Raw genomic sequence first — 57,671 nt, 5'->3', positions numbered from 1 at the left:
GTGTGGACAGCTGGTATGCAGAAGAGAGCGAAAAAGCCGCGGAGGAAGGGATGACCATAGCCTATGCCGGCGGAATAAAGGACGGAAAGGCATCAATAGGGGTCAAACGGGTTCCGCTTTCAAGCCCTATTGCCGGACTCAGCGGATCGGAAAATATGGTGGTCTTTACGACGGATCGCTACCATGCAACTCCTCTTGTTGTCCGTGGTCCCGGTGCAGGCGGAGAGGTTACCGCAGGGGGTGTTTTTGCCGATATTCTCCGGATAGCAAGTTATCTGGTTTAACGAAGAGAGCCACATGCGTGCAGATATTGTTTCAATCGGTGATGAGTTGCTCAAAGGGCAGCGGGTAAACACCAATGCGTCGTTTATGGCCGCTGCTCTGGCCGGTATCGGCATTGCGGTGAACCGGATAGTTGCCTGCTCTGACGATGAGCCGGAGATTGCCGCAGTGCTTGCAGAGTCACTTGAGCGATCCGAGGTGGTGCTGGTTACCGGAGGGCTTGGCCCTACACGGGATGACCGGACCCGCACTGCCGTGCAGCAGCTTCTCCAAAGAGGAGTAGAGCTGAGTGAGGATGCCTATCAGAATCTTGCCTCGCTGATGAAACAGCGTGGCCGTACCATGAATGATGCTCTTCGTGACCAGGCGATGGTGATTGAAGGGTCGCATGTTATTCTGAATACCAAAGGGTCGGCGGCGGGCATGATTATCGGATGCGGCGAGCCTTTCAGGAACCACTATCTGGTTCTGATGCCGGGAGTCCCTTCTGAAATGAAGGCCATGATGGAGCTTACAGTGCTCCCCTATTTTTCGGCACTCTCCTCCTCATTTATCCGCCATACTCCGGTTAAAACACTTGGTATCGGTGAATCGATGCTTGCGGAGATGATTGTTGAGGTTGAGGATTCGCTTCCGGCGGGAACAACCCTGGCATATCTTCCCCATGCAGCCGGTGTATCGCTGATGATAAGCACGGTCGGCAGTGATCGGGAGAGCGTGGAGGAGGATAACAAGGGGGTTGTTGATTCCATCATCAAGCGGGCGAAGAGGTTTATCTATGCTACCGGAGAGAGTACACTTGAGGAGACGATCGGTGAACTGCTTTCCTGCCGGGGGCTCACGGTTGCTGTGGCTGAATCATGTACCGGTGGTCTTGTTGCAAGCCGCCTGACCGATGTTGCAGGTTCATCGGCCTATTTTCTCCAGGGTTTTGTGGCTTACACCAACAAAGCCAAAGAGGAGACGCTGGGGGTGCCGAAGGAGAGTGTTGAAGCGTTCGGAGCCGTGAGCGAAGAGGTTGCCTGTGCTATGGCAAAAGGGTGTCTTGAAAAAAGCGGAGCTGATTTTGCACTTGCAACAACAGGTATTGCAGGGCCTGCGGGTGGCTCTGCTGAAAAACCGGTCGGTATGCTCTGCCTCGCACTGGCGGTTAAATCCTCAGGAACCGTGCAGTCGCGCACACTCTTCATGCATGGAGATCGCGAGCTGAACAAAATCCGCTTCAGTGAAGCTGTTCTTCGTGAACTCTGGGAGTACCTTCGCGCCTCCTGACCGCCCAAATTTTCAGTTCCGCAAGCGAATCGCTGACTATTTTTTCTCATGCATTCAGCACCTGCAAGCGTCAGAAGGAAAAGCGCTCACCCTCTCAAAATTATATTGTCATTTTGTAAAAAAAGAAGCTCTTTTATCAATAACTTGTTCTGCTCATAAATTATCGGCAACGGCTTTGGCGAAAAGAAAAATGTTCTCATGACAGCGTATGGCAAGAATTGCAAGATTACCGGATAGTATTGCTAACAAGATTTCTGCCGGCGAAGTTGTTCAGCGTCCGGCATCGGTTGTCAAGGAACTTCTGGAGAATTCCATTGATGCCGGAGCCGATAAAATAACGCTCTCTGTCAAGGATGCCGGAAAGGAGCTTATACGTATAGTTGATAATGGTGCGGGGATGCTGCGCGACGATGCGCTGCTCTGTGTTGAGCGCTTCGCAACCAGCAAGATTACCGGAGTCGAGGATCTCGACTCTCTGAAAACGCTCGGATTCAGGGGCGAAGCACTGGCAAGTATCTCTTCGGTCTCGCATTTCGAGCTGAAAACCCGTACAGCAAAGGAGACGCTCGGGTTGCGCTTCCGCTACGAGGGGGGAGCTCTTGCCGAGGAGTCGGGTGTTCAGGGAGAGCAGGGAACAACCATGAGCGTCAGAAACCTCTTTTACAATGTACCGGCCCGTCGGAAGTTTCTGAAATCCAATGCCACCGAGTTTCAGCATATATTCGAGGTTATCAAGTCATTTGCACTCGCCTATCCTGAAATCGAGTGGCGGATGTACAACGATGACGAGGAGCTTTTTCATTTCAGGACGCCGGAAATGGCCGAACGGCTCAACTTTTTTTACGGCAGTGATTTTTCCGACAGCCTGATTGAGCTTTCAGAGGAGAACGATTACCTCTCCATTCGAGGATTTCTCGGCAAGCCGGCCATGCAGAAGCGCAAGAAGCTCGACCAGTATTTCTTTATCAACCGTCGGGTGATTCAGAACAGGATGCTCTCCCAGGCTGTCCAGCAGGCTTATGGTGAACTGCTTGTGGAGCGTCAGGCCCCGTTTGTGCTGCTTTTTCTCGAAATTGATCCCACGCGTATCGATGTGAATGTCCATCCGGCCAAGCTTGAAGTCCGCTTTGATGATGAACGCAGTGTGCGCAATATGTTCTATCCGGTTATCAAGCGGGCTATCCAGCTCCATGATTTCTCTCCTGATCTGGGAGCTACAGAGCGTGACGATGCCTTTGGCGCGCCCCGTCAGGAGTCGGCATGGCGGAAGCTCTCCTTCCAGGATATTCCGGACAGATCAATGACGACGGGAGATCTCTACCGTAATTATCGTGAAGGAGCATTTCAGCATGCTCCGGAAACGAGATCGTCAACCCTGCTCCAGAGCGAACTCTTTACCGGCCCTTCCGGCTCCCCGGCACCGAAGCCTCAGCCTGAGCTTCGTGAAGGTGATGAGGGACTCTCTTTTGCCCTGCTCTCTCCGCTACCCGGAGATGAAGGGCAGCCAAACCCTAAAGAGGCTGAACCGAAAATCTGGCAACTGCATAACAAGTATCTCATCTGCCAGATCAAGACCGGCCTTATGATTATCGATCAGCACGTAGCGCATGAGCGGGTTCTGTACGAACGTGCGGTTGATGTGATGACCCAAAATGTTCCCAACTCCCAGCAGCTCCTCTTTCCCCAGAAAGTAGAGTTCCGGCCATGGGAGTATGAGGTTTTTGAGGAGATCCGTGAAGATCTCTACCGTCTTGGTTTCAACCTCCGCCTCTTCGGCAACCGGACGATCATGATCGAGGGGGTTCCGCAGGATGTCAAGCCGGGCACCGAGGTGACCATCCTGCAGGAGATGATTGCCGAGTATCAGGATAATGCGTCACGCCTCAAGCTCGAAAAGCGTGATAATCTGGCCAAGTCCTACTCCTGCCGAAACGCCATCATGACCGGCCAGAAGCTGAACCTTGAAGAGATGCGCACTCTGATTGACAACCTTTTTGCCACCCGTGATCCCTACTCCTGCCCGCACGGCAGACCGGTTATCATCAAGCTTTCGCTTGACCAGCTTGACCGGATGTTCGGAAGAAAATAAGCGGGGTTGTTGCAAGTTTCTGCAAAAGTACTAAATTCCCCCCTATGCCCTTGTAGCTCAGTGGATAGAGCAACAGTTTCCTAAACTGTAGGTCGGCGGTTCGAGTCTGCCCGAGGGCACTTTTCTTTTTCCCCCCTTTACTGCTCATCCATTCACCATTTATATAATGCATTGGATGCATGCGCTGCATTTTGTCGATTGCAGGGGCAAAGAAATTTGCTCACCAGCCGTTGTATCTCCCGCTTATTTGGTATTTTACATCCATAGTTACAGGGCCCTCTGAAACAATTGATTGTACGAGAGGGCCCATTATTTCCGGCAGCATTAACTACCTGCAAACATGAGATTTATCAGAGCAATCATCATCATTTTTCTGGTGATGTTCGTTGCCGATATTGCCCGATACTTTGTCTATCCCGATGTCGGCAGACTGGTTGATGAGAACCCGGCGAAAACCGCTTTTATGGAGGATCGGGAAGCCGAGTGGCTTCAGGAGGGACTTCTGGATAAAAAGATCCGCCAGCGGTGGGTTCCCCTGAAAAAGATCTCGCCGAATCTTGTCAAAGCGGTTCTTATTGCCGAAGACGACAAGTTCTGGCAGCATGGAGGGTTTGATTACCAGGCAATCGAGCGGGCTATAGAAAAAAACCTGCTGGCCAAAAAATTCAAGATGGGCGGTAGTACCATAAGCCAGCAGCTTGCCAAGAATCTCTATCTCTCGGCATCAAAAAATCCGGTACGCAAGATCAAGGAGGCCATTCTTACCTGGAGAATCGAAAAAACACTCTCCAAACGGAGGATTCTGGAACTCTACGTCAATGTTGCCGAGTGGGGAGACGGTATTTTCGGCATCGGCGAAGCCTCCCGTCACTACTACGGCGTGGCTCCCTCCGGGTTATCGGGACAGCAGGCAGCAAAGCTTGCCTCGGTACTGCCGAACCCGATCAGGTTCTCCCCTGTGGGTTCATCACCCTATGTGCGTGCCCGTTCCAGAATCATCTATGCCATCATGCAGCGGAGGGGCATTATTGTTCCCGGTTATCAGGAGGTTATGTCGCTTCCTGCGGATACCACAGCGGTTGATTCTGTTGTGGTCGGTATTCCGGAAAGTCTGATTAATGATGCGCTTTCGGCCGACAGCAGCGCAGTCGATCAAGGCAGTGCTTCCGGGGAATCGGAAAATGGCTCTTCTGGTTCGTCCCCTGCTGATAATGGCGGCAAGCCGAAAACTCCCTGAAAATGATTTGTAAGAGAAAACGCTCCGGTTATGGAGCGTTTTCTGATAGTCGGGTATCGTAATCAATTGTCGTGATCACTACCCTGTTTACCTTCCCCGTTGTTCGCTCAATAGTTCAAATAGTGACTTGTCAACGCCGCATACCGGACAGACCCAGTCATCGGGAATGTTTTCAAAGGATGTTCCCGGTTCAATGCCGCTGTCGGGATCACCAACTTCAGGATCATAGATGTAGCCGCATGGTATACAGACCCACTTTTCCATAAAAAACTCCGTTTTAATTATTCGTTTTCGTGATGACAAATTCAATGAGAGATAAGCCGGATATGTCGAGTCATCCGGCTTTCTCATTCAGCTAACATTAAGTCCTCGGGCGGCTAAAAAGTTCGCCTTTTTTTCCTGAACAGTGTTGTTTGCTCTTCGCCGCGCGTTTCAGGGATTCTGCAAATTTTGACTGTTTACCCAATTTCGTCAAAATTAATCGCGGGCACCTGTTTTGAACTTTCGCCAGCCTTATGTATCTTTTTACTGTTGTTGTAACATATCATTAACCTGTTCTCAGGGCGGGGTGAAAATCCCCACCGGCGGTATACCGGCTGTTAATCCGGAAAGCCCGCGAGCGCTTTCGATTATTTCGAAAGGTCAGCAGATTTGGTGAAACTCCAAAGCCGACGGTTACAGTCCGGATGAAAGAGGATAGCGATGCCCAGGAAATACTCCTGCATTCCTTCGCCCTGATTCATGGGCACCTCTCAGAAATATGTTGTTCCTGCGCTGTCGGCCACCGGACTCTTCATAGTCTTTTGGCTGCCGCTTGCAGCATGTTTTTTTGAGATGCTTTTGTGGTATGGTACGTAATTACCATCAATAAAATATGATACCATGAATCAGATTCTTGCCCGTAAGTATGGAGACTCTTTTGAGCGTGTTGAGCGTGCCCTTTCTGCCCTTCGTGAAGGTAAGGGGGTGCTTGTTGCCGACTCTCCGGATCGTGAAAACGAAGCCGATCTTATCTATTCCGCCGAATATCTTACCGTTCCCCAGATGGCACTGCTCATACGGGAGTGCAGCGGCATTGTCTGCCTCTGCATGACGGACGAAAAAGTCCGTTCGCTTGAGCTGCCCATGATGGTTACCAACAACACCAGCGGTTTTCAGACCGCCTTCACCGTCTCCATCGAAGCCGCTGAAGGGGTGACAACCGGTGTTTCAGCAGCCGATCGGGTTCATACGGTAAGAACCGCCTCTGCCCTGAATGCTCTTCCCTCCGATCTTCGCCGACCGGGTCATATCTTCCCTCTCAGGGCAAGAGCCGGAGGAGTGCTTGAGCGCCCCGGTCACACTGAAGGCACGGTTGATCTCATGCGCCTCGCCGGGCTCAACCCCTGCGGTGTCCTCTGCGAACTCACCAACCCCGACGGCACCATGGCTAACATGGAGGAGACTATTGTTTTTGCCGAAAAACACGCCTATCCGGTGCTCACCATTGAGGATGTTATTGCCTATCGGGAGCGGATAGAGCTTAAGGAGCAGGTTGCATAATGATTCTGATTTATTTGTAAAGTTCAGCGGCGAACTGGAGTGTAATGAACAGTTGCTTCACCAGTGCCGCTGTGATATATTTGTACAAATAAGAGAGGGAGGATCACTCATGAGTGCTGAATTGATGGATATCAGACGCAAAGTTCTTGCTCTGCCAGTAAAAGCCCGAGCAGAGCTTGCCGAGCAACTGCTTGCAAGTCTGGATGACACTGATGGTCAGGAAATTGAAGATATATGGATTGAACAGGCAGAGGAGCGCTATCAGGCCTATTTGAAAGGAGAGATTACGGCAAGGCCTTTTGCGGATGTACTTCGGGAGGCTACAGGGCACTCCTAAAAATCTATTCCGCAATTCGATAGCTTCGTTGGGCGGTACTCGAAATCCTCATGTACTCCGTGTACATTCCGGTTTCTCCGTTCCGTCCGCCTCTCTCTCAAACCGCTCACTACGATTTTAAGGGTGCCCTTATAGAAAAGCGGTATTGCTGTAAATTGATTTTTGACGGGAAATAAGAGCAAAAAACAGGTTAACTCCACGAGGAGGGCTCGATGAACTGGAAAAGAGTATTTGCGGTCTGGTTTCTGATTGCCGCGGCGGAGTCGGTGCATGGAACGCTTCGAAGGCTCTTTCTTGTGCCCCGGATTGGTGAGCTGCTCTCCCACCAGATCGGGGTTGTGGTCGGCTCCGCCATCATCTTTACCATTACCTGGCTCACTATCCGCTGGTTCGGTCCCGGTTCGCACCGGGAGCAGCTTCAGGTTGGTGCGCTCTGGGTGGTGCTTACACTCATCTTCGAATTCACACTCGGCTACTTTTTCGGCTACACCTTCGAGCGTATCCTCGCCGATTACAACATCCCCCAGGGTGGGCTGATGGTTTTCGGTGTGCTTTTCATGTTCATCGCGCCGGTAATGGCTGCACGGGCGCGGGGGTTGATTGAGTAGGTGGTGCTGAAGGGTTTGTTTTTTTGAAAAGGGAGGAGGATATATGAAGAGCATTATTAAATATACAGATGAGACGATTGGTGAATTAAAGGTGGTTAAAGACTTTCTGCCTTCACCTGAACAATTGATCCTGAAGGATGAGAACGTCAAGATTACTATCGCACTGAAAAAATCAAGTGTGGAGTTCTTCAAGAGTGAGGCAAAGAAACACCATACCTCCTACCAAGGGATGATAAGAGAACTCATAGACTGGTACGCAGTCCAGAACACCAAAAGCACATCATAATCTTGTTGATAAGGCGTAGCCTTATGGCTACATTAAGACTATGATTGAAATCCGGAAAACCAGTCATTTCGCCAAGTGGATCGACAGCCTGCAAGATATCCGGGCACGTGCACGCATTCAGGCAAGAATTGAGAGACTTGCTTTGGGTAATCCCGGGGATGTCAAGCCAGTCGGTGAAGGGATTTCGGAGATGCGAATTGATCATGGTCCCGGTTATCGGGTTTATTATACACAGCAAGGCCGATCAGTGATCATTTTGCTGGCTGGTGGCGATAAAAGTACGCAAGCCAGAGATATAAAAACGGCACGTTATCTGGCTGAAAATTTATAGGAGTTCCCTATGGCAAAAACCGTGACGACAAAATATGATGTATCCGAGCACCTTCGTACTCCGGAGGAGATGGCTGCTTATCTGGAGATGTGCATGGAAGAGGCAAACGGTGATACAGCGTTTATTGCGAAGGCATTGGGGGATATCGCACGGGCAAAAGGTATGACACAGGTGGCGCGGGATGCGGGTTTGTCTCGGGAGAGTCTCTACAAGGCTCTTTCAGGTGAACGCAGTCCGGGATTTGATACCATTCTTAAAGTAATACGTGCCCTCGGTTTGAAATTGCATGCCGAAGCCGCACCCGCACAAAATTAACCTCCCAATAAAAGCAATTCATAGGGAATGATGATTTTCCTGAATTTTCTTATGGGCAGGGTTATAAATCGTCGTGAGCGGTTTGAGTGCAAGGCGGACGGAGCGCAGAAACCGGAATGTACACGGAGTACATGAGGATTTTGAGCACCGCCCAACGAAGCAATCGAATCGCGCAACAGATTTATAGCCCTGCCCCTCCTAATACCATCCCCTTAACTTCATCGCCTCGGCAACCCGTCCGATGGCGACGATGTATGCCGCGAGGCGGTTGTGTACCTTGTATTGCTGTGCTGTTTTGTGCACGCTCTTGAAGGCGGTTTTCATCTTTTTTTCGAGGCGGGTGTGCACCTCATCCTCTTCCCAGTAGTAGCCGCTGGCGTTCTGCACCATTTCGAAGTATGAAACAGTGACTCCACCGGCGTTGCAGAGCAGGTCGGGGATGATGTGGATCCCTTTATTATATAATATAGCATCGGCCGCCGGGGTGGTGGGGCCGTTAGCCAGTTCGGCTACAATTTTTGCCCGGATATTCGATGCGTTGGTTTCGGTTATCACAGCTTCAAGTGCAGCAGGAAAGAGTACAGCCACATCAAGCTCAAGCAGCTTTTCATTGGAGATTGCTGAGGCTTCCGCAAAACCGCTGACGGAGCCGGTTTTCTCCTTATGCTTCCGGAGTGCTTCATAATCAAGCCCCCCGGGGTTATAAATTCCCCCTTTCGTATCGGAAACCGCGACCACCTTCATCTCTGAGAGTTTAACGGCAAGCCTGTGGGCATTGGCACCGGCATTTCCGTAACCCTGTATGGCGGCTGAGGCTCCGGCGAGCTTCAAGCCGAGAGCATCGGCAGCTTCTCGAACACAGTAGATGCCTCCTCTTGCGGTAGCGTCACTCCGTCCGGCAGAGCCTCCAAGCGCAAGGGGTTTTCCGGTGATAACTCCGAATTCGTTGTTTCCCTTCATGAAGGCGTACTCGTCAGCCATCCATGCCATGATTTGCGGTGTTGTGTAGACGTCCGGGGCAGGAATGTCTTTATCCGGGCCAAGGATTCTGCCAATCTGGCGGATCCAGGCGCGTGAGAGTCGCTCAAGCTCTCCCTCCGACATGGTTTTCGGATTGCAGATCACACCGCCCTTGCCGCCTCCGAGCGGAATGTCGAGCAGGGCTGTTTTCCAGGTCATCCCGGCAGCAAGGGCTCTTATGGTATCGATGGTCTCGTCAGGGTGAAAGCGGATACCGCCCTTGTTCGGCCCCCTCGCATCGTTATGCTGTACCCGGAAGCCGCGAAAGACATGGGTATTGCCGTTGTCCATTCTGACCGGTAAAGCAACATGCAGCTCCCGCATCGGCCAGCGGAGAAGTTCGTGCGCAACCGGATCAAGCCTTAATATCGCGGAAGCTTCATCAAGCTTATTTTGAGCGGTTTTAAACGGGTCGGGCATAGGGAAGCGAATAGACCTGTTACGCAATCGTGACGGTGCCTCTGTAGACAATCTTTGCCGGGCCGGTAAGGTAGACCTCCTGCATCGCTTCGTCGAAGCGGACTCCAAGGATGTCGCCGCTTTTTACCGTTACCCTGATGTTGCAGCTCTCCACCTTGCCCAGCTTGCGGCTCATGAGTGCGGCGGCTACAGCTCCGGTTCCGCAGGCGAGGGTTTCATCCTCAACCCCGCGCTCAAAGGTGCGAATCGAAAGAGAGTCGGGAGAGGTAATCTCGATAAAGTTGACATTGGTGCCTCCGGGGAACTCGTCGGTTCTGTGCCTGATGGTTCGGCCTGTTCCTGTGACACTCGCGTTTTCGAGGTCTGACGTATATATAATAATATGCGGAGAGCCGGTATTGACCGAGTGGCAGGTTAGCCCTTCAAGTTCAATGCCGGTTCTGAAGCTTTCGGGTGCGAGCATTCGGAGCTGAACGGTTTCAGGCCCGGTCACAACGGCGTCATAGCGATTGCCGTTGGCTTCAAAGGAGCAACTGCTATCCGACGTAAAGGTGACTCCGATGGTGTGGGCGAAATAGGCCGCGCACCGCCCGCCGTTGCCGCACATTGAGCCCAAAAGGCCGTCGGAATTGTAGTACTTCATGCTGAAGTCATAGTGCGCTGAAGGCTCAATGAGAATAAGCCCGTCGGCACCTATACCGGTTCTCCGGGTACAGAGATCCCTTATCTGAAGGGTAGCAAGATGTATTGAAAGAGAGCGGTTGTCGATAACAATAAAGTCATTGCCTGCTCCCGAGAGTTTGCTGAAGGTGATTTCCATGATTCAGTGTAATGTTCCCCGAGCTCTTCTTCCGGGCTCATTCAGATAGTTTCAAGGGCAAAAAAGCGTTCCGGGAAGAGCTTTCATGCTGTATAATAAAACAATAGCGCCTTATTGCGCCGCCAAAAAATTTATTATTAAAAATTTTTTCTTATTTTATTTGCTAAAACGTGAGGTAAATTATTTGGTGAATCGCCTCGCTGTTGCAGGTTTTAACATGGATATTTCCAGAAGTCTGATATAGATTTTACGTGCAGAGCGTTACGATACATGCAGAAAGCCGGATGGTTCAGGTGATCACTCAAGGGCCACATGGCATTAGTCTGACAGTATCGCAAGAGTTTTCTTTCGGTTTCTTCAACCTGAATATGTCCAAACAAAGGAGAGAATACAATGGCTGAACAAGTGAATCCGGCCGGAGTCAAGCCAAAGGGCACAGTCCCACCTCCCAAGGGGAATGCTCCTTCTCCAAAGGGGAACGGCGCTCCGGGCGCTCCATCCGTTATCAAGGAGCAGGATGCTTCGAAAATGAGAAGATTTCTGTTCCAGCGAACAGAGACCCGTACCACCAAGTGGTATCAGATTTTTGATACCGACAAGGTTGATGATGAGCAGGTAGTTGGTGCTCACCTTGCCCTGCTTGGCGTGCTGGGTTTTCTCATGGCCATCTACTATGTGGCCGGTATCCAGGTTTTCCCATGGGGAGCTCCGGGTTTTCATGACAGCTGGTTCTATCTGACCATCAAACCTCGAATGGTCTCTCTCGGTATTGATACCTACAGCACCAAAACCGACGATCTTGCCTTTGCAGGTCAGAACCTTCTCGGCTGGGCTGCGTATCACCTGTTGGCCGGTTCCGTTCTGATTTTTGGTGGATGGCGTCACTGGACCCACAACCTCACCAATCCGTTTACCGGTCGTGCAGGTAACTTCCGCGACTTCCGCTTCCTCGGCAAGTTCGGCGATGTAGTCTTCAGCGGTACCAGCGCCAAGTCCTACAAGGATGCGCTCGGGCCTCATGCGGTATACATGTCGCTGCTCTTCCTCGGCTGGGGTCTTGTGATGTGGTTTATTCTTGGCTTTGCTCCGATTCCTGATTTCCAGACGATCAATGCCGAGACCTTCATGTCGTTTATCTTTGCGGTAATCTTTTTCTCTCTTGGTATCTACTGGTGGAACAACCCTCCGAATGCAGCTACCCATCTGAATGATGATATGAAGGCGGCATTCTCGGTACACCTTACCGCCATGGGCTATATCAGCATCGCCTGCGGCTGTATCGCGTTCGTTGCTTTCCAGCAGCCTTCCTTTGCTGCATACTACGCACACCTGAATACCCTTGCATTCTATCTCTACGGCGAGCCTTTCAACAGGGTGAGCTACAACTTTGTTCAGGAGGGCGGCAGAATCATCTCCGGCTCGAAAGAGTTTGTTGATTTCCCTGCCTATGCAATTCTTCCAAAGAACGGCTCCACATTCGGTATGGCAAGAACCGTGATCAACCTGATCACATTCAACCATATCATCTGCGGTGTGCTCTATGTCTTTGCCGGTGTCTATCATGGTGGTCAGTATCTTCTTAAAATCCAGCTTAACGGCCTCTACAGCCAGATCAAGTCTGTCTTTGTCGCCAAGGGTCGTGACCAGGAGGTCCAGGTCAAGATTCTCGGAACAGTCATGGCGCTCTGTTTTTCAACCATGCTCTCCGTTTATGCTGTGATTGTATGGAACACTATCTGTGAGCTGAACCTTTTCGGTACGAACATTCTCATGTCGTTCTACTGGCTGAAACCGCTTCCGATTTTCCAGTGGATGTTCACCGATCCAAGTATCAATGACTGGGTTATGGTTCACGTTATTGTGGCCGGTTCACTCTTCTCACTGATTGCACTTGTCCGTATTGCATTCTTCTCGCACACCTCTCCACTGTGGGATGATCTTGGTCTCAAGAAGAACTCCTACTCCTTCCCCTGCCTTGGTCCGGTCTACGGCGGTACCTGCGGTGTATCGATCCAGGATCAGCTCTGGTTTGCCATGTTGTGGGGAATCAAGGGCCTTTCTGCAGTCTGCTGGTATATCGACGGAGCCTGGATTGCTTCCATGATGTATGGTGTTCCTGCGGCTGACGCAAAGGCATGGGACTCTGTTGCCGGACTTGCCCATCACTATTCAGCAGGTATCTTCTACTACTTCTGGACAGAGACGGTCAACATCTTCTCAAGCTCGCATCTTTCGACGATTCTGATGATCGGTCACCTTGTCTGGTTTATCAGCTTTGCCGTATGGTTTGAAGATCGCGGTTCCCGTCTTGAAGGTGCTGATATCCAGACCAGAACTATCCGCTGGCTTGGAAAGAAGTTCCTCAACCGTGATGTTGCGTTCCGCTTCCCGGTACTGACGATTTCAGACTCGAAGATGGCAGGTACGTTCCTCTATTTCGGCGGTGTATTCATTCTTGTCTTCCTGTTTATCGGAAACGGATTCTATCAGACTGACTCTCCTCTGCCTCCGCAGGTAACTGATGCTACAGTCTCAGGTCAGGTTCTTCTGACACAGGTTGTTGACTATCTGATGAAACTGATCGCCTGAGAAACTCTCAGAACCTGAGCGGTTATACTGCTCAGGCTCTGTTTATTGCTACTAAAGTCTATTCTGTAATTTAAGAGGAGGGTTTTTATGGCCGATCCTGTACAACAGCCAGATATATCGTCAGTACCTGCCTCAAAGGCCAAACCGGTTCCGCCGAAAGTGGCAGCTCCGGCGGCCAAGCAGGCTGAGGCAAAACCAAAGGCTCCTGCGCCGAAGCAGGTTGGAAAGCCAAGGCTTGAACCGCTTAATGTCAATCTCGGAAGAACCGGTATTGCTTCGGAATCTCTTCAGCCGATAAAGAAGGCAGCAGCGAAACCGGCTCCGGGAGCAGCACCGGCTGCAACGGGTGCTAAACCTGCACCGGGAGCAAAGCCTGCGGCACCGGCAGCAAAAGGCGCACCGGCCGTTCCGGGAGCCAAACCGGTACCAGGCGCAAAACCTCCGGCACCAGCAGCAAAAGGTGCTCCTGCTGCACCGGGAGCCAAACCCGCAGCGCCTGCCGCACCAGCGGCTAAAGCTGCACCGGCTGCACCAGCAGCAAAAGCAGCGCCCTCGGCCGGACCGAGGGCAAAGTCCCATTATTTTATTATCGAGAACCTCTGTGTTGGCTGCGGACTTTGTGTTGACAAGTGTCCGCCAAAAGTGAAGGCTATCGGCTACAAGTTTTATGGTGATGTTCAGGAGGGAGGATACCGGGCTTATATTGATCAGGATGCCTGTATCTCCTGCTCCGCCTGTTTCTCATCGGATGAGTGTCCTGCAGCGGCATTGATTGAAATTCTTCCGGATGGTGAAATACTTGACTATAAATTCACCCCGCCGGAGCGGCTTGATTTCGATCTGCGCTTCCTTCACCGTTTTCACAGGGAACCAGGGTAGAAGAGTAGTGAACTTCTTCTCTTCTCACCGTAGTTTTATAAAAGCATTGCTTCACCGGAGCAATGCTTTTTTTTTCGAATATCACCTTCTCTCATGCAGGATACTTATTCCTTACAGCCGGAACAATCCGGAAGTTTACATACGGACGATGCTGTAACGCAGAACAGTGTACTGGTCATCATTCCAACCTACAATGAGGCTGAAAATATTGGCAGGCTGCTGAACGATCTGGAACGGCTTTACCCCTCAACTGTCGAGATGCTGGTGATTGATGACAACTCTCCTGACGGAACAAGGGATATTGTGCGATCACTGCAAACCGTGATTCCACGTCTGCACATGATCACACGGGAACGAAAACTGGGGCTTGGTACGGCTTACCTTACCGGTTTCCGTTACGCCCTTGAGCACAACTACCGGTATGTTGTTGAAATGGATGCAGACTATTCACACGATCCGGTGATGATCCGGGAACTGCTTTCTGCGATGACGGGTGCTGATCTGGTTGTCGGCTCCCGCTACATGAATAATACGGTCAATGTTGTCAACTGGCCGCTTGGCCGCCTCATCCTTTCAAAACTTGCCAGTATCTATACGCGCATGATAACCGGATTGCCGGTCGCTGATCCGACCAGTGGATTCAAATGTTTCTCTGCAGCAGTATTGCGTTCGCTTGATCTTGACCGGATAAATTCCCAGGGCTACTCGTTTCAGATCGAGATGAATTTCAGAGTATGGAAAAAAGGGTTCACCATACGGGAGGTGCCTATTGTCTTTGTTGACCGCACCGTCGGGAAATCAAAAATGACCAAACAGAATATCCGTGAAGCTATCCGGATAGTCTGGTTGCTGAAGATAAAGTCAATATTCGGCCTCCTGTAGGGGCTGAACTGTGCGTCATGGGGATTTCTCACCAGCTGCGCAGGATTCGAAATGACAAAAAAGAAGGGGCAGTTCCGACCTTCCGGACTGCCCCTCCGGGGATTCTTTTATGCCCCTTTATCGGCGATAATCTTCAGTGCGATATCGGGCGGTGCCTCCTCATAATGGCTGAAGCTGTAGGTATATCTTGCCCGGCTCTGGGTCAGGCGAGTAAGCGCATGATGGAACGGAGTCAGTGCTGCCTGGGGAATAAGAGCCCGGATGATCTGCATCCTGACATCAGCCTCCATACCGAGTATTTTCCCACGCTTGCTGGAAATATCACCGACAATTTCACCGGTGTACTGATCCGGAGCATAGACGGTCAGGGAGTAGAGCGGCTCAAGCAGGAAGGGTTTGGCCTTTTCGAAAGAGGCCTTGAATGCCATACTTGCTGCAATTTTAAAGGCAAACTCTGAACTGTCAACCGGGTGAAAAGAGCCGTCATAGGCCACTGCTTTAAGATCAACCACCGGATAGCCGGCAAGGATACCGTGCTCAATGGCTTCATGCAGTCCTTTTTCAACAGCAGGGAGGTAGCGTGTAGGCACAACACCACCGACCACTTCGCTTGCAAAGCTGAATCCCGAGTCACGCACTACCGGTTCCAGACGAACCCAGACATCACCATACTGCCCTCTGCCGCCGGACTGCTTTTTATACTTCCCCTGGGCTGAGGAGGGAACACGAATGGTCTCACGGTAAGGGATCTTGATGGGGGAGATATCAACCTTGACATTGAATTTTGCCTGAAGGCGGCTGATGATGGTTTCAAGGTGGGTTTCACCAAGGGTTTTCAGTATGGTCTGGTTAAACTCAACATCATGATCAATGGCAAAACTCGGATCCTCCTCATGCAGATGGTGCAGGCCGGATGAGATTTTGTCTTCATCACCCTGGGTGAGCGGGATGATGGCCGTGGCCAGTACCGGTACCGGAAACTTGATCGGACTGATCCTGCAGAGCGTTCCTTTGTCGGCAAGGGTATCATTGGTGTGGGCATCCTTGAGCTTGACAACCATACCGATATCTCCGGCGAGGAGCTTGTCAACGGGGATTTTTTTCTGGCCGAGCATGGTGTATACCTGCCCCGGTTTTTCAATCTGTCCGGTCTGAACATCAATCAGTTCATGTCCGGTTTCAAGATGTCCCGAATAGACCCGCAGAAAGGAGATCTCTCCGATACGGGGTTCCGACATGGTTTTGAAAATAAATGCAACGGTGGGGCCGTTCGGGTCCGGCTGCAGAAGATTCTCTTTCTCATCGACCGTACAGATAGTGTGTTCAGGTCCGCGTTCAATCGGTGAGGGGCAGAGGTTGACGATTGCGTTCAGGAGGCGTTCCGAACCGATAAGATGGAGCGGTGAGGTGCAGAAAACAGGGAAAAAGGTTCTGGTCAGCAGAGCCGATTTGATTCCTGAGCGCAGCTCCTCCTCGGTAAGGTTTCCGACTTCGAAAAACCGGTTCATCAGCTCTTCGTCGGTTTCTGCAACCGCTTCAACAAGCTCCTGATGCATCTCTTCGGCACGCTTCAGATAGAGGTCCGGAATCTCGGAGATAGTCATGCTGCCGGGTTTATCCGGACTGAACTCTATCTGCTTCATCATCAGGACATCGATAAGGGTATGATGTCCGATACCCTCTTCGGCGGGAAATTGAATGGGTGTGACAAGGTGGCCGAAATGATCCCGAAGCTCCTGCACCGTATTGTTAAAGCTGGTTCTTTCGGCATTGAGTTTTGTCAGGATGAACATGACCGGTTTATAGTACTCACCGGTATAATCCCAGATGATATCCGTGCCGACTTCAACGCCGGTTGCGGCATTGACGGTCATGAGTACGGTATCGGCCACCCGCATGGCGGACTTGACATCACCGTGAAAGTCAAGCAGACCGGGTGTATCGATAATGTTTATTTTCTGCTCGTTCCAGAACCCGTGAATGAGGGAGGTGTTCAGACTGTGTTGGCGCTCGATTTCATCATTTGAGTAATCCGAGAGCGTGTTTCCGTCTTCAATACTTCCGAGGCGATTTATTACTCCCATGGAGAGAGCAAGTGATTCGCAAAGCATGGTCTTGCCGCTTCCGGTATGACCAGTAATAACAATGTTTCTCAATTGATCCGGCTGTACTGCATGCATGGCAGAACTCCTTTGTTGAATTAATGATGACCTCTCCGGTCGGTGTTCGATAAATGCGGTGCGGAATCATTTTGTGAAATGAAAACCGCCCGAGAAGTAATTAACAAAAAAAAGTACTATTTGCTGCCGGGTGAACAATGAAATGGTTGAGAAAAAAGGATATATTTTCAATTCATGGCTGAACCATAATCACCGTTCAGCTCCGGCCTATGCAGTACGCTCATAACAACAATAAATATATTTCGTTATGCCAATTATCAGGAAGATTCTTGCTCGTCAGATCCTTGATTCAAGGGGAAATCCAACGGTTGAAGTTGATGTCTATACCGAAACCTCCTTCGGCCGGGCCGCTGTACCCAGCGGCGCTTCTACCGGTATCCATGAAGCTGTCGAACTCCGGGACGGCGATGCGGACATCTATCTTGGAAAAGGGGTACTCAAGGCTGTTGACAATGTCAATACCGTTATCAATGATGCGCTTGAGGGAATGCTTGTGACCGAGCAGGAGGAGATTGATCAAGCGTTGCTTGCTCTTGACGGTACGCCGAACAAGGCGAAACTTGGAGCAAATGCCCTGCTTGGTGTTTCACTTGCCTGTGCCAGGGCCGGTGCAGAGTACACCGGACTTCCGCTTTACCGCTACATAGGCGGAACGATGGCCAACACGCTTCCCGTTCCGATGATGAATGTGCTGAACGGTGGAGCACATGCTGATAATACGGTTGATTTTCAGGAGTTCATGATCATGCCGGCAGGCTTCGACACCTTCTCTGACGCGCTGCGTTGCGGTGCTGAAATATTTCACGCGCTCAAGGCTCTGCTGAAAAGCAAGGGTTTGAGTACCGCTGTCGGTGATGAGGGCGGTTTTGCTCCGAACCTCCGCTCAAATGAAGAGGCCATTGAACTGGTTATTGAGGCTATCGGCAAAGCCGGTTATAAGGCAGGTTCTCCGACCGACAAGGGCGGGCTCGGCGAAGCACAGGTTATGATTGCCCTTGATCCTGCAAGTTCCGAATTTTACGATTCCGCAAAGAAGCGCTATGTCTTCAAGAAATCATCCAAACGGGAGCTGACCTCACAGGAGATGGCGGAGTACTGGGAGAAGTGGGCCAGTGACTACCCGATTATCTCCATTGAGGATGGTATGGCTGAAGATGACTGGGAGGGTTGGAAGATGCTGACCGACAAGATCGGTTCACGCGTACAGCTTGTCGGCGACGATCTCTTTGTGACCAACAGCAAACGGCTTGCTGATGGTATTGAGCGCGGTGTAGCCAACTCCATCCTGATCAAGGTCAACCAGATCGGGACACTTACCGAGACCCTTCAGGCTATTGATCTTGCAAAATCCAATGGTTACACCTCAGTCATCAGTCATCGAAGCGGTGAAACCGAGGACAGCACGATTGCCCAGATTGCTGTAGCGACCAATGCCGGCCAGATCAAGACCGGCAGCATGTCCCGTTCGGACCGTATGGCAAAGTATAATGAGCTGCTTCGCATTGAAGAGGAGCTTGGTGATCAGGCCCGTTATCCCGGAAAGAGAGCCTTCAGAGTCTGAATAGTGTGCAGGGAACCCTTTTGCTGAAAGGGTTCCCTGCATTTATACCGGTGTCCGTTTTTTTACCTCTGCACTACCCGGCCAACCATAGCGTTTTGTGACTTGAAGAAGATATTTAACACCATATGGGAGCAAATCCTTCTGAACCCGAAAAAGTATTTTTTCAGGGTGGCGTTTGCTTTTATTGTGATCTGGTTTCTTTTTGATGACTTTGGTGTTGTGAAAAGAGTCCGCATGGAGGTGGAGCATCGCCAGCTTGAGGAACGGCTGAAAGTTGAGCAGAAGAGAATCATCGCCAATGAGCTTCGCATCCAGCATGCTCACGATCCTGACAGTATTGAGGCCGCAGCAAGGGAGAAATATAATTTCCGTAAACCGGGTGAAACCCTCTTTATCATTACCGATAAATAGTTCTTCATCCAAGCGTTCTACCATTCAATGTATCAGTATCGTCGCCGTTTAACCAGGGAAGTCCCTTTTGGAGCCCTGGTACTGGGAGGCTATCAGCCTGTCAGGGTAGAGTCCATGACCAATACACATACCATGGATACCGTGGCAACTGTTGCCCAGTGCCGAAGGCTTTATGAAGCCGGGTGCGAGATTATCCGTCTTACCGTTCCTACCGAAAAGGACGCTGAAAATCTCAGGAACATTCGGGATCAACTCCGTCGTGACGGTATTGCTACGCCGCTTGTTGCCGATATTCACTTTTCGGCAAAAGCTGCGCTTAAAGCGGTTGAATTTGTGGAAAATATTCGCGTCAATCCCGGTAACTATGCTACACGCCAGAAGTTCTCAAGCGATGAGTATTCGGAAGAGGAGTACCTCCAGGAGATTGAACATGTCCGTACCGAATTTACTCCCCTTGTAGAGAAAGCCCGTCAATTCGGTGTATCAATGAGAATCGGTACCAACCACGGGTCGTTGTCCGACCGTATTGTCAGCCGGTTCGGGAACTCACCGGAGGGGATGGTTGAAGCCGCTCTGGAGTTTGCAAGGATCTGTGAAGATCTCGGCTATTACGATATCCTCTTTTCGATGAAAGCCTCAAACGTCCGGGTGATGATTCAGGCTTACCGGCTTCTGGTTGAGAAGGCGGACGGGGAGCTTAAACATGCCTATCCGCTTCATCTCGGTGTCACCGAGGCCGGGGATGGTGATGAGGGCCGGGTCAAGTCGGCTATGGGTATCGGAGCGCTTCTTGAGGATGGTCTTGGTGATACCATCCGGGTCTCTTTGACTGAGGATCCGGTTAACGAAGTTCCTGTCGGTTTTGCGATCGTGAAAAAGTATAACGATTTCCAGCTTGTCAAGGGTGACAGGGGTCATATTCCCATAGGTCAGGTTGTTGAAAACCGTAATAGCCATAACCCTTCCCAGGAGAAGCCTCCGTTCTCGCCATTCAGCTATCAGCGTCGTCTCTCTCGCAAGGTTGAACTTGCAGGGATGAGGGTTGGGGGTGATGAGACGGTGCGAGTGGAAACAGCGCTCCACACCCCGCTCTCTAAAATGGACGAGGTTTATGCGGAGGCGCTCAAAAGGCTTGCACCCGAAAAACCGCAGGATGCAATCCGTTCGGAGCTGGTCTCTGTACGTGTGGAGAGCAGTGAGGATCTTGACCATCTTGAGCAGCTTCAGGCAAGACTCGGGGATCATGCCCGTTTTGTTGCTGCTTCAACGGGTGATCACTCCCTTTTTGTTCGTCTGCTTGATAGAGTTTCAAAAGCAAGGTTTGATATTGTTGAGGGTGAACGGCTTGATAAAGAGCTTCTCAGCCATCTTAAGGGTGAGCGCCTTGCCGCTGTTGAGCTCTGTTTTCTTCATGAACAGGCGACATCCTCAGCCCCCGCCGGGGTTCTTCTGCATCTTGCTGAACAACTGCACCGGGAGCGGTGTGAACGGCTCTTTTTTTCCGTACAGTCAAACGATGCGCTCTTTGCCACCCGGCGTCTTGTTCAGGCATTCAACAGCCGTTCACTGGACTATCCGATCATTGTTCGTTACAGGGAGAGTGCTGCGGAACGGCTTGACTCGCTGATCAGCAGTTCCGTTCAGACCGGGACGCTCTTTTGTGACGGTATCGGTGATATGCTCGCACTCCAAACCGGGCTCTCTGTGGATGACGAGGTCAATCTTGCCTTCAATATCCTTCAGGGTGCAAGAGTCAGAATGTCCAAAACCGAATTCATCTCCTGTCCCGGCTGCGGCAGAACCTACTTTGAGCTTGAACAGGCAACGGCCTCCATAAAAAAGAGAATGGCTCATCTCAAGGGGTTGAAGATCGGCATCATGGGTTGTATTGTCAATGGCCCCGGAGAGATGGCCGATGCTGATTTCGGATATGTCGGAGCCGGGAAAAACCGCATCAATCTCTATGTAGGACGAGAGTGTGTCGATGAAAATATTTCAGAGAAGATCGCCGTCGACCGCCTCATCGAGCTGGTCAAAGAACGAGGAAAATGGGTTGATCCGGTATAACGGAGCGCCATGGCTATGCCGCCCTATAATCCCTTTGCTGCGGATTGTTCCCTGCGTTATGTGCTGATTACCGGTGCATCCATGGGTATAGGAGCGCTCTTTGCCCGTGAATTTGCCAAAAGAGGCCGAAATCTTGTGCTTGTCGCCCGTTCAGCCGACGCCATGCATATGCTGGCTGAAGAACTTCGCCGGAGTTGCGGTATCAGGGTTGAGGTCTATCCTGCCGATCTGCGTGACCCCGGGAGCCCCGAACGAATCCTTGAGTTTTGCCACCTCCGCCATACCGAGGTCGATCTGCTCATTAATTGTGCCGGGCTTTCGCGTGCCGGTGATTTCAGTGACATCCCGGAGGAAAAGCTGGATGAGATCGTAATGGTCAATATGCTGACGCTGGCGAAACTCACCAGGCTCTTTCTGCCCGATATGGTGCAGAGAAAACAGGGCGCAATTATGAATATTGCCTCACTGGCCGGATTTCAGGGAGTTCCGGGTCTCGGACTCTATTCTGCGACGAAGTCATTTATTATAACCCTCTCCGAAGCGCTTCATGCTGAGCTGAAAAAGAGTGGAATCAGTGTTACCGCGGTTTGTCCGGGCTTCACTGATACCGATATTTTTGAACATTCCGGTCATAACCGGACGCAGATACGTTTGCCGGTTTACAAGCCGGAAGTTGTTGTTGAAGCGGCAATTAAAGGCTTGATGAAAAACAGGAGGCTTGTCTATCCCACCCTGCTTGACAAGGTTCTGGTCTACTCCCAGAGGGTCGCTTCCAGAGGGATGGCGATAGGGCTTGCAGGTTTTTTTGCAGGGATAAGGAGTGATAGATAAATTATTCCTTTTTTCTTTGTATAATTAAAATCGCTCAGTATATTACCTGCCCTGTTTTTTGAAAGAGCTGCTGGTGTAGCTCAATTGGTAGAGCAGCTGATTTGTAATCAGCAGGTTGCGGGTTCGAGTCCCATCACCAGCTCTGGATTATCGGGTAGGTAGCGAAGTGGTTAAACGCAACAGACTGTAAATCTGTCGACTATGTCTTCGGAGGTTCGAATCCTCCCCTACCCACACTCTTTTTTCGTGTGTTATGCTGATGTAGCTCAGTCGGTAGAGCACTTCCTTGGTAAGGAAGAGGTCATCGGTTCAAGTCCGATCATCAGCTCAGGTTCTTGGGGTTTTGTTGGATACGTCAGTAGCTTAATTGGTAGAGCAGCGGTCTCCAAAACCGCAGGTTGGGGGTTCGATTCCCTCCTGACGTGCATGAAGAGAGGTATATCACTGTAGTTTATTCCGGATTCTTATTCATGAGTAATTATATCGGTAAAGCGGGTCAGTATTATCGCGATGTGATCAATGAGATGCGGAAGGTTGTCTGGCCGGGCAAGGAAGAGATAAAGGATTTGACGATTGTCGTGCTGACGGTTTCAGGTATACTTGCCTTGTTTACGTTTCTTGTCGACTGGGTCATAAATTTCGTTATGGGAAAGTTATTGTAAGAAACAGAGTTAAGGTGAATTGATGAGCGCAAGAAAAAAGGAAGTCGATATTCAGGGTGTTCCGGTTGCACGCTGGTATGCACTCAGGATTTATTCTGGCCATGAGCGCAAGGTGAAAGAGGGCATAGATGCTGAGGTGGCTCGCTGTAATCTTGCCGACAAGATTCTACAGGTCTATGTTCCCTATGAGCGCTTTGTGGAGGTCAAGAACGGTAAAAAAAGAAGTCTTACCAAGAACGCCTTTCCGGGTTATGTGCTTATTGAAGCTGTGCTTGACAAGCAGACAAGAAATCTGATTCTCGATATTCCTTCCGTGATGGGTTTTCTGGGTGTGGATGATAATCCGATCCCGCTCCGTCCTGATGAGGTCGAAAAGATTCTGGAGCCGGAGAATACTATTGAGCACCGCTCGGTTATTGAGTCGCCGTTCAAGGTTGGTGATTCTGTCAAGGTTATAGACGGTCCGTTCAGTTCGCTGACCGGGGTTGTCCATGAGGTATGCACCGAGAGGATGAAGGTTAAGGTTATGATAAGTTTCTTTGGTCGCAGCACGCCCACAGAGCTTGATTTTTCACAGGTTAAGTCAGTTTCCCAATAATAGGGCTTAAGTAATTTAAGCTTCTGAATAGAAATAGATTATGGCAAAAAAGGTAATCGGATTTATCAAGCTTCAGATCCCCGCTGGTGCAGCAAATCCCGCTCCTCCTGTAGGTCCCGCACTTGGTCAGAAGGGTGTCAATATCATGGAGTTTTGCAAGCAGTTCAATGCAAAGACCCAGTCTGAATCGGGAATGATCATTCCTGTGGTGATTACGGTGTATTCTGACAAGTCGTTCACGTTTATCACCAAAACCCCGCCGGCTGCTGTTCTGCTTCTTAAAGAGGCGCAGCTGAAAAAGGGTTCCGGCGAGCCGAACCGCAACAAGGTTGGAACGGTATCGCGTGAGCAGGTTCGCAGAATAGCCGAGCTGAAGTTGCCCGATCTCAATGCGGTTGATCTCAGAGGTGCCGAGGAGATGATTGCCGGTACAGCAAGAAGTATGGGAATCGTTGTCGAGGGTTGATTATTTTCAGGTTCAAGGTTGTGGGAGGCCCTCAAAAGCCGCTTTTTTTACCACTTTTCAAGAGATAAACAATGGCTGGAAAAAAATACAGGAATGCAGCATTGAAGGTTGATCGTCTCCAGGAGTACGATCTCGGTGATGCTGTGGAGAAGGTAAAGGAGATTACCGATTCGAAGTTCAATGCGACTATCGATATCGCGGTAAAGCTCGGGGTTGATCCCCGTCATGCTGATCAGGTTGTTCGCGGTACGGTTATGCTTCCGCACGGAACCGGTAAAACGGTTTCAGTTCTGGTTGTCTGCAAAGAGGCCAAGGTTGAGGAGGCAAAAGAGGCCGGAGCTGACATGGTCGGGTTTGAGGAGTATATCGAGAAAATCCAGGAAGGGTGGACCGGTGTTGATGTGATTATTGCCACTCCCGATGTTATGGGTCAGCTTGGCAAGGTAGCCAAAATTCTTGGACCACGCGGTTTGATGCCGAATCCCAAGTCCGGAACCGTCACCATGGATGTGGCCAAGGCGGTCAGGGATGTCAAGGCTGGTAAAATCGAATTCAGGGTTGATAAAGCCGGAAATGTTCATGCTCCGGTCGGAAAGGTCTCTTTCGGTTCTGATGAGCTGGTAGTCAATATCAACAGTTTCCTTCGTGAAATTGTTCGCCTGAAGCCATCGGCAGCCAAGGGCCAGTATGTCCAGGGCATTGCGCTTTCAAGCACCATGTCCCCGAGCGTGAAGGTTAAAAAGGAAAAATTTGTCGCCTAATAAAAACGGTTTATACGAATGAAGCGAGATAGAAAAGAGCAGATCGTTCAGGATGTAGCTGTGAAGGTCAACCGCTCACAGGGTATATATCTGACGGAATTCCAGGGATTGAGCGTAGCGAAAATGGCGGAGCTTCGCGGTGAGTTCAGAAAAGTCGGTGTTGAGTACCGTGTTGTCAAGAATACACTCATTAAGAAAGCGCTGAAGGATCTGGAGGGAGCTGACAAGCTTGCCGCCGGTCTGAAAAGCACAACAGCCGTTGCATTCGGATATGATGATCCGCTTGCGCCTGCAAAAGTCATCAGGAAGTTCAGTAAAACCAATGAACTGCTGAAGTTCAAGATGGCAGCCATTGATGGAGTCGTTTTTGGAGCCGATTCGCTTCCAGCGCTCTCTGAAATGCTGACCAAGACGGAAAATGTCGGTCGTGCAGCCGGATTGATCAACAATGTTGTGAGTTCTGTGCCGATCGTTGTTAATGCGATTGCAAGGAACCTCGTATCGGTACTCGATCAGGTTGCCAGGCAGAAGCAGTAACGGTACAACCAAACTATTACGCACTCAGAAATTATCATAATTGTAAATTAAACAAGAGAGGGGAATAATGTCTATCGAAACACTTGTAGAGGAAATTGGTAAGTTGACGCTCACAGAGGCTTCTGAACTGGTCAAGGCTCTGGAGACAAAGTTTGGTGTCAGCGCAGCTCCTGTCGCTGTTGCCGGTGTTGCTGTAGCAGCTCCTTCTGATGCACCTGCCAAGGAAGAGCAGACCGAGTTTGATGTTGTGCTGACCGCCGCTGGCGAAAGCAAGATCAACGTCATCAAGGTCGTTCGTGCCCTTACCGGTCTTGGACTGAAAGAGGCCAAGGATCTTGTAGATGGCGCACCGAAGACTGTCAAGGAAGCTGTATCGAAAGATGAGGCTGAAAAGATAGCCAAAGAGCTGAAAGACGCAGGCGCATCTGTTGAGTTGAAGTAATCTTTAAAAAGAGTCATTACTACAGCAAGCTCCGTTTCGTTCAGAAACGGAGCTTTGTCCGTTTGTATTAGTTCCGTTTAGATGAGAGTTCCTGTGATGATACGATTAAGGTGATCCGGCTGTTTATGTGACCGGCAAAGTTTCTGTAGAGCTTTGTTCTGACTTAATCTGTAAGTAATTCATGCAATTGATAAAAGCGAGGTGCATGTGAAAGTGGCTGATGCGACAACACCCTGTATTGACTTTTCCAAAATCCAAAGTATTATAGAGCCGCCCGATCTCTTAAAAGTTCAGTTAGACTCATTTCATAATTTTCTGCAGGATAGCGTTCCGCTCGCAAAGAGAAAGGATCAGGGACTTGAAAGGGTTCTTCGCAGCGCTTTTCCTATTACGGATACCAGAGGGCTCTATCTGCTTGAATATATTTCATACAGCTTTGACAAACCCAAATACACCGTTGAGGATTGTATTGAACGCGGGCTTACCTACGATGTATCACTGAAAGTCAAGCTCAAGCTCTCCTACAAGGACGAGCCGGACGAGACCGACTGGAAGGAGACCATCCAGCAGGAGGTATACCTCGGACGAATTCCCTTTATGACCGAGCGGGGTACCTTTATTGTCAATGGCGCCGAGCGTGTTGTGGTTGCCCAGCTTCATCGCTCACCAGGTGTTGTTTTCAGTGAGGCGGTTCACCCGAACGGTAAAAAGATGTATTCGGCCAAGATCGTTCCGACAAGAGGATCATGGATCGAGTTTCAGACCGATATCAATAATCAGATATTTGTCTATATCGACCAGAAAAAGAACTTTCTGGTCAGTGCGCTTCTTCGCGCAATAGGCTTTACAAGGGATGAGGATATACTCGGTCTCTTTGACCTCGTTGATGAGGTTCCTCTCAAAGTCGGCAAAAAAGAGCAGCTTGTCGGCCAGTATCTGGCTTCGGATATCGTCGATATGCAGACCGGCGAGGTTGTCAGTGCACGCACGGCGATCACGGAGGAAATTTTCGAGCAGATTCTTGCTGCCGGTTATAAAAGTGTCAAGGTGATGAAGAGCTTTGCCGGAGGAGACAAAGGCAAGGACAAGTCGATCATTATCAATACCATCCTCAATGACAGTTCTGCCACCGAAGAGGAGGCGCTTGAAATTGTCTATGAAGAGCTCAGGGCTAACGAGGCACCTGATATTGATGCGGCGCGCAGCTTCCTTGAGCGTACCTTCTTCAACCAGAAAAAGTATGATCTTGGTGATGTCGGGCGCTACAGAATCAAGAAAAAGCTCGGTCGTGAGTTTGAGGAGCTTGAGAGCTATCTGGCAGGAAAGCCGGAGCTGAAAAAGCTCTCTGACGCTATTTATGACAAGACGCTTCAGACCATCCAGTCCTTTTCCGACGAACCTGTAGGGGAGGATATTCTGGTACTGACGCATTATGATATTATCTCGGTTATCTACTACCTCATCAATCTTGTCAACGGCCTGGCCGAAGTTGATGATGTCGATCACCTTGCGAACCGGCGTGTTCGTTCGGTTGGCGAGCAGCTTGCGGCACAGTTCGTGATCGGACTTGCCAGGATGGGAAAGAATGTTCGTGAAAAGCTTAATTCACGAGACTCCGACAAGATTGCACCTGCTGACCTGATCAACGCAAGAACCGTATCAAGCGTTGTGTCAAGCTTCTTTGCTACCAGTCAGCTTTCACAGTTCATGGACCAGACCAATCCTCTGGCTGAAATGACCAACAAGAGAAGGGTTTCAGCACTTGGACCGGGCGGTCTTACCAGAGAGCGTGCAGGTTTCGAGGTTCGTGACGTTCACTATACGCACTACGGCAGGCTCTGCCCGATTGAAACACCGGAAGGCCCGAATATCGGTCTGATCTCATCGCTCTCGGTTTATGCCGAAATCAATGACAAGGGTTTCATCCAGACCCCCTACCGCGTTGTCGACAAGGGTCAGGTAACCGGTACGGTGCTGATGCTTTCGGCTGAAGATGAGGAGAACAAGATCACGGTTCCGGTCAGCGTACCGCTTGACGCCAATAACCGGATCGCTCTTGAGACGGTTCAGGTCAGGACAAAGGGTGACTATCCCGTTGTTGCAGCCGAGGATGTCAACTATATGGACGTCTCTCCGGTTCAGATTGTCAGTGCGGCCGCAGCACTTATCCCCTTCCTTGAGCATGATGACGGTAACCGTGCACTGATGGGTGCAAACATGCAGCGCCAGGCGGTTCCGCTCCTCACCTCCGAAGCTCCGGTTGTCGGTACCGGTATGGAGGGCAAGGTTGCACGGGACTCCCGCTCGGTTATTGTTGCCGAGGGTACCGGTGTTGTTGAGGATGTTACGGCTGAATATGTACAGGTACGCTACGATATCAGTGTTGAAAATGATGTGCGCCTCTCGCTTCTTGATCCTGATGAAGGTCTTAAAACCTACAAGCTGATCAAGTTCAAGCGCTCGAACCAGGATACCTGTATCTCCCAGAAGCCGATGGTGCATATCGGTGACCGTGTTGAAAAGGGCTCGGTTCTTGCCGACAGCTCCTCAACCGACCACGGTGAGCTGGCTCTTGGCAAAAACGTTCTTGTAGCCTTCATGCCATGGCGTGGCTACAACTTTGAGGATGCTATCATTCTGAGTGAAAGGCTTGTCTATGACGATGTCTTTACCTCGATTCATGTCCATGAATTTGAGGCCAACGTTCGCGATACCAAGCGTGGTGAAGAGCAGTTTACCCGTGACATCTACAATGTCAGTGAGGATGCGCTCAGAAACCTTGACGAGAATGGCATTGTCCGTCTCGGCGCCGAGGTTAAGGAGCGGGATATTCTTGTCGGCAAGATCACACCGAAAGGTGAGAGTGATCCGACACCGGAAGAGAAGCTCCTCCGCGCTATTTTCGGCGACAAGTCCAGTGACGTCAAGGATGCATCGATGCATGTGCCGGCAGGCATGAAGGGTATTGTCATCAAGACCAAGCTCTTCAGCCGCAAGAAAAAGGTTGGTATGGATGTCAAGGAGAAACTTGAGGCGGTTGACAAACGGTTCGATCACAGGGAGTATGACCTGCGCAAGCGGTTTGCAAAATGGCTGAAACAGCATCTTGAAGGCGCTGTGTCGGTTGCCATAAACAGTGACAAGGGCAAGGTTCTTATTGCTGAAGGCTCCGCGTTTGACGATGCGCTGCTGGCAAAATTCAGCAGCATGCCTTTCCTTGAGTCTATCGACTTCACCAGAGGGCTGACCGCTTCCGAAAAAGTGAACGACAATATTCTGCGTCTTGTCAAGGAGTTCCGTTTCAAGCTGAAGGATCTGAGTGACGAGCGCGAAAACGAAAAATACAAGATCAATGTCGGCGACGAACTTCCTCCGGGAATTGAAGAGCTTGCAAAGGTCTATATCGCCCAGAAAAGAAAGATCCAGGTCGGTGACAAGATGGCCGGACGCCACGGAAACAAGGGCGTTGTCGGTAAAATTCTGCCGATTGAGGATATGCCCTTCATGGCCGATGGCACCCCGGTTGATATTGTGCTCAACCCGCTTGGCGTACCGAGTCGTATGAATATCGGTCAGCTCTATGAAACCTCGCTCGGATGGGCAGCCAAAAAGCTCGGCGTCAAGTTCAAGACACCGATTTTCAATGGTGCAACCTATGAAGAGGTACAGCAGCAGCTTGAAAAAGCCGGTCTTCCGGCTCACGGAAAGGTCAGTCTCTTTGACGGTCGTACCGGCGAGCGCTTTGATGATGAAGTAACGGTGGGCTACATCTATATGCTTAAACTGAGCCATCTTGTCGATGACAAGATCCATGCCCGTTCAACCGGTCCATACTCGCTCATTACCCAGCAGCCGCTCGGCGGAAAGGCACAGTTCGGTGGTCAGCGGTTCGGTGAAATGGAGGTCTGGGCTCTTGAGGCATACGGTGCAGCCAATATTCTCAGGGAGATGCTTACGGTTAAATCCGACGATGTGATCGGCCGTAACAAAACCTATGAGGCAATTGTTAAAGGCCAGAACCTGCCCGAGCCGGGTATCCCTGAATCATTCAACGTTCTTATCAGGGAGCTGCAGGGACTTGGTCTTGAGATTCGTATTGACGACAGGGTTCCTTAGTAATGTGTTTATTTGGCGTGTACATCATTAATGGACGTTAAAAAGAGTCGTTTAACAAGGAATATAGACTATGATTTTTTCACAGGGAGCATCGCCGCTTAAAGGTGATTTTTCAAGGATAAAGTTCAGTATCGCATCACCTGAGAGCATTCTTGCACACTCAAGGGGTGAGGTACTCAAACCGGAAACAATCAACTACCGTACCTTCAAGCCGGAACGTGACGGCCTGATGTGCGAGAAGATTTTCGGACCTACCAAGGATTGGGAGTGCTACTGCGGCAAATACAAGCGCGTTCGCTATAAAGGGATCATTTGTGATCGCTGCGGCGTTGAGGTCACCACCAAGAGTGTCCGCAGGGAGCGCATGGGTCATATCTCCCTTGCGGTGCCTGTTGTGCATACCTGGTTTTTCCGTTCGGTTCCGAGCAAGATCGGCGCACTGCTCGATCTCTCTACCAAGGAGCTGGAGAGGATCATCTACTATGAAGTCTATGTGGTGATCAATCCCGGCGAACCCGGAGAGAAACAGGGGATCAAGAAGCTTGATCGTCTGACCGAAGAGCAGTATTTCCAGATTATAACCGAATATGAAGATAATCAGGATCTTGATGATACCGATCCGGACAAGTTCGTTGCCAAGATGGGCGGAGAGGCAATTCATCTCCTCCTCAGAAATATTGATCTCGACACCACTGCGGTGCATCTGCGCAAGGTGCTCAAGGAGAGCAGCTCCGAGCAGAAGCGGGCCGATGCGCTCAAGCGTCTTAAAGTTGTCGAGGCGTTCAGAAAAAGTTACGAACCGCACAAGAAGAGCCGCAAAAAACCGCAGGGGCTTTTCCCTGAGGACGAGTTGCCGGAACCCTATGTCTATGAGGGCAACAAGCCGGAATATATGGTGATGGAGGTTGTACCGGTTATCCCGCCGGAACTTCGCCCTCTCGTTCCGCTTGAGGGTGGACGGTTCGCTACGTCCGATCTCAACGATCTCTATCGCCGGGTTATCATCCGGAACAACCGTCTGAAGAAGCTGATCGACATCCGCGCTCCCGAGGTTATTCTCCGTAATGAAAAGAGAATGCTGCAGGAAGCCGTAGATGCACTCTTTGATAACTCCCGCAAGGCCAACGCCGTAAAAACCGGTGAGTCCAACAGGCCGCTGAAGTCGCTCTCCGATGCCCTGAAGGGCAAGCAGGGCCGCTTCCGCCAGAACCTGCTTGGAAAACGTGTTGACTACTCCGGTCGTTCGGTTATCGTTGTCGGTCCGGAGCTGAAGCTGCATGAGTGCGGTCTGCCGAAAAGTATGGCAATCGAGCTTTTCCAGCCCTTTGTTATCCGCCGTCTTGTTGACCGCGGTATTGCCAAATCGGTCAAATCAGCCAAGAAGCTGATCGATAAAAAGGATCCTGTTGTCTGGGATGTGCTTGAAAAGGTCATTGACGGTCGTCCGGTGCTGCTCAACAGGGCTCCTACCCTCCACCGTCTCGGTATCCAGGCCTTCCAGCCGGTACTGATCGAGGGCAAGGCAATCCAGATCCATCCGCTGGTCTGTACGGCTTTCAACGCTGACTTTGACGGTGACCAGATGGCTGTGCATATTCCGCTTTCGCAGGAGGCGCAGCTTGAAGCATCACTGCTCATGCTTTCGTCACATAACCTTATTCTGCCGCAGTCCGGAAAACCGGTTACCGTTCCTTCACAGGACATGGTACTCGGCATGTACTATCTGACCAAGTCCCGTCCCGGAGATTTCGGCGAGGGGCAGATATTCTACAGTGCTGAAGATGTGCTGATTGCGCACAATGAAGAGCGCGTCGGGCTGCACGCCCAGATATTTGTCCAGTACTCCGGCCAGATCGATCAGAAGTTCGATCCGATCCGTGTGCTTGATACCCTTGTTGAACCGAAGACGGAAAAGAATATCTGGCTTAAAGCACAGATTGAAAAGAAGGCCATGCTGCTGACTACCGTCGGCAGGGTTATTTTCAACCGTCATGTACCCGAAGAGATCGGCTTTATCAACCGCGTTATCGATAAGAAGGTTGCCAAGGAGCTGATCGGAAGGCTGAGCAGCGAAGTGGGTAACGTTGAGACCGCCAAATTCCTTGACAATATCAAGGAGGTCGGTTTCCACTATGCCATGAAGGGCGGTCTCTCGGTCGGCCTCTCCGACGCCATTGTGCCGGATACCAAGGCCAGGCATATCAAGAGTGCCCAGCGTGACAGCACAAAGGTTGTCAAGGAGTACAACCGTGGAACCCTGACGGATAACGAGCGCTATAACCAGATTGTTGACGTCTGGCAGAAAACCTCCAATATTGTTGCCGAGGAGTCCTACCAGAAGCTGAAAAAAGATCGCGAAGGTTTCAATCCGCTCTATATGATGCTTGATTCCGGAGCCCGAGGCTCCAGGGAGCAGGTGCGTCAGCTGACCGGTATGAGAGGTCTTATTGCCCGTCCCCAGAAGTCGATGTCGGGTCAGCCGGGTGAGATCATTGAAAACCCGATTATCTCGAACCTCAAGGAGGGTCTTACGGTTCTTGAGTACTTCATCTCTACACACGGTGCCCGTAAGGGTCTTTCCGATACATCGCTGAAAACAGCCGATGCCGGTTATCTGACCAGAAGGCTGCACGATGTGGCTCAGGATGTTATTGTTACCATGGAGGATTGCGGAACCACCCGTGGCCTCTATGTCCATCGCAATATTGAGGAGGAGACCAGCGGTCAGATCAAGTTCCGTGAGAAGATCAAGGGACGTGTTGCTGCCCGTGATATTGTCGATACCCTCAACAATACGGTGGTTGTCCGCTCCGGAGAGATCATTACCGAAGAGCTTGCCGAGCTGATACAGGAGACCGCCGGTGTCGAAGAGGCGGAGATCCGTTCGGTTCTCACCTGTGAGGCCAAGATCGGTATCTGTTCAAAGTGCTACGGCACAAACCTCTCGGTGCACGAAATTGTAGAGATCGGAGAGGCTGTCGGTGTTATTGCCGCGCAGTCAATCGGTGAACCTGGAACACAGCTTACGCTTCGTACCTTCCACCAGGGCGGTACGGCTCAGGGCGGTATCTCCGAAACCGAGACCAAGGCATTCTATGAAGGCCAGGTTCAGTTCGAGGATATCAAAAGTGTCCAGCACAGCGCAATCAATGAAGATGGCGTTGAGGATATCCGCTCCATTGTCATTCAGAAAAACGGCAAGATCAATATTGCCGATCCTGAAACCGGCAAAATTCTCAAGCGCTACCAGGTTCCGCATGGTGCGCATCTCAACTGTGAAAACGGTTCACTGGTCAAAAAAGACCAGGTGCTCTTCAGCAGCGAGCCGAACAGTACGCAGATTATTGCCGAACAGCCGGGATTTATAAAATTTGCCGATATCGAGAAGGGTGTCACCTACAAGGAAGAGGTTGATCCCCAGACCGGTTTTGCCCAGCACACCATTATCAACTGGCGTTCAAAATTGAGAGCGACCGAGACCAGAGAGCCACGCCTCCTGATTGTTGATGGCAATGGTGAGATTAAAAAGAGCTATCCTGTACCGATCAAGTCCAACCTCTATGTTGAGAATGGCCAGAAGATCGTTCCTGGTGATATCATGGCCAAGGTGCCGAGAAATCTTGATCGTGTCGGCGGCGATATCACCGCAGGTCTGCCGAAGGTTACCGAGCTGTTTGAGGCCCGAATTCCTACCGATCCTGCCATTGTTACTGAAATTGACGGCTATGTCAGCTTTGGTTCCCAGCGCAGAAGCAGCAAGGAGATCAAGGTTAAAAACGACTTCGGTGAAGAGAAGGTATATTATGTACAGGTTGGCAAGCATGTGCTTGCCAATGAGGGTGATGAGGTCAAGGCCGGCGATCCGCTGACCGATGGAGCGGTATCACCACAGGACATTCTGAGGATTCAGGGTCCCAATGCCGTACAGCAGTATCTGGTCAACGAGATCCAGAAGGTCTACCAGATCAATGCCGGTGTTGAGATCAATGACAAGCATCTTGAGGTTATTGTGCGCCAGATGCTTCAGAAGGTACGGGTTGAAGAGCCCGGCGATACCGAGCTGCTGCCCGGTGACCTGATAGACCGGAGTGCCTTTATGGATGCCAATGAAGGTGTTTCCGAAAAGGTCCGCATTACCGGGAAAGGTGATGCTCCGGCCAGAATTCAGGATACCCAGCTCCACAAGATGCGTGACATCGCCAAGCTTAACCGTGAACTGCGCAAGAACACCAAAACCATGATTGCTTTTGAGCCGGTCCTGCAGGCGACCTCTCATCCGGTTCTGCTTGGTATTACCAGTGCAGCACTACAGACCGAGAGTGTTATTTCGGCAGCATCGTTCCAGGAGACCACCAAGGTTCTGACCGATGCAGCGGTTGCAGGTAAGGTTGATTTTCTTGCCGGACTTAAAGAGAACGTCATTGTCGGCAAGCTTATCCCTGCCGGTACCGGACTGAAAAAGTACAAGGCTATCAAGCTGACCGGAGATGGTCAGGATACCGTAGCGGTAGCGCCGGGTGCCGAGGGTGAAGCAGTAACAGAGCCTTCTGACGTGTAGTTCGGAAGCGTTGCCAAAAGAAGAGCAATAAAAAAGGGAGATGCGAGTCTCCCTTTTTTATTGTCCGTTTTTCCTGTTCTCCTACTTTTTTTCGAAGCGGAAGGTGTCCAGAAAGCTGGTATCAAAGTCACCGCTCTGGAAGACCGGAGAGTGCATGACCTGCTTGTGGAACGGTATGGTGGTTTTCACTCCGACAACAATAAACTCGTCAAGCGCGCGGGACATCCTTGCGATGGCTTCATCGCGGGTATGAGCGGTCACGATCAGCTTGGCGATCATGGAGTCGTAGTTGGAGGGGACAACATAGTTTGCATAGGCGTGTGAATCAACCCTTACGCCATGTCCGCCGGGGGTATGAAATACCTGAAGCTGACCGGGTGAGGGGCGGAACATATGCTCCGGATCCTCGGCATTGATGCGGCACTCAATGGAGTGGCCTTTCGGTGTGAATTTTCTGTTCTCGATCGATTCTCCGGCAGCAATTTCGATCTGCTCACGGACAATATCCACATCGTAGCGCTCTTCGGTAACCGGATGCTCAACCTGGATACGGGTATTCATCTCCATGAAGTAGAAGTCGCGGTGCTTGTCGAGCAGGAACTCGATGGTACCGGCGCCCTCATAGTTGATTGCCCTTGCAGCAGCTACAGCGGCATCACCCATTCTCTTTCTCAGTGCATCGTCAACCGCTGGTGAAGGGGTCTCCTCAATAAGCTTCTGGTGACGGCGCTGGACCGTACAGTCGCGTTCGCCGAGATGGATGGTGTGGCCGTGCTGGTCGGAGAGAATCTGGATCTCGACGTGGCGGGGATTTTCAAGATACTTCTCGATATAGACCCCGCTGTTGCCGAAGGCCTGTTCGGCTTCACTGCGTGCGGTGTTGAGGGCTTTTTCAAGCTGGCTCTCCTCGGTCACAACCCTCATGCCCTTTCCTCCACCACCGGCAGTCGGCTTGATAATGACCGGATAGCCGGTTTTTTTAGCGGTCTCTATTGCCTGTTTCAGATCGGTGACCAGACCGGGACTTCCGGGCACAACAGGGACTCCGGCAGCAATCATGGTTGATTTGGCCGTATTCTTGTCACCCATCTGGTTGATCATTTTGGCTGTAGGGCCGATAAACTTGATGTTTGCAGAAGCACACACCTCGGCAAAATCGGCATTTTCAGCAAGGAAGCCGTAACCGGGATGAATGGCATCTGCATTGGTTACCTGTGCAGCGGCAATGATGCGGGGTATGTTCAGATAGCTCTCCCTTGAGAGTGGAGGTCCGATACAGACCGCTTCATCAGCGTATTTTACGTGGATTGATTCAGCATCGACTGTTGAATAGACAGCAACCGTACTGATCCCCATTTCGCGGCAGGTCTGCATAATACGCAATGCAATTTCTCCGCGATTAGCTACAAGTATTTTGTTGAACAAGGTTTTTTTGATCAAAGATTAAGGTTTAACCCGGAACAGGGGCTGGTTGTATTCGACCGCCTGTCCGTTTTCAACAAGAATTTCAACGATTGTGCCGGAAACTTCAGCCTCGATTTCGTTCATCAGTTTCATGGCTTCAATAATACAGAGCACATCTCCTTTTTTAATAGTGTCGTTAACAGCAATAAATGCCGGTGAATCGGGAGAAGGAGATTTATAGTAGGTGCCGACAATCGGTGAGCAGACATCAACAAGGCCGGAAACCGGCTCATTGGTCACTGCTGCCGGTGCCGGAGCTGCCGTCTGAAGAGGAGCTGCGGTTGAAGGAGCCGGTGCTGCGGGTGCTGCGACTGCCGGAGCAGAGGGCTGCACTACTGCTGAAGAAAAACGTCTGAGGGTAACTTTAAAATCCCCCTCCTCAATAATGGTTTCCTGAAGATCCGAGCTATTGACGATCTCAATAAGCTGCCTGATTTCGTTAAGATTCATGATGATGCTACTTAAGGATTAAACGCTTTTCCTGTTAAATCGATTAAAGACCGTTATTTTTTTACTCTTTCAATATACTCGCCGGTGCGGGTGTCGACGCGAATAACGCTGCCGATCTGGATGAACATGGGCACGTTGACCTCTGCTCCTGTCTCCACAATTGCCGGTTTGGTGCCGCTGGTCGCCCGGTCATCCTTTGAGGCCGGGCTGGTTTCCGTGACTTCAACTTCAACAAATGTCGGAAGCTCCACGCTGAGAATAGCCCCGTCATCAGAAAACACAATAGTGACGGTGATACCATCCTTGAGAAAGCGGGAGGCAGAGCCGATGGTGAGCTCGGGAACATTGATCTGGTCAAAGGTGTTGTTGTCCATCATGACATAATCAGTGCCATCCTGATAGAGGTACTGATACTGTTTGCGTTCAGTTACGATCACATCTACGGATTCACTTGCACTGAAGCGGAATTCAACGTTGCGTCCTGTTTTCAGGTTTCGCATGTTTGCCTGGTAAAACGCACGCAGGTTTCCCGGTGTACGGTGAACAAGACTCTCTATGCTGTGCGGTTCACCCTTGAAACGGATTATGGAGCCTTTTGATACGTTACTGATTGAAATCATAAGACGGATAAAATAGGTCTTGCTTGGTTAGGTTTTTTTAATCAAAAGAGCTTAAATATAACACAGCGCGTGACGAATACAAACCGCCTGCAAAGCAATGGCTGATAAAGCTAAAAAGCCATTGCAAGTTTGTAAGGTACTGTTTAAATTGATGTAATTGGTAACATTGATAAAAAAGCTGATTTTTACCCCAACAATAATTAAATATCTCCTATGTCAAAAGCTGAGTTAGTCGAGAAAATTGCCGGGCAGGCCAATCTGACCAAAGTTGATGCAGAGCGTGCCGTCAATGCTTTTATCAATGTTGTAACAGGCTCATTGAAGCAGGGTGATGATGTCACTCTTGTAGGATTCGGAACATTCACAACCGGCGACAGGGCTGAACGACAGGGCCGCAATCCCCAGACAGGCGCTGCTATTACCATTGCTGCAAAAAAAGTTGTAAAATTCAAGCCAGGCAAGGCTTTGAAGGAAGAGGTAGGCGGTTGATTCTGAAGGTTTTGATTTCTGGGCACCTCTGTTTATTGTTGTGAGAAGCACGAGAACAAGGCGGATGGAGCGCAGAAACCGGAATGTACACGTCGTACATGAGGATTTTGAGCACCACCCAACGCAGTAATCGGGTTTCGGAACAAGTAAACAGAGGTGCCCTTCTGCTATCTTTTAAAGCCCATCATGAGCCTCCGCTTCCTGATGGGCTTTTGTTATCACTATTACACTGCCCCATGGCTACTAAAGTTGTCCTTGATTTTGAAAAACCTGTCGTTGAGCTTGAAACCAAACTCAACGAAATGCGTGAGTGTCTCAGAAGCAGTGCGAGGGAGCAGGCCCCTTCGGAAACCGGAGTGCTCGCTCATGAGATTGAGGCTCTTGAGCTGAAAGTTGAAGCCCTTCGCCGTTCCATCTACAAAAATTTGACACGCTGGCAGAAGGTGCAGCTTGCACGCCATCCGGAAAGGCCCTACACGCTCGACTATATCTATATGATGACCAATGGCTTTGTCGAGCTGGCCGGTGACCGCCATTTCAGTGATGACAAGGCAATTGTCGGCGGTTTTGCCCGTATTGAAGATAGTGCGTCAGGTTTTTCCCGGCCGGTCATGATTATCGGTCATCAGAAAGGGCGTGATACCAAGAGCAATGTTTACCGGAACTTCGGTATGGCCCAGCCGGAAGGGTACCGCAAGGCACTCCGGCTGATGAAACTTGCCGAAAAGTTTCGCAAACCGGTCATTACCCTGATCGACACCCCCGGAGCCTTTCCCGGTATCGAGGCTGAAGAGAGGGGCCAGGCGGAGGCAATTGCCCGGAACCTTTTTGAGATGGCGAAGCTGACCGTCCCGGTTATCTGCGTTATTATCGGAGAGGGCGCAAGCGGCGGAGCCATAGGCCTTGGTGTCGGCAACCGGATTCTGATGGCTGAAAACAGCTGGTACTCGGTAATCTCTCCTGAAAGCTGCTCCTCCATTCTCTGGAGAAGCTGGAACTACAAGGAGCAGGCGGCTGAAGCGCTGCAGCTCACCGCACCCGATCTTCTGGCGCAGGGTATCATCGACCGGATTATACCCGAACCGGTTGGCGGAGCCCATACCGATCCGGAAATGATGGCCGCAACCCTGAAGGGTATGCTGATTGAGGAGCTCACCGCTCTTTTAAAGCAGGAGCCCGGAGAGCTTGTCAACAACCGAATTGACAAGTTTGGTGCTATGGGTGTCTGGAATGAAGAGTAGGGGCGATCCTGTGTGATCGCCCTGTCCAAGGATAAGATTTTCGAACCACGAAAGGCACGAATTAACACGAATGCAGGGGCGGGTTGCACCCGCCCTCTTTGATGTCCACGAAATACACGAATTGGCGTAGGGGCGATCCTGTGTGATCGCCCTTTTTGGCGATATTCAATCGGGGGAAATGAGAAAAGCCGGCTGCTGCCGGCTTTTCTGTTGTCATGCTGTCGAAAGGGTCACTTGATCACGTAGGAGTTGTCACCCTTGAGCAGTTCTGCAAGCGTGCCGGCACCGTTTTTCCGGGCGTCGCGAACCTGCCCGGTGAGAGCATCTTCATAGGTTACACGATCCTCGGCATAGAGCACACCGATCGGTCTTGGCAGGGCACCTTCAGAATCCGGATCGGTATCGGCAAAGCGGGCAAGAATGGATGCCTTGTTGATATCCGTTTCGTCGTGAATCCAGAGGTCGGCAGTTGAGACTCCCCCCTTCTCCAGATCAACCACAACCGGCTTGAAGCCTTCAAGACGGATACCCTTCTTCATCTCTTTGCCGAAAAGAAGGGGTTTGTTTTGTTCCAGATAGATGGTGTTCTCAGCCTTGATGTCGGCGTTGGCAAAGGCATCCCATGCGGCATTGTTGAAAATAGGGCAGTTCTGATAGATCTCTACCAGAGAGGTTCCCCTGTGCTGCGCAGCCCGCAGGAGAATGGAGCGGAGGAATTTTCCGTCCTTGTCAAACGCTCTTGCAAAGAAGGTTCCGCCGGCACCGATAACGAGAGATGCGGGATTGAAGGGGTGATCAATCACGCCTGCCGGTGATGTAACGGTTCTGAGTCCGAGTTTTGAGGTTGGAGAGTACTGTCCTTTCGTGAGACCGTAGATCTTGTTGTTGAAGAGGACGACGTTCAGATCGGGGTTTCTTCTCAGGGTATGGATGAAGTGGTTGCCTCCGATCGAGAGCGCATCACCATCCCCGGTTGCTACCCAGACACTCAGGTCCGGGCGGGCAGCCTTCAGGCCGGTTGCCATCGGCAGGGCCCTTCCGTGAATACCGTGGATACCGTAGGTTGCCATATAGTAGGGCAGACGCGACGAGCATCCGATACCGGAAACAAAGGCGATGTTTTCTGATGAAACACCCAGTTCAGGAAGTACACTCTTGATCTGCTGAAGCACCGCATGATCACCGCAGCCGGGACACCACTTCGGTTCCTGGTTCGAGGCGAAATCCTTAGCAGTAAGCGTTGTTGTTGGATTGATATCGGTCATTATTAAAGCTCCTTTATAAGATCGGTGATTTTAGCCAGAATTTCCATCTCGGTGAACGGCAGTCCCTTCACTTTGCTGAAGCCGACAGGCTCAATGAGGAAGGTGTCACGGATAATATGGACCAGCTGTCCGTTGTTGTTCTCTGGTATCAGCACCTGTTTGTAGCTGCCGAGGATCTCCCTGAGGTTTTTCGGGAAAGGGTTGATATAGCGAAGGTGTGCATGAGCAACGCTGTATCCCTTCTCGATTGCCTGGGCAACTGCGGTTTTGATCGCTCCGTAGGATGAACCCCATCCAAGCACAAGCAGGTCGGCCTTTGCGGCTCCGTTGTCGAGCGTCTGAAGCGGAATGGTGTCGGCAATACGGGCGATCTTCTCGGCACGGAGTTTGGTCATCAGCTCATGATTGTCCGGGTCGTGCGAAACGTTGCCGGTCTCATTCTGTTTTTCAAGGCCGCCGATGCGGTGCTCAAGTCCCTTTGTGCCGGGGATTGCCCATGAACGCACAAGATTCTCATCACGCTTGTAGGGCAGGTAGGGCGGATCTTCAGGTTTTCTTGGGGCGTGGATGCGTGGTTTGATTTCGGCGAGATTATCAGGGGACTCAACTGCCCATGGCTCCGAGCTGAGGGCAAGATAGCCGTCGGTAAGGCAGATAACCGGGGTCATGTGCTCAACAGCAAGTCTTGCGGCTTCATAGGTGGTATAGAAGCAGTCAACCGGCGAAGAGGCTGCAACAACCGGCAGCGGAGCTTCACCGTGACGGCCGTACATGGCCATGAAGAGGTCGGACTGTTCCGGCTTGGTCGGAAGACCGGTTGATGGGCCTCCGCGCTGGACGTTGATGACAACAAGCGGAATCTCCATGATGACGGCAAGTCCGAGGGCTTCGGTTTTCAGTGCAAACCCGGGGCCGGAGGTGTTGGTTGCGGCAAGTGCACCACCGAATGCGGCGCCGATGCTGCTGCAGATACCGGCAATTTCATCCTCTGCCTGGAAGGTTTTTGCTCCCCACTTTTTCATTTTGGCAAGGTTCTGCAGAATCTCCGTTGCCGGTGTGATGGGGTATGAACCGAGGAAGAGCTCAAGTCCGGATTTTTTGGCGGCTGCAGCCAGGGCTATTGCTGCGGCTTCATTGCCGGTTACGCGGCGGTAGGTGCCATGCTCTTTTTCCGGGGGAATATCGAAACGGCCGATGTTGGCAAAAATTTCGGTCTCGTCACCAAAGAAGTAGCCAGCGGTCACAGCCTTGATGTTGGCATCGGCAATCAGCGGTTTTTTGCTGAACTTGCTCTTCAGCATCTCAACGGTGCCTTCATAGGGGAGGTTGTAGAGCCAGTAGAGCAGACCGAGAATAAACATGTTTTTACAGCGGTCAACCTCCCTGCTGGAGAGGCCGCTGTCTTTCAGCGCTTCTCGGGTAAGCTGCTGAACGGGAACAGGAAAAACGGTGTAGTTGGAGAGAGAGCCATCCTCAAGAGGATTAACTCCTGCGGGATAGCCGGCAAGCTTGAGTTTTTTTTCATCAAAACCGTCGGTGCCTGCAATGATAATACCGCCCTGGTGAAGGTTTTTCAGATTTGCCTTGAGGGCAGCCGAGTTCATGGCAATCATGACGTCAAAAAGCGCACCTGGAGTATAGACAGGCTTGCTGCCGAACTGGAGCTGGAAGCCTGATACACCGGAGATGGTGCCTGCAGGGGCCCTGATTTCGGAGGGGAAGTTCGGAAAGGTGTTCAATTCCGAACCGCGCACCGCCACCGTATTGGCGAACTGGGTACCGGTCAACTGCATTCCGTCACCGGAGTCTCCGGCAAAAAGCACGGAAACGCTTGCTTTGGAGGTCACATTGACCGCTTTTGTTGTAGTTTTTGAATCAGTCATGGGCCCTGTTAATTACTTTTCGAAGTTGGTAAATAGCAAAAAAACCCGCACCAATGAACATCGCTAAAAGGAGCTCATTGAGTTGTTATCTTTGGTGAAATGTATCCCGGAGGGTAAAAAGAAGACAAAAAAATCACCACTACAGTCTTCTGCAAGAAAAAATATACGCGATAGGCAGGGTTAAAACAAGAGTGAGGGTGCTTTAATCAGGTTTTTTTTCTACCACGATGTTATTCTCCTTAAGATAGTTCTGCCACTCCTGCTCCCTGCGGATCGGGCAGTCAGGCGCGAGGTCGCAGAAATCATGGCGCTGCATCCCGTACATCTGCTCCATCCAGCACCCGCTGTCGCTTTTGGAGACCTCATTGACATGATTGGGATTGGCCCGCATGATCCGCTCCGAAACATCGATGAGCTCCTTGATATCCTTGCGCTTCTGTTCGTTTTCTACTCCCCAGCTCATAGACGCTCCTTGTTGTTACAGGCAGGAATTCCCGGGCTGTTGATTCCCGAAATTAACAATGGTTTAATATAAATCTTTTTTGAAAAGAAGAGATTGTTAGTCCTGCTGAAGATGAGGATTTTTGTCCAACGAAATACACGAAAAACACGAAATAATGTAGGGGCGATCCTGTGTGATCGCCCTCTTTGGTGTCCACGAATTACACGAATTGCCGTAGGGGCAATCCTTTGTGGTTGCCCTTTGTGATGATATTTATCTTCGTCCCTGTAGTCCTTTTAGTCCTTTTTTTGTCGGGGCCCCAAAAAAGAGTAACTTTGGGGCCGAAAGCGGCAACCGTTCTGCGTGCAGCAGTATAACGGCAGGTATTGCAACAAGATTAAATTTTCTATGAATTCCAGGGAAATCAGGCAATCTTTTTTGGATTTTTTTGCTCAAAAAGGTCATACAATCGTTCGTTCAGCACCGGTTATTCCGGCAGATGATCCTACCCTGCTCTTTACCAATGCAGGTATGAACCAGTTCAAGGATGTCTTTCTCGATAAAGGCACCCGTCCCTACAACCGGGCCGCTGATACCCAGAAGTGTATCAGGGCTTCCGGCAAGCACAACGACCTTGAGGATGTCGGTCGCGACACCTACCACCACACCTTTTTCGAGATGCTCGGCAACTGGTCGTTCGGTGACTATTACAAGAAAGAGGCGATAACCTGGGCGTGGGAGCTGATGACCGGCGTGTGGAAACTTCCCGCTGATCGCCTCTATGCAACCGTCTATCAGGATGACGACGAGAGCTTCCAGATCTGGAAAGAGCATACCTCCATCTCGCCTGAACACATTCTCCGCTTCGGCGACAAGGATAACTTCTGGGAGATGGGTGAAACCGGCCCCTGCGGCCCCTGCTCCGAAATTCATATTGACCTGACCGATGACGCTTCAGGCAGAAGCCTCGTCAATGTCGGCGACTACCGGGTAATCGAGCTCTGGAACCTGGTCTTCATCCAGTACAACCGTCAGAGTGACGGCCGCCTTGAGCCGCTGCCGAATAAACATGTTGACACCGGCATGGGCTTTGAGCGCGTTGCCGCGGTGATGCAGGGGAAATCCTCCAACTACGATACCGACGTCTTCAAACCGCTCTTTGATCGCATAACCGAAATTACCGGAGTCCGCTACGGCGCATCAATGGATGAGCCGCACGATATAGCCATGCGGGTCATTGCCGACCATGCCCGAACCCTCACCTTTGCGCTTTCCGACGGCGCGATGCCCTCCAACGAAGGGCGCGGTTATGTGCTCCGTAGAATTCTCCGCCGTGCGCTTCGCTACTCCAAGAATCTCGGCTATAACGAACCGATTCTCCACCAGCTTGTCGGCACGCTTGCCGACTCCATGGGTGACGTTTTCCCCGAGCTGCAGAAACAGCGCGATACGGTGAGCAAAATTATCCGCTCCGAAGAGGAGAGCTTTATTGTTACGCTTGATCGCGGAATCGAGATTTTCAACGATGTGGTTTCGAAAGTCCGCTCTGCAAAGGGAACGCTCATCAAGGGTGTGGATGCCTTCAAGCTCTATGATACCTACGGCTTTCCCTTTGATCTTACCCGCCTGATGGCTTCCGACGAGGGGTTGCAGGTTGACGGCGAAGGGTTTGAGCACTGCATGCAGGAGCAGAAGACCCGTGCACGGGCCGACCGCAAGGAGAAGCATCAGATTGAGGAGGACGGTTCACAGTGGCTTTGGTTCAGCGATCAGCACTCCACCACTTTTGTCGGCTATGAGCAGCTTGAGCTGCCGGTGCGCATTATCGCCTGCAAGCATGCCAAAGAGAAGCTGCTCATCCTGCTCGACAAAACTCCCTTCTACGCCGAGAGCGGCGGACAGGTCGGCGACCGGGGATGGATCGAGACCGCCGGTTACCGCCTGCAGGTAACCGACACCATCAAGGATGGCGACGCCATTGTGCATGTTGTTACCGCCGCCTTTGACAAGATTCTTGACAGCGCAGTTAAACCAGCCGATCTCACAATTGATGAGGGGCAGCTCAGTGCCGAGGCTTCGGTTGACCACCCTATTCGCCAGGATACCGAGAGGAACCATACTGCCACCCATCTGTTGCATGGAGCGCTGCGCCGCATTCTCGGCCAGCATGTGCAGCAGAAGGGATCATATGTCAATTCCGAAAGGCTCCGTTTTGATTTCAGCCACTTCTCCAAAATGAGCGACGCTGAAATCGCGCAGGTTGAGGCCGGAGTGAACGAAGAGATCCGGCGGGCCGAAGCGGTCGAGAAGCATGCCGATATCCCCTATGATGATGCAATTGCCAAAGGTGCCCTCGCCTTTTTCGGCGACAAGTATGCCGACCTGGTCAGGGTGGTTGAAGTTCCCGGCATCTCGGTTGAGCTTTGCGGAGGAACCCATGTGGACAATATCGGCCGTATCGGACTCTTCAAGATTGTCAGTGAATCATCGGTTGCTTCGGGTGTGCGCCGTATCGAGGCGTTGACCGGCAAGAGTGCCGAAAAGCTTCTCTGGCAGGAGTACGCCGAGCTGCAGCAGGTGCGCTCTCTCCTCAAAGCGAGGGGTGAGGAACCGGTTGCCTCAAGGATTGTCGAGTTGATGGATGCCAGAAAAGAGCTTGAGAAGGAGCTGCATGAGATCCGCATCGGCTCCCTTCTCCAGTCGCTCTCTGTTGACCTTCAGGCAGCTCCCGAGGTTTCGGGATGCCGGGTCTTCGCAAAGGTTGTCGAGGGGGCGGATGGTGATGCGCTCCGCAGTGCCGGTCTGGCTCTCCGCGAAGCGGTACCCTGTGCTGCCGGTCTTCTCTGCAGCGTGCAGGACGGAAAGGTGTCGCTCGCTGTTTTTGCCTCCGACAAGGCGGTCAGGGAGCTTGGCATTGATGCCGGAAAACTGGTTCGCGACGTTGCCCGGCATGTGCAGGGTGGCGGCGGAGGCAAACCCGAGTTCGCCACCGCAGGCGGAAAGAATCCTGACGGAGTGGAGAAGGCACTTGCAGCCTTCAAGGATGCTGTCAAAACCGCGCTGAAGGGATAAACCTATGCGTGTTCTTGATTGTCTTTCTGGTAACTGTACTAAACCTTCGTGCGACGGCTGTATCTTCCGGCCTGTCCGATCCCTGCGTTTGGCGCTCAAGTCGCGGGCGATGCAGAAAACGGATGACACCGCTGAAGCTCCCGTTGGTAGTTGGGAGCGCTCTGAGCCGGTAACCCCGACCCACAGGCCAACGCCCCAGAAAGAGGCTTCTCCGAAAAAACGCAAACGGCTGCTTCTGCCGAGGGAGGAGATTGCCTGGTTTCCCGTCATCAAGCCGGAGCTTTGCAACGGCTGCGGCGACTGCAAGGTGCTCTGCAAGCCCGGCGTCTTCGAGCTTGGAGAGCCCGACCCCGCTGGCATCCACCGCCCGAAACTGATTGTCGCACACCCCTACAACTGCCTCGTCCTCTGCAACCGCTGCGTCCCCATCTGCACCTCCGGCGCTATTATTCTCCCCCCGAAGGAGGAGTTTGAGCAGTACATAGAGTATATTGATTGACGTAGGGGCGATCCTGTGTGATCGCCCTTCTGAAGAAAAAGATTTTGTCCACGAATTACACGAATTAACACGAAATGGTGTAGGGGCGATCCTGTGTGATCGCCCGGAATAATGTTGGTAGACAGGATAGAACGTGAATAAACCCATGAAACGCAGGCTGCTGGTTCCGAGAGAGGAGATTGCGTGGTTTCCGGTGATTGATACTGAGGCTTGCAATGGTTGCGGTGACTGCGAGAGCTTCTGTCGCCCCGGCGTCTTTTCGCCCGGTGAGAAGGTCGGCCCCAAGCGGCCGAAGATGACCGTCTCCAGCCCCTACAACTGCGTTGTGCTCTGTGAACGGTGTGCGCCCAAATGCACCTCGGGAGCCATTACGCTCCCGAACGCTGAGGATTTTGAGCGGTTTGTGGAGTACGTGGCAGTTTGATTGAGAGGTCGTCACGATCCCTGAACCCCATCAGATAGAGAATGGCGTCAAGCCCGAGGGTTGATATCGCCTGCTTTGCGCTCTCCCGTACAATCGGTTTCGCCCTGAAGGCGATACCGAGCCCCGCCTTGCCAAGCATCGGCAGGTCATTGGCGCCGTCACCGACCGCAATCGTCTGCTCAAGCCGTATGTTCTCTTTTTGCGCAATCAGTTCAAGCAACTCCGCCTTCCGCTTTCCGTCAACCACCTGCCCGAGCACCTTTCCCGTCAGTTTGCCCTCAATGATCTCAAGGGTGTTGGCATAAACGTAATCGATGTTGAGCTTTTTCTGGAGGTAGTGGCCGAAATAGGAGAAGCCGCCGGAGAGAATGGCGGTTTTGAACCCCAGGTTATGGAGGTTGTGAAAGAGCGTCTCCGCCCCTTCGGTGAGCTGGAGCCGTTTGGCTATGGTCTCAAGCACATGCTCGTCAAGTCCGTTCAGGAGCGACACTCTCCTCTGAAGACTGCCGGTAAAGTCGATCTCCCCGCGCATTGCCTGCTCGGTTATGGCTGCAACTTCAGCACCTACTCCGGCCTCGATGGCCAGCTCGTCAATCACTTCAGAGGTGATGAGGGTAGAGTCCATATCAAACACTACCAGACGGCGGTTGCGGCGGAAAATATTGTCCTCCTGGAAGGCGATGTCGATGCCGAGGCTGTCGGTAATGGCAAGCATCTCTTCGCGGAAGCGGTGTTCATGCTGCACGGTTCCGCGCATGGAGAACTCCACGCACGCCTTGGTGTGCCGGTTCTCTTCAAGCGGAATTCGCCCCGAAAGCCGGTTGATGGTGTCGATGTTGAGGCCGTGGGAGGTGATGATGGATGATACCCGCTCCAGATGTTCGGCGGTAATTCGTCTGGCAAGCAGCGAGAGCAGGTGGCGCGGCTTGCCCTGTTCATGCACCCAGTCGTTGTACTCGGTATCGGTAACCGGCGTAAAGGTGATCTGTATGCCGAGCAGATGGGCACAGAAGAGCAGATCCTTCAGCACCGGAGAGGATGCGGACTCCTTTGGCACCTCAACGAGCATGCCGAGCGAGAGATGGTTATGGATAACCGCCTGGCCGATATCGAGCACCGGCACCCTGTAGCCGGAGAGGATCGCAGTGATTTTGGAGGTCAGACCCGGCTTGTCCTGGCCTGTAATATTGATCAAGAGAAGCTCGCTCATTGTAGCCTGGTAAAGTTATTCGCACCGGTCGCGGTATCAACAAAACATTATATCGCAATACGTTGATACTCCTGCCCGACATTCAGTAAAAAACATCAGTCAAGATAGTGTTGTTTTCCGAACCTTCAAAAGCAGGGGGAAGTGATTACTACTACCGGATACCGTTGGGTAAAAGGGGTATTTACGCTGGTACTTTTTTGCGGATACAATATTATTTCAGTAAACTGTTGTTGTGATCAGGCACGCAACGGGTAAAGAGAGATGAGAGCTGATTTTCGGACAGTGCAAAATAGCCCGAAATTACTGGAATTGTTTCGGGAGGCTATGCGTGTACGTCACTACAGCAAGAGAACAGAAGATACCTACTGTGCCTGGGTCAAGCGTTATGTTCATTTTCACAACATGAGGCATCCAAAAGAGATGGGTGAGCTGGAGATCAATGCATTTTTAACCCATCTTGCCGTAGCGGAAAAGGTTAGCGCATCAACGCAGAATCAGGCATTGAGCGCACTGTTATTTCTTTACCGGAACGTGATTGGCAAAGAGGTCGGTGACCTTGGACACGTCATCCGCGCACGAAAGCCGATTCACTTGCCTGTTGTTTTAACCCGTGAAGAGGTGAAAGCACTTCTTGGCCAACTTTCAGGTGACAAATGGTTAATGGCTTCACTCATGTATGGCGCGGGATTGAGGCTGATGGAGTGTCTTCGGTTGCGCGTCCAGGATATTGATTTCTCCTGTAATGAAATTTTGGTTCGTGATGGCAAGGGAGCAAAAGACCGGATAACCATGCTGCCTGAATCACTGAAAAAGCCTCTCGGCGAACATCTGAAACAGGTCAAGAGCATGCACGATAAAGATCTTGCTGATGGTTGGGGACGAGTACTCTTGCCCGGTGCTTTAGATCGCAAGTATCCCAATGCGCCTGCCGAATGGCGATGGCAATGGGTTTTTCCTCAGGAGCACCGGTGGGTGAACACAACGACACGCGAAGAAGGTCGGCACCATATCGATGAGTCACTGATTCAAAAAGCGGTTAAAGAGGCTGCTTTTCATGCACAATTGATAAAACGGGCCACTTGCCATACATTCCGTCACTCTTTTGCTACTCATTTGCTGGAGGGTGGGTATGATATTCGCACTATTCAGGAGTTAATGGGTCATAAAGATGTAAGCACTACGATGATTTATACCCATGTTTTGAATAAAGGTGGCCATGGTGTAAAAAGCCCTGTTGACGGCTTGTAAACAACGTTGTTATGCCGATCCATATAAGACGCTGAAATAAAAAGCAATAATAGATTTAAGTGCTTTATAAAAAATCGGTTGACAATGTTTTTCGTAGTTTGAAAATGACGTCTTATATGGGTTGTAACTCAAAAATTCGCGGTATAGGCGGATCAATCTAATTATTGTTAGGGGCGCAACGTAGGCAACAACTGTAAGACTCAAATTTTAGAAAAAGGCGGAAAAATGCAAAAAATTAAAGTTATGATAGCAAGCACAGGAAGAGCGGATTATGGTCTTCTTTACCCATTAATTAAACAAATCATTGGAGATAATAAGTTCGATTTGCAATTGATAGCAACAGGTACGCATTTATCTCCCTTGCATGGAAAAACAATAAAACTAATCGAAGAAGACAAAGACGTACATGTAGCAGCCAAAGTCGAAATGACTATGAAAAGTGATACAGAAGATGCAATATGTAACTCGATTGCTATAGGTTTAATCGGGTTTTCCAGACTTTTTAATAGTCAGCAGCCAGATATATTGATTGTATTAGGAGACAGGTATGAACTTTGGTCAATCTGCATAGCGGCTGTAATTCATAAAATACCCATTGCTCATATACATGGAGGAGAAGCGACGTTTGGATTAATTGATGATCCAATACGCCATTCTGTATCAAAAATGTCTGCTTTCCATTTCGCTTCAATTGAGTTGTATGCAAAAAGAATCATTCAAATGGGTGAAAATCCTGAAAGAGTTTTTGTTGTGGGTGCTATTGGACTCGATAATATAAAAAATATTCCTTTAATGACATTGCAAGAATTATCGGAATATTCTCAAGTAGATTTTAGTAAAAAGATTGCCTTAATGACCTACCATCCAGTAACTTTAGATTCCTATGATAATGCTGCGCAGCAAGTAAAAGAAATTTTAAATGCGCTCACGGAAACTGATTTATTTGTATTGATGACAATGCCAAATTCAGACACATCAGGAAATGTAATTTATCAAACAATTAAATCCTATGCTCAGCAATTTCCAGAAAAATTTAGGCTGATAGATAATTTAGGACAAAAAGCCTATTTAAGTGCAATGAAGCATGCAAAGTTAATGATAGGCAATTCATCAAGTGGAATTGTTGAAAGTGCATCATTTAAGTTGCCGGTTGTAAATATTGGAGATAGACAGGCTGGTCGATTTAAACCAAAAAATGTTATTAATTGTGCTTGCACACAGGATGAAATAACGGAAGCAATAAATCACGCACTGTCTGACGAATTTAGAGCATCAATTGATAGCTTGGAGTCTCCTTATGGTGATGGCAATACTGCTGCTCGCATCATTACCATCTTAAAATCCATTGATTTTACAAACAAAACACATTTCTTAAAAAAGGGGTTTTATGATCTGAAGCAAGACTTATCTCAACTCAGTGTACAGAGGGTAAAATGAGAATCGTATTTATAGGCACAGTTGAGTTTAGTTACCATTGTCTTCTTGAAGTATTAAATAATCGAGGAGAGGTGGTAGGTATTGTCACCTCAAAGAATCAGAAAAATAACAGTGACTATCGAGATTTGACCCCAGTATCACGTAATAACATAATTCCTATACATTACTGCAAAAATGTAAATGATCAGGTAACTATTAATTGGATTAGAGATAAAAAACCAGATATTATTTTTTGTTGGGGGTGGTCTCAACTTATTAAGTCAGAGTTACTGTCTTTAGCGCCGATGGGTGTCGTTGGAGTTCATCCTGCTCTTTTGCCTAAGAATAGAGGTAGGCACCCTCTTATATGGGCATTAGTCTTGGGGTTGAAAGAGAGCGGGCTGACTTTTTTCTTTATGGATGAGGGAGCGGACTCTGGACCAATACTTTCGCAAAAAAAATTTAAGATTACGAATAAAGATACAGCACAAACTCTCTACTCTAAACTGAAAGAATTAGCAAAGACACAAATTGCCGATTTTTTGCCCAGTCTTATGGCTGGTAATTATGAAACAATTGTTCAGAATTCAGAAGAAGCAAATTATTGGCGTAAGCGGTCTGTTAAAGATGGAATGATTGATTGGCGTATGAGTGTAGTGGCTATATTAAATTTAATACGGGCTTTAACAAAACCATATCCAGGTGCCCAATTTAGTTATAAAGATTCAGTAATAACTGTGTGGGAAGCAACACAATACGACAAAAAAACACCGCCTAATATTGAACCAGGAAAAATTATTCATGTTTCAAATGAAGGAATACTAGTTATTAAGTGCTTTGACGGCGCAGTTGAAATTACTAATTTTGAGCCAACTATACCATTCGCTGAAGGAGAATATATAATATGAATGTATTGGTTATTTCAGTACATCCAGACGATGAAACGCTGGGGTGTGGAGGTACAATTCTAAAACATAAGAATTCTAATGATGATATATTCTGGTTAATACTAACGCAGGCTTCAGAGAATCTTGGTTATTCAAAAGAATTTCTTTCAAATAGAGCAAATCAAATAACGGAAATATCAAATGAATATAAATTTAACAAAATATTCAACTTGGGATTTCCAACCACTAAATTACATGCAATAGAGTTCAGTGAAATAATCACTAAAATTTCCTCTGTCATACAAGAAGTTAAACCAGAAGTTATTTATATGGTTAATCGTTCTGATATTCATACAGATCATCAAGTGGCTGCAAAAGCTATTATGAGTTGCACTAAGAGTTTTAGAAATCAATTTATAAAACGTATTTTGATGTATGAGTGTATTTCAGAGACAGAAATAGCTCCTCCACTACCTGAAAACACATTCGTTGCACATGTTTATTCAGATATAAGCGATTATATTGATAGAAAAATTGAGATAATGAAAAAATATGAATCTGAATTACAAGATACACCGCTACCAAGGAGCATTGAAAATATACGCGCATTAGCTAGGTTTCGTGGTGCAACAGTATCGGTACAATATGCAGAGGCATTTATGCTTATAAGAGAGGTATTCTGAAAGTGGCTCAACAACAAAAAAGCCCCTAACAAGGCGCTGCACCGGACGGCAATTCCGCTGCGCTCCATTGCCGCCGGTGAGCTTGGTCGTTATGCTTCAAATTCCAACATCTTACTTGACAACACAAAAGAGGGATCAAACAATGTTGACAGAACAAAACGGACTAACACAGTTTACAGATTTAGAAATTAATAAATTTTATAGAAATAGAAAATTTGGCAGATTAAATCCATTTTTGAGGAAAATGTATTTTTTAGTCAAAAGGCTACAAGGTTCATACTCGTATGAAGATCAAATTAAAATTGCATGTATGTGCGAGCCCCCCATGTTTTTTTTAAACTATGGATTAATGATTTCGCATGCTTATGGTATAACTTTAAGTGTTGATGAAATTGGATGTGATGTTAATATTGGGCAAAATGTTACATTGGGGACTAATGGGAAATATATGGAATTAGGTGAGCACACTACAAACCATAAGCCTCATATAGGAAATTTAGTGCGTTTTTATTCGCACGCTATTGTTTCAGGAGAGATTAAGATTGGAGACTGTGTACTTGTTGCGGCAGGAGCAATGGTAACAAAGGATGTTCCTAGCAAATCTATAGTATATGGTAAAAATGAAGTCAAGCCTCTTTCAAAGCATCACATCAATTATTTGAGAGCTGTTTTGTATCACTGCGAGAGAGAATATGTAAAAGTACCAGGCTTAATGTATAAAAACCAAAAATTATTCATAAATGATGAATATTTAAAAAAACGTGAGATATTACTTCAAAATATCAATTCTGATGATTTTGAGAAAAATATCAATGATCTATTCTAACATGAGCATAACAAGGCAAATGCACTCGGACAACCAAAAGCTGCGCCGCTCGTGCCTCGCTATGCAGCTTTTGGTTGCCGGTGATTTGCGTCGTTAGCCCCGCAAGGCCAGAAGGGGAAAGTTTCATGCAAACGAAAGAACACTGGGAAAAGGTCTACTCAACCAAGGCCACGGATGAGGTCAGTTGGTTCCAGGAGCATGCAGAACTCTCCCTCAGGTTGATTCGAAATGCTGGCGTACCGCTTACGGCTTCAATCATTGATGTTGGCGGCGGAGCATCAACGCTCGTTGATGATCTCCTGTCCAACGGTTATGTAAACATCACGGTTCTTGATCTTTCCGGAACTGCCCTTGCTAAAGCAAAGGCCAGGCTCGGTGAGCGTGGTTCAAGCGTGAAGTGGTTGGAAGCCAATGTCATCGAAACCGAGTTTCCTACGCAGGCCTACGATGTGTGGCACGACAGAGCGGTTTTTCACTTTTTAACCTCGGTAGAAGAACGACAGGCGTATGTGCAAGCCGTTCTTCATGCAGTTAAACCCGGAGGCCTCGTTATTGTGGCAACCTTCGCAGAAGATGGCCCCACCAAATGCAGTGGGCTTCCTGTTATGCGTTACGGCGCAAATGACCTTCATGCGGAATTCGGGGAGCCGTTTCTCCTACTTGGGCATGAAAAGGAGTCACACCATACTCCCGGTGGCAACGAACAAAAGTTCGTTTACTGCCTCTGCCGCAAGGTGGTCTCGCGTGTGCGGGGCTAACCCATCCATCAACACGGACGCCAGCGATAAAGCCGCTGGCGCCGGTTATGTCAAACGTTAGGCCACCAACACACCGCTATGCTTATACACATCAAGCGCAACGAAGAAATCTTCGGGCCGTATTCCGTCGAGGAAGCACGCAGCTATCTTCAGAGCGGCAGACTGTCGCTAACTGACTTCGCGCAGATGGAAGGGACGAGCGAGTGGATTCCATTGGCATCAGTCCCCGGTCTCAAGAGTGCTCCGCCTCCCCCCGCCCTCCCTTCCCTTGCGACTTCGCCGCCACCATCCGGCCAATCCACGCCTGACTCCCCGGTTCACTTTGGTTACGTCATTCGAGACGTCATCATCGTTGCTGTTCTCACCGCCATCGGCGGCTTTGCCGTGGGCTTGGCATCAGGCAGGGCTGATATGTCGTCTCCCGGTTTTGTTTTGGGGTTAGCTGCCTCCAATACCTTGCTTGGATCTGTAGGCTTTATCATCGTCGGCTGTCTGGCCAAGGGAAATCGCTGGCGTCACCTGCTTCACGTCGCCGTTGGCGTTTGGTTGGTAGGCTTGCTCAACGTCATGATTGGGATGATTTCGTTTGGAGAGTGGTTTTTCAGCGTGTTTTTCGTTGCGCTCATCATGGGGGTCGGTGGCGGATTGTCGTTCGCCTTCAAGAGACAGTGAGGGCGTTGCGTCCACATTTGGAGTGCTACTATGAAGATTACAGAATACAAAACGGCTCACGGTTCATCCGTGAGGGAGTTGGATGAGTGCGTGAATGCGATGCTCAAGGAAGGGTATCAGCCATTCGGCAGCCCTTACCTCTCGGACACAGAGATTGAGGGCAAGGTTGATACTTTCGCCGTCTGGCAGGCGATGGTGAGATATTCCGAGCAGTGACGACGAGGTGGCCTAACAAGTGCGCTGCAGCGAACGGCCTCTCCGCCGTGCGTTCGAGCGGTGCGGGAGTTCGTGAGCGCACCGTGCACTCCACCGCCGCCCCCGAGGCCGTCGCTGAGCTTGGTCGTTAGACGTTTTGGTTTCCTCTTGTATGACGTTGCAGGCACTGTGAAGCTAAGTGCATAAGTAAAACGCCGCGAATTGCCATGGTGGGGCGCTCAAATACAACGTCCTAAACACCATAGACTTCAATTTATCTTGTTAGGTAAATGGCTAATATGTTTTTTGAACGAGGCATGGGCAAGTACAATAATTGAGTCGCAGGAAAATTGGGAGGAACGACCATGAGAATGGCTTTTTTCATTATGGCAATGGTGTTTGTATCACCTAATATATTTGCTGCCGATTTTAGAACTTCCTCCTGGGGTGACAGAAAGGACGCGGTTATTCAACAGGAAGGAACTCCATCTAATGAATCAACCGGAACAGCTGGGTGGAATCAGGGTCTGCCTCAATTGGTGTACAATGACCGTAGCGTCATAGGGCGTATTGCGACAGTGATATACACCTTTGACGGCGACTCGCTCGTAATGGGAAGATATGCCCTGGGTGGGGCCGTTGGACTATTAGAGACTGAAGCGGCCATGGAAATCAAGGAGCTAACGGCGGCAGTAACTAAGAAATATGGCAAGGCAACCACTGATATAAACGGAGCCCAATGGATAATTGGTAAGGGCTATATTAATCTGTATAAAATAAAGCTATCAACCGGAACCTTCGTACTTCTTGACTACTGGGAGAAAACATTTTTTGACTATAAAATTGCTGATCGGGAAGAGTTATAAGTACTCATAAGAATGCATAATTTGAAGGAAGCAAGGCGTTTCAGGAGACAAAACGTCTAACAAGTCGTTGAACGCGACGCCTCGCCTTTGGGTGGGACTTTCGGCTAAAGAGCGTAAACGGTGATGGCAGATAGCAGACTGGGCGCGCGTTAACTCTATGTTAGCCGCAAAAGGGAGATCACATGACCGCTTGGTGGTATGCAGAAAAGGAAAAGAAAACGGGCCCTCTTGAGCAAGATGAACTGGCATCGCTCATTCAAAGAGGGAAGATTGGTCCAAGAACGATGCTCTGGAAGGAAGGCATGGAGTCATGGCTTCCTCTCAATGAGATAGAAGAATTACAGATGCTAAATGCAGCGGTTCCGCCACCGCTACCACCAAAGGTAAGTACCGACCCCTTAACTTTTCCGATGGCTACGCGGTGGCCGAGGTTTTTCGCTCGCATATTCGACATGTGGTGGGAAACCCTGCTTGTAACCTTTGTCCTTGGCGCTGTATTGGGCCGTTATTCCGCAGGTTTTGTTGAGTGGATAAATGGCCCTGGGGCAAGTCAATTGTTTGGGATATTGTGTCTTCCATTCTCACTAATTCTAGATGCTGCCATATATCGACTCATTGGAAACACTCCGGGTAAAGCTCTTCTTGGGCTAAAAGTGGGATTGCTTGATGCTTCGCCTTTAAGTTTTGGCCAGTATCTGAGCCGAAACATGACTATTTGGGTGAAAGGCCTTGCTTTTGGGTTTCCATTGATAAATCTTTTCACCATGGCCCACCAGTCGGGAAGGCTTGGCAAGGGCCAGCAAGCGAGTTACGACGAATCTACAGGCTATCGAGTACGCGCCAAACCAATAGGATGGATGAGAAAGTCTAGCTTTGGAGTGGCGTTTTTAGGTTTGTTCGTGGTTATGGCGGTGTTAAACAGCATGGAGCAAACCGCACAGCGCGAAGCAATACTGAGCAGCGCATCGGAAAACTATTCATGGGTAAACCCGGTTACCAGTCTTAGCGCAAAGATTGATTCGAGATGGAAGAATTCCACGCAACAAAATACTGATGGCCAGCAGATATACATGTTCTCAGAGCGGGCAGATCGCGCTGTTGTAATTCTTGCGGTTGAACATGCCCCCGGCTTTGCATTAGATGATTACGTCCAAGCTTTCAGAAAGAGCACAGCAGCTAATATGCGTTTTACAGATGGTGGTCGCTATTTTGAACAATCCGGAAAACAAGCGTGGCAAGGATCAGGCGAAATGGTGGACGCAACAAGCAATCGCCTGCATGTTCAGGTTGTTCGGGTGGGTAACGATTTTTGGAGGATCGTAAAAATCCAGACGATGCCCTATGAATATTCCGACCATTTGGTGACACAGCTTCAGGATGGTCTCTGGAAAACGGTTTTCTGAGCAAGGCGAATGCGGCTAACAAATCATTCCAGCGGACCGTCAAAAGCTGCGCTTTTGCCGCCCGCTGAATTCAAACGTTGGGCTGGTGATAAATCAAATGTCGATGGAGGAGAAATGTTAGTGGATCGCAGAAGTTTCTTGCAGTGTGTGGGGCAGGGAGTTTTCCTGATAGGCGGTCTTTCAGTGTTGAACTCCTGTCACGGCTTGGACAGGTATCGCTTATTTGCTCGAGATCAGAAACAACAACCGATAGGGGGACTCACCGAGAAAGAAGTGGATATCCTCTATTTGGCGTCCCTTGCACCGAGTGGTCATAACACACAGCCCTGGACGGTGAGGATTGTCGAACCCCAGCACTGGATCGTCGGATCTGCCAGAGAGCGCTGGCTGCCGGCTGTCGACCCGCAGAACCGCGAAGTGCTGCTTTCCATAGGCGCCTTTCTGGAGAACCTTGTAATTGCAGCCGAAGCCCATGGGTATACCATAGACCTAAGTGTGATTGCGAAAAGCCCGTCAGATAAGGAGCTTGTCGACATTCGACTAAGAAAGGGCCAGGTCCGGGATTTTCCTCTCGAAAGAATCAAGACGAGACGGACAGTCAGGAACAACTTCCTGGATCGTGAGATCACTGCCGACGATTTGAAATACATAACCATTCATGACAAGCGACCCCATTTAGTCAAGGTGATAATGCCCCATGGCTTCTATTTTCCGAACCTTTCTCCGCAGGGAAGGCGTCTCCAGGAAGGAACGATCGAAGCCAACAGAAAGCAGGCATTTCGAGACCCTGCACAGGAGGAACTTGCCAATTGGATCAGATGGTCGAACAAGGAGGCTGAGAAGCATCGAAATGGACTGACTCCCGACACCATGGAGATCGGCGGTATTGCACGGCTCTATGTAGAATACTTCTATAACCGCAAGTCCGTTCTTTCCAAGAGTTTTCGAGAAACCACGGTCGATATGGTATCAAAACAAGTAAGACAGTGCGGCGGATGGTTGGTTATTACCAGTGAGAATTCACGAATTCAGACTTTGATTGAATATGGAAGAGTGTTCGAAGGGATGCTTCTCAGGATCAGGGAAAGGAAAATAGCCATTCACCCCATGACCCAGATGCTTGAGGAAAGTCCCGCAAGAGACGCCATAGCCGCGGAACTGGGCTTAGCCGGTGAGGTCCAGTGGATACTGCGGATAGGCTACCTGGGCTCGTATCCGGATCCCGTGAGTCTCCGCATGCCGCTATCGCAGCTCGTGATCACGTGAGAGGGGAAAGGGGGCCCTTGACAGAGGACAAGAAGAAGAATTAGAGGCATTGCCCAACGAGGCAATGCAGCGGACGTCTTCCTGAGACATGAGGCCCATTGACTTATCTAATTCTCATGAGGAGCCACAGAGAAGAGTGCAAGAAGAAAGACCGCCCAACTATCGCGTGCACCCGATCGCCAAAAAAGCCGGCTCCGGGTGACGCCTGTGTTATGCGCATATCCTGATTCATCATAACTTCCGGGACGTCGTTGAATAACGATAATAACATCTCGCCCCTCCTCCTTTCATCA

General features: G+C 50.1%; 53 protein-coding genes, 5 tRNA genes and 1 riboswitch (1 of these 59 running past the window's edge). Of the genes, 46 read left to right on the top strand and 12 right to left on the bottom strand.

Translation table 11 applies throughout. The annotated features are described in order from the left end of the window. From thrA to mtgA, 5 genes are all read left to right on the top strand, one after another. On the top strand, window positions 1-284 hold the 3' portion of the coding sequence (thrA, locus tag BOO20_RS01640; RefSeq protein ID WP_076789782.1) for a bifunctional aspartate kinase/homoserine dehydrogenase I. 2,179 nt of this gene lie to the left of the window's left edge; only the last 284 of its 2,463 coding nucleotides appear in the window; its start codon lies beyond the left edge, outside the window; it ends in the stop codon at window positions 282-284. A 13-nt stretch (window positions 285-297) separates the two neighbouring features. Continuing rightward, window positions 298-1,554 (top strand): CinA family nicotinamide mononucleotide deamidase-related protein, encoded by a 1,257-nt coding sequence (locus BOO20_RS01635; protein WP_076789779.1) that lies wholly within the window; start codon window positions 298-300, stop codon window positions 1,552-1,554. Between the two features lie 208 nt (window positions 1,555-1,762). Continuing rightward, window positions 1,763-3,643, top strand: coding sequence for a DNA mismatch repair endonuclease MutL (gene mutL / locus BOO20_RS01630; protein ID WP_076789776.1), 1,881 nt, complete (start codon window positions 1,763-1,765; stop codon window positions 3,641-3,643). Window positions 3,644-3,689: 46 nt separating this feature from the next. Then, window positions 3,690-3,762 (top strand) — tRNA-Arg (locus BOO20_RS01625). 221 nt (window positions 3,763-3,983) lie between these two features. Continuing rightward, window positions 3,984-4,880, top strand: a complete 897-nt coding sequence (mtgA, locus tag BOO20_RS01620) for a monofunctional biosynthetic peptidoglycan transglycosylase (RefSeq protein ID WP_076789773.1) — start codon at window positions 3,984-3,986, stop codon at window positions 4,878-4,880. 87 nt (window positions 4,881-4,967) lie between these two features. Here mtgA and rd read toward each other — a convergent pair whose 3' ends face one another. Continuing rightward, window positions 4,968-5,144, bottom strand: coding sequence for a rubredoxin (gene rd / locus BOO20_RS01615; RefSeq protein WP_076789770.1), 177 nt, complete (start codon window positions 5,142-5,144; stop codon window positions 4,968-4,970). Between the two features lie 286 nt (window positions 5,145-5,430). Then, a riboswitch (FMN riboswitch) is annotated at window positions 5,431-5,582 on the top strand. 180 nt (window positions 5,583-5,762) lie between these two features. Between rd and ribB the strand changes: the two genes are divergently transcribed. From ribB to BOO20_RS01585, 6 genes are all read left to right on the top strand, one after another. Beyond that, a complete protein-coding gene (gene ribB, locus BOO20_RS01610) occupies window positions 5,763-6,422 on the top strand; it encodes a 3,4-dihydroxy-2-butanone-4-phosphate synthase (protein ID WP_076789767.1) in 660 nt (219 codons plus the stop codon). Window positions 6,423-6,531: 109 nt separating this feature from the next. Further along, window positions 6,532-6,759, top strand: a complete 228-nt coding sequence (locus BOO20_RS01605) for an addiction module protein (protein WP_076789850.1) — start codon at window positions 6,532-6,534, stop codon at window positions 6,757-6,759. A gap of 212 nt (window positions 6,760-6,971) precedes the next feature. Continuing rightward, the gene (locus BOO20_RS01600; protein WP_076789765.1) at window positions 6,972-7,367 is read left to right on the top strand and encodes a hypothetical protein; all 396 of its coding nucleotides are present in this window, start codon (window positions 6,972-6,974) and stop codon (window positions 7,365-7,367) included. A 43-nt stretch (window positions 7,368-7,410) separates the two neighbouring features. Then, on the top strand, window positions 7,411-7,653 hold the full coding sequence (locus BOO20_RS01595) for a CopG family transcriptional regulator (protein WP_076789762.1): 243 nt from the start codon (window positions 7,411-7,413) through the stop codon (window positions 7,651-7,653). Between the two features lie 40 nt (window positions 7,654-7,693). Continuing rightward, window positions 7,694-7,984, top strand: a complete 291-nt coding sequence (locus BOO20_RS01590; RefSeq protein WP_076789759.1) for a type II toxin-antitoxin system RelE/ParE family toxin — start codon at window positions 7,694-7,696, stop codon at window positions 7,982-7,984. Window positions 7,985-7,993: 9 nt separating this feature from the next. Further along, window positions 7,994-8,299 (top strand): addiction module antidote protein, encoded by a 306-nt coding sequence (locus tag BOO20_RS01585; RefSeq protein WP_144277097.1) that lies wholly within the window; start codon window positions 7,994-7,996, stop codon window positions 8,297-8,299. 198 nt (window positions 8,300-8,497) lie between these two features. On the opposite strand, the gene BOO20_RS01580 is transcribed toward BOO20_RS01585, so the two are convergent. Together BOO20_RS01580 and dapF are read right to left on the bottom strand one after the other, a co-directional pair. Next, complete coding sequence (locus tag BOO20_RS01580; protein WP_076789756.1) at window positions 8,498-9,739, bottom strand: Glu/Leu/Phe/Val dehydrogenase; 1,242 nt, start codon at window positions 9,737-9,739, stop codon at window positions 8,498-8,500. Window positions 9,740-9,758: 19 nt separating this feature from the next. Further along, complete coding sequence (gene dapF / locus BOO20_RS01575) at window positions 9,759-10,559, bottom strand: diaminopimelate epimerase (protein WP_076789753.1); 801 nt, start codon at window positions 10,557-10,559, stop codon at window positions 9,759-9,761. Between the two features lie 393 nt (window positions 10,560-10,952). Here dapF and BOO20_RS01570 point away from each other — a divergent pair, with 393 nt between their 5' ends. The 3 genes from BOO20_RS01570 to BOO20_RS01560 all read left to right on the top strand — a co-directional run bounded on the left by BOO20_RS01570 (window position 10,953) and on the right by BOO20_RS01560 (window position 14,909). Then, entirely contained in the window at window positions 10,953-13,148 is a 2,196-nt protein-coding gene (locus BOO20_RS01570; protein ID WP_076789750.1) for a photosystem I reaction center subunit IX, read from the top strand. Window positions 13,149-13,235: 87 nt separating this feature from the next. Then, on the top strand, window positions 13,236-14,027 hold the full coding sequence (locus BOO20_RS01565; RefSeq protein ID WP_076789748.1) for a 4Fe-4S dicluster domain-containing protein: 792 nt from the start codon (window positions 13,236-13,238) through the stop codon (window positions 14,025-14,027). 93 nt (window positions 14,028-14,120) lie between these two features. Beyond that, the gene (locus tag BOO20_RS01560; RefSeq protein ID WP_076789745.1) at window positions 14,121-14,909 is read left to right on the top strand and encodes a polyprenol monophosphomannose synthase; all 789 of its coding nucleotides are present in this window, start codon (window positions 14,121-14,123) and stop codon (window positions 14,907-14,909) included. A gap of 107 nt (window positions 14,910-15,016) precedes the next feature. On the opposite strand, the gene BOO20_RS01555 is transcribed toward BOO20_RS01560, so the two are convergent. Further along, window positions 15,017-17,089 (bottom strand): elongation factor G, encoded by a 2,073-nt coding sequence (locus BOO20_RS01555; RefSeq protein ID WP_076789743.1) that lies wholly within the window; start codon window positions 17,087-17,089, stop codon window positions 15,017-15,019. 247 nt (window positions 17,090-17,336) lie between these two features. Here BOO20_RS01555 and eno point away from each other — a divergent pair, with 247 nt between their 5' ends. From eno to rpoC, 16 genes are all read left to right on the top strand, one after another. Further along, complete coding sequence (gene eno, locus BOO20_RS01550) at window positions 17,337-18,650, top strand: phosphopyruvate hydratase (protein ID WP_076789740.1); 1,314 nt, start codon at window positions 17,337-17,339, stop codon at window positions 18,648-18,650. Between the two features lie 102 nt (window positions 18,651-18,752). Beyond that, the gene (locus BOO20_RS01545) at window positions 18,753-19,061 is read left to right on the top strand and encodes a septum formation initiator family protein (RefSeq protein WP_233120848.1); all 309 of its coding nucleotides are present in this window, start codon (window positions 18,753-18,755) and stop codon (window positions 19,059-19,061) included. A 27-nt stretch (window positions 19,062-19,088) separates the two neighbouring features. Further along, window positions 19,089-21,128 carry a (E)-4-hydroxy-3-methylbut-2-enyl-diphosphate synthase gene (gene ispG / locus BOO20_RS01540; RefSeq protein ID WP_076789737.1) on the top strand — a complete coding sequence of 680 codons (2,040 nt, stop codon included), beginning with the start codon at window positions 19,089-19,091 and terminating at the stop codon, window positions 21,126-21,128. A gap of 9 nt (window positions 21,129-21,137) precedes the next feature. Then, window positions 21,138-21,959 carry an SDR family oxidoreductase gene (locus tag BOO20_RS01535; protein ID WP_076789735.1) on the top strand — a complete coding sequence of 274 codons (822 nt, stop codon included), beginning with the start codon at window positions 21,138-21,140 and terminating at the stop codon, window positions 21,957-21,959. A 69-nt stretch (window positions 21,960-22,028) separates the two neighbouring features. Further along, window positions 22,029-22,101: transfer RNA gene (locus BOO20_RS01530), tRNA-Thr, on the top strand. A gap of 10 nt (window positions 22,102-22,111) precedes the next feature. Beyond that, window positions 22,112-22,193: transfer RNA gene (locus tag BOO20_RS01525), tRNA-Tyr, on the top strand. 21 nt (window positions 22,194-22,214) lie between these two features. Continuing rightward, window positions 22,215-22,287, top strand: a tRNA-Thr gene (locus tag BOO20_RS01520). 24 nt (window positions 22,288-22,311) lie between these two features. After that, a tRNA-Trp gene (locus tag BOO20_RS01515) sits at window positions 22,312-22,384 on the top strand. A 45-nt stretch (window positions 22,385-22,429) separates the two neighbouring features. Next, the gene (secE, locus tag BOO20_RS01510) at window positions 22,430-22,621 is read left to right on the top strand and encodes a preprotein translocase subunit SecE (RefSeq protein WP_006367345.1); all 192 of its coding nucleotides are present in this window, start codon (window positions 22,430-22,432) and stop codon (window positions 22,619-22,621) included. A gap of 22 nt (window positions 22,622-22,643) precedes the next feature. Beyond that, window positions 22,644-23,219: a transcription termination/antitermination protein NusG gene (gene nusG / locus BOO20_RS01505; protein ID WP_076789732.1), complete on the top strand. Its 576-nt coding sequence runs from the start codon at window positions 22,644-22,646 to the stop codon at window positions 23,217-23,219. A 40-nt stretch (window positions 23,220-23,259) separates the two neighbouring features. Next, window positions 23,260-23,685 (top strand): 50S ribosomal protein L11, encoded by a 426-nt coding sequence (gene rplK / locus BOO20_RS01500; protein ID WP_076789729.1) that lies wholly within the window; start codon window positions 23,260-23,262, stop codon window positions 23,683-23,685. Between the two features lie 71 nt (window positions 23,686-23,756). Then, window positions 23,757-24,446, top strand: coding sequence for a 50S ribosomal protein L1 (gene rplA, locus BOO20_RS01495; protein ID WP_076789726.1), 690 nt, complete (start codon window positions 23,757-23,759; stop codon window positions 24,444-24,446). 18 nt (window positions 24,447-24,464) lie between these two features. Beyond that, window positions 24,465-24,983, top strand: a complete 519-nt coding sequence (rplJ, locus tag BOO20_RS01490; RefSeq protein ID WP_076789723.1) for a 50S ribosomal protein L10 — start codon at window positions 24,465-24,467, stop codon at window positions 24,981-24,983. A 67-nt stretch (window positions 24,984-25,050) separates the two neighbouring features. Beyond that, a complete protein-coding gene (gene rplL / locus BOO20_RS01485; RefSeq protein ID WP_076789721.1) occupies window positions 25,051-25,425 on the top strand; it encodes a 50S ribosomal protein L7/L12 in 375 nt (124 codons plus the stop codon). 213 nt (window positions 25,426-25,638) lie between these two features. Next, a complete protein-coding gene (rpoB, locus tag BOO20_RS01480; RefSeq protein WP_076789840.1) occupies window positions 25,639-29,541 on the top strand; it encodes a DNA-directed RNA polymerase subunit beta in 3,903 nt (1,300 codons plus the stop codon). A gap of 70 nt (window positions 29,542-29,611) precedes the next feature. Further along, on the top strand, window positions 29,612-34,099 hold the full coding sequence (rpoC, locus tag BOO20_RS01475) for a DNA-directed RNA polymerase subunit beta' (protein ID WP_076789718.1): 4,488 nt from the start codon (window positions 29,612-29,614) through the stop codon (window positions 34,097-34,099). An 81-nt stretch (window positions 34,100-34,180) separates the two neighbouring features. Here rpoC and accC read toward each other — a convergent pair whose 3' ends face one another. From accC to efp, 3 genes are read right to left on the bottom strand one after another with little or no spacing between them, the layout of a single operon-like run. Next, entirely contained in the window at window positions 34,181-35,524 is a 1,344-nt protein-coding gene (gene accC / locus BOO20_RS01470; protein WP_076789837.1) for an acetyl-CoA carboxylase biotin carboxylase subunit, read from the bottom strand. A gap of 18 nt (window positions 35,525-35,542) precedes the next feature. Beyond that, window positions 35,543-36,013: an acetyl-CoA carboxylase biotin carboxyl carrier protein gene (gene accB / locus BOO20_RS01465; protein ID WP_076789715.1), complete on the bottom strand. Its 471-nt coding sequence runs from the start codon at window positions 36,011-36,013 to the stop codon at window positions 35,543-35,545. Between the two features lie 53 nt (window positions 36,014-36,066). Then, window positions 36,067-36,633 carry an elongation factor P gene (gene efp / locus BOO20_RS01460; protein ID WP_076789712.1) on the bottom strand — a complete coding sequence of 189 codons (567 nt, stop codon included), beginning with the start codon at window positions 36,631-36,633 and terminating at the stop codon, window positions 36,067-36,069. A 213-nt stretch (window positions 36,634-36,846) separates the two neighbouring features. Between efp and BOO20_RS01455 the strand changes: the two genes are divergently transcribed. Further along, the gene (locus BOO20_RS01455; RefSeq protein ID WP_076789710.1) at window positions 36,847-37,122 is read left to right on the top strand and encodes an HU family DNA-binding protein; all 276 of its coding nucleotides are present in this window, start codon (window positions 36,847-36,849) and stop codon (window positions 37,120-37,122) included. Between the two features lie 236 nt (window positions 37,123-37,358). Beyond that, window positions 37,359-38,363: an acetyl-CoA carboxylase carboxyltransferase subunit alpha gene (locus BOO20_RS01450; protein ID WP_076789707.1), complete on the top strand. Its 1,005-nt coding sequence runs from the start codon at window positions 37,359-37,361 to the stop codon at window positions 38,361-38,363. 230 nt (window positions 38,364-38,593) lie between these two features. Here the strand turns inward: BOO20_RS01450 and BOO20_RS01445 are convergent, their stop codons facing one another. From BOO20_RS01445 to BOO20_RS01435, 3 genes are all read right to left on the bottom strand, one after another. After that, complete coding sequence (locus BOO20_RS01445; RefSeq protein WP_076789704.1) at window positions 38,594-39,628, bottom strand: 2-oxoacid:ferredoxin oxidoreductase subunit beta; 1,035 nt, start codon at window positions 39,626-39,628, stop codon at window positions 38,594-38,596. Window positions 39,629-39,630: 2 nt separating this feature from the next. Then, window positions 39,631-41,511, bottom strand: coding sequence for a 2-oxoacid:acceptor oxidoreductase subunit alpha (locus BOO20_RS01440; protein WP_076789703.1), 1,881 nt, complete (start codon window positions 41,509-41,511; stop codon window positions 39,631-39,633). A 202-nt stretch (window positions 41,512-41,713) separates the two neighbouring features. Then, the gene (locus BOO20_RS01435; RefSeq protein WP_076789698.1) at window positions 41,714-41,974 is read right to left on the bottom strand and encodes a hypothetical protein; all 261 of its coding nucleotides are present in this window, start codon (window positions 41,972-41,974) and stop codon (window positions 41,714-41,716) included. A 387-nt stretch (window positions 41,975-42,361) separates the two neighbouring features. On the opposite strand from BOO20_RS01435, the gene alaS reads away from it, so the two are divergent. The 3 genes from alaS to BOO20_RS01420 all read left to right on the top strand — a co-directional run bounded on the left by alaS (window position 42,362) and on the right by BOO20_RS01420 (window position 45,948). Further along, entirely contained in the window at window positions 42,362-45,025 is a 2,664-nt protein-coding gene (gene alaS / locus BOO20_RS01430; protein WP_076789694.1) for an alanine--tRNA ligase, read from the top strand. Between the two features lie 109 nt (window positions 45,026-45,134). Beyond that, complete coding sequence (locus tag BOO20_RS12895) at window positions 45,135-45,524, top strand: ferredoxin family protein (RefSeq protein WP_368665413.1); 390 nt, start codon at window positions 45,135-45,137, stop codon at window positions 45,522-45,524. Between the two features lie 145 nt (window positions 45,525-45,669). Further along, window positions 45,670-45,948 carry a ferredoxin family protein gene (locus BOO20_RS01420; RefSeq protein ID WP_076789686.1) on the top strand — a complete coding sequence of 93 codons (279 nt, stop codon included), beginning with the start codon at window positions 45,670-45,672 and terminating at the stop codon, window positions 45,946-45,948. On the opposite strand, the gene serB is transcribed toward BOO20_RS01420, so the two are convergent. Next, window positions 45,893-47,158 (bottom strand): phosphoserine phosphatase SerB, encoded by a 1,266-nt coding sequence (gene serB / locus BOO20_RS01415; RefSeq protein WP_076789683.1) that lies wholly within the window; start codon window positions 47,156-47,158, stop codon window positions 45,893-45,895. The genes BOO20_RS01420 and serB overlap by 56 nt on opposite strands. 261 nt (window positions 47,159-47,419) lie before the next feature. Here serB and BOO20_RS01410 point away from each other — a divergent pair, with 261 nt between their 5' ends. From BOO20_RS01410 to BOO20_RS01360, 11 genes are all read left to right on the top strand, one after another. After that, the gene (locus BOO20_RS01410; RefSeq protein WP_076789680.1) at window positions 47,420-48,406 is read left to right on the top strand and encodes an integron integrase; all 987 of its coding nucleotides are present in this window, start codon (window positions 47,420-47,422) and stop codon (window positions 48,404-48,406) included. A gap of 225 nt (window positions 48,407-48,631) precedes the next feature. Beyond that, window positions 48,632-49,843 (top strand): UDP-N-acetylglucosamine 2-epimerase, encoded by a 1,212-nt coding sequence (neuC, locus tag BOO20_RS01405; RefSeq protein ID WP_076789678.1) that lies wholly within the window; start codon window positions 48,632-48,634, stop codon window positions 49,841-49,843. Next, complete coding sequence (locus tag BOO20_RS01400; RefSeq protein WP_076789675.1) at window positions 49,840-50,730, top strand: methionyl-tRNA formyltransferase; 891 nt, start codon at window positions 49,840-49,842, stop codon at window positions 50,728-50,730. Before neuC ends, BOO20_RS01400 begins: the two co-directional genes overlap by 4 nt. Beyond that, complete coding sequence (locus BOO20_RS01395; RefSeq protein ID WP_076789671.1) at window positions 50,727-51,392, top strand: PIG-L deacetylase family protein; 666 nt, start codon at window positions 50,727-50,729, stop codon at window positions 51,390-51,392. The genes BOO20_RS01400 and BOO20_RS01395 overlap by 4 nt, the downstream gene beginning before the upstream one ends. Before the next feature lie 91 nt (window positions 51,393-51,483). Beyond that, window positions 51,484-52,218: a hypothetical protein gene (locus BOO20_RS01390; RefSeq protein ID WP_198935397.1), complete on the top strand. Its 735-nt coding sequence runs from the start codon at window positions 51,484-51,486 to the stop codon at window positions 52,216-52,218. Window positions 52,219-52,343: 125 nt separating this feature from the next. Further along, the gene (locus BOO20_RS01385) at window positions 52,344-52,976 is read left to right on the top strand and encodes a class I SAM-dependent methyltransferase (protein WP_076789665.1); all 633 of its coding nucleotides are present in this window, start codon (window positions 52,344-52,346) and stop codon (window positions 52,974-52,976) included. A gap of 78 nt (window positions 52,977-53,054) precedes the next feature. After that, window positions 53,055-53,648 (top strand): DUF4339 domain-containing protein, encoded by a 594-nt coding sequence (locus BOO20_RS01380; protein ID WP_076789663.1) that lies wholly within the window; start codon window positions 53,055-53,057, stop codon window positions 53,646-53,648. Window positions 53,649-53,678: 30 nt separating this feature from the next. Then, window positions 53,679-53,864, top strand: a complete 186-nt coding sequence (locus BOO20_RS01375; RefSeq protein WP_076789660.1) for a DUF1737 domain-containing protein — start codon at window positions 53,679-53,681, stop codon at window positions 53,862-53,864. 344 nt (window positions 53,865-54,208) lie between these two features. After that, complete coding sequence (locus tag BOO20_RS01370; RefSeq protein ID WP_076789657.1) at window positions 54,209-54,709, top strand: hypothetical protein; 501 nt, start codon at window positions 54,209-54,211, stop codon at window positions 54,707-54,709. 182 nt (window positions 54,710-54,891) lie between these two features. Continuing rightward, window positions 54,892-56,112, top strand: coding sequence for an RDD family protein (locus tag BOO20_RS01365; protein WP_076789654.1), 1,221 nt, complete (start codon window positions 54,892-54,894; stop codon window positions 56,110-56,112). A 114-nt stretch (window positions 56,113-56,226) separates the two neighbouring features. After that, window positions 56,227-57,378, top strand: a complete 1,152-nt coding sequence (locus BOO20_RS01360) for a nitroreductase family protein (RefSeq protein ID WP_076789833.1) — start codon at window positions 56,227-56,229, stop codon at window positions 57,376-57,378. A gap of 103 nt (window positions 57,379-57,481) precedes the next feature. Here BOO20_RS01360 and BOO20_RS13015 read toward each other — a convergent pair. After that, window positions 57,482-57,671, bottom strand: a 190-nt coding sequence (locus tag BOO20_RS13015) for a hypothetical protein (protein WP_233120847.1), incomplete at its 5' end; no start/stop codon positions are given.

The sequence above is a fragment of the Chlorobium sp. KB01 genome (assembly GCF_001975465.1).
Taxonomy (GTDB): domain Bacteria; phylum Bacteroidota; class Chlorobiia; order Chlorobiales; family Chlorobiaceae; genus Chlorobium.
Note: the sequence above shows the minus strand (reverse complement) of the source record. Positions and strands in the feature narration are given on the sequence as shown.

Bases quoted from the DNA above. Each gene is read 5' to 3' on its own strand.
- BOO20_RS01635 (WP_076789779.1), top strand. From the start codon at position 298: ATGCGTGCAGATATTGTTTCAATCGGTGATGAGTTGCTCAAAGGGCAG.
- mutL (WP_076789776.1), top strand. From the start codon at position 1,763: ATGGCAAGAATTGCAAGATTACCGGATAGTATTGCTAACAAGATTTCT.
- mtgA (WP_076789773.1), top strand. From the start codon at position 3,984: ATGAGATTTATCAGAGCAATCATCATCATTTTTCTGGTGATGTTCGTT.
- rd (WP_076789770.1), bottom strand. From the start codon at position 5,144: ATGGAAAAGTGGGTCTGTATACCATGCGGCTACATCTATGATCCTGAA.
- ribB (WP_076789767.1), top strand. From the start codon at position 5,763: ATGAATCAGATTCTTGCCCGTAAGTATGGAGACTCTTTTGAGCGTGTT.
- BOO20_RS01605 (WP_076789850.1), top strand. From the start codon at position 6,532: ATGAGTGCTGAATTGATGGATATCAGACGCAAAGTTCTTGCTCTGCCA.
- BOO20_RS01600 (WP_076789765.1), top strand. From the start codon at position 6,972: ATGAACTGGAAAAGAGTATTTGCGGTCTGGTTTCTGATTGCCGCGGCG.
- BOO20_RS01595 (WP_076789762.1), top strand. From the start codon at position 7,411: ATGAAGAGCATTATTAAATATACAGATGAGACGATTGGTGAATTAAAG.
- BOO20_RS01590 (WP_076789759.1), top strand. From the start codon at position 7,694: ATGATTGAAATCCGGAAAACCAGTCATTTCGCCAAGTGGATCGACAGC.
- BOO20_RS01585 (WP_144277097.1), top strand. From the start codon at position 7,994: ATGGCAAAAACCGTGACGACAAAATATGATGTATCCGAGCACCTTCGT.
- BOO20_RS01580 (WP_076789756.1), bottom strand. From the start codon at position 9,739: ATGCCCGACCCGTTTAAAACCGCTCAAAATAAGCTTGATGAAGCTTCC.
- dapF (WP_076789753.1), bottom strand. From the start codon at position 10,559: ATGGAAATCACCTTCAGCAAACTCTCGGGAGCAGGCAATGACTTTATT.
- BOO20_RS01570 (WP_076789750.1), top strand. From the start codon at position 10,953: ATGGCTGAACAAGTGAATCCGGCCGGAGTCAAGCCAAAGGGCACAGTC.
- BOO20_RS01565 (WP_076789748.1), top strand. From the start codon at position 13,236: ATGGCCGATCCTGTACAACAGCCAGATATATCGTCAGTACCTGCCTCA.
- BOO20_RS01560 (WP_076789745.1), top strand. From the start codon at position 14,121: ATGCAGGATACTTATTCCTTACAGCCGGAACAATCCGGAAGTTTACAT.
- BOO20_RS01555 (WP_076789743.1), bottom strand. From the start codon at position 17,089: ATGCATGCAGTACAGCCGGATCAATTGAGAAACATTGTTATTACTGGT.
- eno (WP_076789740.1), top strand. From the start codon at position 17,337: ATGCCAATTATCAGGAAGATTCTTGCTCGTCAGATCCTTGATTCAAGG.
- ispG (WP_076789737.1), top strand. From the start codon at position 19,089: ATGTATCAGTATCGTCGCCGTTTAACCAGGGAAGTCCCTTTTGGAGCC.
- BOO20_RS01535 (WP_076789735.1), top strand. From the start codon at position 21,138: ATGGCTATGCCGCCCTATAATCCCTTTGCTGCGGATTGTTCCCTGCGT.
- secE (WP_006367345.1), top strand. From the start codon at position 22,430: ATGAGTAATTATATCGGTAAAGCGGGTCAGTATTATCGCGATGTGATC.
- nusG (WP_076789732.1), top strand. From the start codon at position 22,644: ATGAGCGCAAGAAAAAAGGAAGTCGATATTCAGGGTGTTCCGGTTGCA.
- rplK (WP_076789729.1), top strand. From the start codon at position 23,260: ATGGCAAAAAAGGTAATCGGATTTATCAAGCTTCAGATCCCCGCTGGT.
- rplA (WP_076789726.1), top strand. From the start codon at position 23,757: ATGGCTGGAAAAAAATACAGGAATGCAGCATTGAAGGTTGATCGTCTC.
- rplJ (WP_076789723.1), top strand. From the start codon at position 24,465: ATGAAGCGAGATAGAAAAGAGCAGATCGTTCAGGATGTAGCTGTGAAG.
- rplL (WP_076789721.1), top strand. From the start codon at position 25,051: ATGTCTATCGAAACACTTGTAGAGGAAATTGGTAAGTTGACGCTCACA.
- rpoC (WP_076789718.1), top strand. From the start codon at position 29,612: ATGATTTTTTCACAGGGAGCATCGCCGCTTAAAGGTGATTTTTCAAGG.
- accB (WP_076789715.1), bottom strand. From the start codon at position 36,013: ATGAATCTTAACGAAATCAGGCAGCTTATTGAGATCGTCAATAGCTCG.
- efp (WP_076789712.1), bottom strand. From the start codon at position 36,633: ATGATTTCAATCAGTAACGTATCAAAAGGCTCCATAATCCGTTTCAAG.
- BOO20_RS01455 (WP_076789710.1), top strand. From the start codon at position 36,847: ATGTCAAAAGCTGAGTTAGTCGAGAAAATTGCCGGGCAGGCCAATCTG.
- BOO20_RS01450 (WP_076789707.1), top strand. From the start codon at position 37,359: ATGGCTACTAAAGTTGTCCTTGATTTTGAAAAACCTGTCGTTGAGCTT.
- BOO20_RS01445 (WP_076789704.1), bottom strand. From the start codon at position 39,628: ATGACCGATATCAATCCAACAACAACGCTTACTGCTAAGGATTTCGCC.
- BOO20_RS01440 (WP_076789703.1), bottom strand. From the start codon at position 41,511: ATGACTGATTCAAAAACTACAACAAAAGCGGTCAATGTGACCTCCAAA.
- BOO20_RS01435 (WP_076789698.1), bottom strand. From the start codon at position 41,974: ATGAGCTGGGGAGTAGAAAACGAACAGAAGCGCAAGGATATCAAGGAG.
- alaS (WP_076789694.1), top strand. From the start codon at position 42,362: ATGAATTCCAGGGAAATCAGGCAATCTTTTTTGGATTTTTTTGCTCAA.
- BOO20_RS12895 (WP_368665413.1), top strand. From the start codon at position 45,135: ATGCAGAAAACGGATGACACCGCTGAAGCTCCCGTTGGTAGTTGGGAG.
- BOO20_RS01420 (WP_076789686.1), top strand. From the start codon at position 45,670: ATGAAACGCAGGCTGCTGGTTCCGAGAGAGGAGATTGCGTGGTTTCCG.
- serB (WP_076789683.1), bottom strand. From the start codon at position 47,158: ATGAGCGAGCTTCTCTTGATCAATATTACAGGCCAGGACAAGCCGGGT.
- BOO20_RS01410 (WP_076789680.1), top strand. From the start codon at position 47,420: ATGAGAGCTGATTTTCGGACAGTGCAAAATAGCCCGAAATTACTGGAA.
- neuC (WP_076789678.1), top strand. From the start codon at position 48,632: ATGCAAAAAATTAAAGTTATGATAGCAAGCACAGGAAGAGCGGATTAT.
- BOO20_RS01400 (WP_076789675.1), top strand. From the start codon at position 49,840: ATGAGAATCGTATTTATAGGCACAGTTGAGTTTAGTTACCATTGTCTT.
- BOO20_RS01395 (WP_076789671.1), top strand. From the start codon at position 50,727: ATGAATGTATTGGTTATTTCAGTACATCCAGACGATGAAACGCTGGGG.
- BOO20_RS01390 (WP_198935397.1), top strand. From the start codon at position 51,484: ATGCTTCAAATTCCAACATCTTACTTGACAACACAAAAGAGGGATCAA.
- BOO20_RS01385 (WP_076789665.1), top strand. From the start codon at position 52,344: ATGCAAACGAAAGAACACTGGGAAAAGGTCTACTCAACCAAGGCCACG.
- BOO20_RS01380 (WP_076789663.1), top strand. From the start codon at position 53,055: ATGCTTATACACATCAAGCGCAACGAAGAAATCTTCGGGCCGTATTCC.
- BOO20_RS01375 (WP_076789660.1), top strand. From the start codon at position 53,679: ATGAAGATTACAGAATACAAAACGGCTCACGGTTCATCCGTGAGGGAG.
- BOO20_RS01370 (WP_076789657.1), top strand. From the start codon at position 54,209: ATGAGAATGGCTTTTTTCATTATGGCAATGGTGTTTGTATCACCTAAT.
- BOO20_RS01365 (WP_076789654.1), top strand. From the start codon at position 54,892: ATGACCGCTTGGTGGTATGCAGAAAAGGAAAAGAAAACGGGCCCTCTT.
- BOO20_RS01360 (WP_076789833.1), top strand. From the start codon at position 56,227: ATGTTAGTGGATCGCAGAAGTTTCTTGCAGTGTGTGGGGCAGGGAGTT.